This is a genomic window from Silanimonas lenta DSM 16282 (genome assembly GCF_000429065.1).
GTDB lineage: Bacteria > Pseudomonadota > Gammaproteobacteria > Xanthomonadales > Xanthomonadaceae > Silanimonas > Silanimonas lenta.
In genome coordinates this window covers 113,807-160,231 of the sequence record NZ_AUBD01000009.1, presented here as the reverse complement: position 1 = coordinate 160,231, position 46,425 = coordinate 113,807, and the positions used below count along the sequence as shown (strand labels likewise).

General features: G+C 71.5%; 45 protein-coding genes, 1 tRNA gene and 1 other RNA gene (1 of these 47 running past the window's edge). 29 read left to right on the top strand and 18 right to left on the bottom strand.

What is annotated here, in order from left to right; all coding sequences use genetic code 11:
• On the bottom strand, positions 1-944 hold a 944-nt coding region (locus tag G408_RS0106180; RefSeq protein ID WP_028770398.1), incomplete at its 3' end, for an IS110 family RNA-guided transposase.
• A 182-nt stretch (positions 945-1,126) separates the two neighbouring features.
• Between G408_RS0106180 and G408_RS15470 the strand changes: the two genes are divergently transcribed.
• The 5 genes from G408_RS15470 (at position 1,127) to G408_RS0106155 (ending at position 9,319) form a co-directional block, all read left to right on the top strand.
• On the top strand, positions 1,127-1,990 hold the full coding sequence (locus tag G408_RS15470) for a Rossmann-fold NAD(P)-binding domain-containing protein (RefSeq protein WP_051282676.1): 864 nt from the start codon (positions 1,127-1,129) through the stop codon (positions 1,988-1,990).
• A gap of 223 nt (positions 1,991-2,213) precedes the next feature.
• Positions 2,214-4,259, top strand: a complete 2,046-nt coding sequence (locus G408_RS0106170; protein ID WP_028770397.1) for a DUF1302 domain-containing protein — start codon at positions 2,214-2,216, stop codon at positions 4,257-4,259.
• A 19-nt stretch (positions 4,260-4,278) separates the two neighbouring features.
• Positions 4,279-5,646, top strand: a complete 1,368-nt coding sequence (locus tag G408_RS0106165) for a DUF1329 domain-containing protein (protein ID WP_028770396.1) — start codon at positions 4,279-4,281, stop codon at positions 5,644-5,646.
• Between the two features lie 84 nt (positions 5,647-5,730).
• The gene (locus G408_RS13415; RefSeq protein WP_051282675.1) at positions 5,731-6,816 is read left to right on the top strand and encodes a beta propeller repeat protein; all 1,086 of its coding nucleotides are present in this window, start codon (positions 5,731-5,733) and stop codon (positions 6,814-6,816) included.
• Positions 6,806-9,319, top strand: a complete 2,514-nt coding sequence (locus G408_RS0106155; RefSeq protein WP_211226652.1) for an efflux RND transporter permease subunit — start codon at positions 6,806-6,808, stop codon at positions 9,317-9,319. Before G408_RS13415 ends, G408_RS0106155 begins: the two co-directional genes overlap by 11 nt.
• An 84-nt stretch (positions 9,320-9,403) precedes the next feature.
• On the opposite strand, the gene G408_RS0106150 is transcribed toward G408_RS0106155, so the two are convergent.
• From G408_RS0106150 to G408_RS0106135, 4 genes are all read right to left on the bottom strand, one after another.
• A complete protein-coding gene (locus tag G408_RS0106150; RefSeq protein WP_028770394.1) occupies positions 9,404-10,444 on the bottom strand; it encodes a TerC family protein in 1,041 nt (346 codons plus the stop codon).
• A gap of 156 nt (positions 10,445-10,600) precedes the next feature.
• Positions 10,601-11,506, bottom strand: a complete 906-nt coding sequence (locus G408_RS13410) for a DMT family transporter (RefSeq protein WP_051282673.1) — start codon at positions 11,504-11,506, stop codon at positions 10,601-10,603.
• Positions 11,503-11,967 carry an Mpo1 family 2-hydroxy fatty acid dioxygenase gene (locus tag G408_RS0106140; RefSeq protein WP_028770393.1) on the bottom strand — a complete coding sequence of 155 codons (465 nt, stop codon included), beginning with the start codon at positions 11,965-11,967 and terminating at the stop codon, positions 11,503-11,505. The genes G408_RS13410 and G408_RS0106140 overlap by 4 nt, the downstream gene beginning before the upstream one ends.
• A 13-nt stretch (positions 11,968-11,980) precedes the next feature.
• Positions 11,981-12,889: a phosphoribosylaminoimidazolesuccinocarboxamide synthase gene (locus G408_RS0106135; protein WP_028770392.1), complete on the bottom strand. Its 909-nt coding sequence runs from the start codon at positions 12,887-12,889 to the stop codon at positions 11,981-11,983.
• Positions 12,890-13,214: 325 nt separating this feature from the next.
• On the opposite strand from G408_RS0106135, the gene G408_RS0106130 reads away from it, so the two are divergent.
• From G408_RS0106130 to rpe, 3 genes are read left to right on the top strand one after another with little or no spacing between them, the layout of a single operon-like run.
• Positions 13,215-13,598 (top strand): c-type cytochrome, encoded by a 384-nt coding sequence (locus G408_RS0106130; RefSeq protein WP_245584271.1) that lies wholly within the window; start codon positions 13,215-13,217, stop codon positions 13,596-13,598.
• Between the two features lies 1 nt (position 13,599).
• Positions 13,600-13,923 (top strand): J domain-containing protein, encoded by a 324-nt coding sequence (locus G408_RS0106125; protein ID WP_028770390.1) that lies wholly within the window; start codon positions 13,600-13,602, stop codon positions 13,921-13,923.
• Between the two features lie 28 nt (positions 13,924-13,951).
• Positions 13,952-14,626 (top strand): ribulose-phosphate 3-epimerase, encoded by a 675-nt coding sequence (gene rpe, locus G408_RS0106120; RefSeq protein ID WP_028770389.1) that lies wholly within the window; start codon positions 13,952-13,954, stop codon positions 14,624-14,626.
• A 149-nt stretch (positions 14,627-14,775) separates the two neighbouring features.
• On the opposite strand, the gene G408_RS15265 is transcribed toward rpe, so the two are convergent.
• Positions 14,776-14,925: a hypothetical protein gene (locus tag G408_RS15265; RefSeq protein WP_156890068.1), complete on the bottom strand. Its 150-nt coding sequence runs from the start codon at positions 14,923-14,925 to the stop codon at positions 14,776-14,778.
• Between the two features lie 182 nt (positions 14,926-15,107).
• Here G408_RS15265 and pdsR point away from each other — a divergent pair, with 182 nt between their 5' ends.
• The 7 genes from pdsR (at position 15,108) to trpC (ending at position 22,339) form a co-directional block, all read left to right on the top strand.
• Positions 15,108-15,797, top strand: coding sequence for a proteobacterial dedicated sortase system response regulator (gene pdsR / locus G408_RS0106110; RefSeq protein ID WP_028770388.1), 690 nt, complete (start codon positions 15,108-15,110; stop codon positions 15,795-15,797).
• 34 nt (positions 15,798-15,831) lie between these two features.
• Positions 15,832-17,814 carry an ATP-binding protein gene (locus tag G408_RS0106105; RefSeq protein WP_028770387.1) on the top strand — a complete coding sequence of 661 codons (1,983 nt, stop codon included), beginning with the start codon at positions 15,832-15,834 and terminating at the stop codon, positions 17,812-17,814.
• A 171-nt stretch (positions 17,815-17,985) separates the two neighbouring features.
• Positions 17,986-19,458, top strand: a complete 1,473-nt coding sequence (gene trpE / locus G408_RS0106100; protein ID WP_028770386.1) for an anthranilate synthase component I — start codon at positions 17,986-17,988, stop codon at positions 19,456-19,458.
• 92 nt (positions 19,459-19,550) lie between these two features.
• Positions 19,551-20,132 (top strand): anthranilate synthase component II, encoded by a 582-nt coding sequence (locus G408_RS0106095; RefSeq protein WP_028770385.1) that lies wholly within the window; start codon positions 19,551-19,553, stop codon positions 20,130-20,132.
• Complete coding sequence (locus G408_RS0106090; protein WP_211226651.1) at positions 20,132-20,500, top strand: hypothetical protein; 369 nt, start codon at positions 20,132-20,134, stop codon at positions 20,498-20,500. Before G408_RS0106095 ends, G408_RS0106090 begins: the two co-directional genes overlap by 1 nt.
• A gap of 4 nt (positions 20,501-20,504) precedes the next feature.
• Positions 20,505-21,554 carry an anthranilate phosphoribosyltransferase gene (trpD, locus tag G408_RS0106085; RefSeq protein WP_028770383.1) on the top strand — a complete coding sequence of 350 codons (1,050 nt, stop codon included), beginning with the start codon at positions 20,505-20,507 and terminating at the stop codon, positions 21,552-21,554.
• Positions 21,551-22,339, top strand: coding sequence for an indole-3-glycerol phosphate synthase TrpC (trpC, locus tag G408_RS0106080; RefSeq protein ID WP_028770382.1), 789 nt, complete (start codon positions 21,551-21,553; stop codon positions 22,337-22,339). The genes trpD and trpC overlap by 4 nt, the downstream gene beginning before the upstream one ends.
• A gap of 346 nt (positions 22,340-22,685) precedes the next feature.
• On the opposite strand, the gene crp is transcribed toward trpC, so the two are convergent.
• Complete coding sequence (crp, locus tag G408_RS0106075; RefSeq protein WP_051282671.1) at positions 22,686-23,387, bottom strand: cAMP-activated global transcriptional regulator CRP; 702 nt, start codon at positions 23,385-23,387, stop codon at positions 22,686-22,688.
• Positions 23,388-23,544: 157 nt separating this feature from the next.
• On the opposite strand from crp, the gene speD reads away from it, so the two are divergent.
• On the top strand, positions 23,545-24,369 hold the full coding sequence (gene speD, locus G408_RS0106070) for an adenosylmethionine decarboxylase (protein WP_028770380.1): 825 nt from the start codon (positions 23,545-23,547) through the stop codon (positions 24,367-24,369).
• Between the two features lie 63 nt (positions 24,370-24,432).
• Here the strand turns inward: speD and coq7 are convergent, their stop codons facing one another.
• Entirely contained in the window at positions 24,433-25,086 is a 654-nt protein-coding gene (gene coq7, locus G408_RS0106065; RefSeq protein ID WP_028770379.1) for a 2-polyprenyl-3-methyl-6-methoxy-1,4-benzoquinone monooxygenase, read from the bottom strand.
• 195 nt (positions 25,087-25,281) lie between these two features.
• Between coq7 and rplM the strand changes: the two genes are divergently transcribed.
• The 5 genes from rplM to G408_RS0106040 all read left to right on the top strand — a co-directional run bounded on the left by rplM (position 25,282) and on the right by G408_RS0106040 (position 28,359).
• On the top strand, positions 25,282-25,707 hold the full coding sequence (gene rplM / locus G408_RS0106060) for a 50S ribosomal protein L13 (RefSeq protein ID WP_084628096.1): 426 nt from the start codon (positions 25,282-25,284) through the stop codon (positions 25,705-25,707).
• Between the two features lie 13 nt (positions 25,708-25,720).
• The gene (gene rpsI / locus G408_RS0106055; protein WP_028770377.1) at positions 25,721-26,113 is read left to right on the top strand and encodes a 30S ribosomal protein S9; all 393 of its coding nucleotides are present in this window, start codon (positions 25,721-25,723) and stop codon (positions 26,111-26,113) included.
• A gap of 29 nt (positions 26,114-26,142) precedes the next feature.
• Positions 26,143-26,217, top strand: a tRNA-Gln gene (locus G408_RS0106050).
• Between the two features lie 130 nt (positions 26,218-26,347).
• Entirely contained in the window at positions 26,348-27,409 is a 1,062-nt protein-coding gene (locus G408_RS0106045) for a cyclic nucleotide-binding domain-containing protein (RefSeq protein WP_028770376.1), read from the top strand.
• A 62-nt stretch (positions 27,410-27,471) separates the two neighbouring features.
• Positions 27,472-28,359 (top strand): hypothetical protein, encoded by an 888-nt coding sequence (locus G408_RS0106040; RefSeq protein ID WP_028770375.1) that lies wholly within the window; start codon positions 27,472-27,474, stop codon positions 28,357-28,359.
• Positions 28,360-28,381: 22 nt separating this feature from the next.
• On the opposite strand, the gene rpiA is transcribed toward G408_RS0106040, so the two are convergent.
• The 7 genes from rpiA to G408_RS13400 all read right to left on the bottom strand — a co-directional run bounded on the left by rpiA (position 28,382) and on the right by G408_RS13400 (position 33,282).
• On the bottom strand, positions 28,382-29,035 hold the full coding sequence (rpiA, locus tag G408_RS0106035) for a ribose-5-phosphate isomerase RpiA (protein WP_028770374.1): 654 nt from the start codon (positions 29,033-29,035) through the stop codon (positions 28,382-28,384).
• Entirely contained in the window at positions 29,032-29,514 is a 483-nt protein-coding gene (locus G408_RS0106030) for an EVE domain-containing protein (RefSeq protein ID WP_028770373.1), read from the bottom strand. Before G408_RS0106030 ends, rpiA begins: the two co-directional genes overlap by 4 nt.
• Before the next feature lies 1 nt (position 29,515).
• Complete coding sequence (locus tag G408_RS13405) at positions 29,516-30,178, bottom strand: 5-formyltetrahydrofolate cyclo-ligase (RefSeq protein WP_051282670.1); 663 nt, start codon at positions 30,176-30,178, stop codon at positions 29,516-29,518.
• A non-coding RNA gene (gene ssrS / locus G408_RS15065) (6S RNA) lies at positions 30,165-30,351 on the bottom strand. Before ssrS ends, G408_RS13405 begins: the two co-directional genes overlap by 14 nt.
• A 65-nt stretch (positions 30,352-30,416) precedes the next feature.
• Positions 30,417-30,716 carry a cell division protein ZapA gene (locus G408_RS0106020; RefSeq protein ID WP_028770372.1) on the bottom strand — a complete coding sequence of 100 codons (300 nt, stop codon included), beginning with the start codon at positions 30,714-30,716 and terminating at the stop codon, positions 30,417-30,419.
• The gene (locus G408_RS0106015; RefSeq protein WP_028770371.1) at positions 30,713-30,937 is read right to left on the bottom strand and encodes a TIGR02449 family protein; all 225 of its coding nucleotides are present in this window, start codon (positions 30,935-30,937) and stop codon (positions 30,713-30,715) included. Before G408_RS0106015 ends, G408_RS0106020 begins: the two co-directional genes overlap by 4 nt.
• A gap of 32 nt (positions 30,938-30,969) precedes the next feature.
• Positions 30,970-33,282 (bottom strand): putative bifunctional diguanylate cyclase/phosphodiesterase, encoded by a 2,313-nt coding sequence (locus G408_RS13400; protein WP_084628093.1) that lies wholly within the window; start codon positions 33,280-33,282, stop codon positions 30,970-30,972.
• 125 nt (positions 33,283-33,407) lie between these two features.
• Here G408_RS13400 and G408_RS0106005 point away from each other — a divergent pair, with 125 nt between their 5' ends.
• Both G408_RS0106005 and G408_RS0106000 read left to right on the top strand, forming a co-directional pair.
• On the top strand, positions 33,408-33,944 hold the full coding sequence (locus tag G408_RS0106005) for a UPF0149 family protein (RefSeq protein WP_245584270.1): 537 nt from the start codon (positions 33,408-33,410) through the stop codon (positions 33,942-33,944).
• Entirely contained in the window at positions 33,944-35,272 is a 1,329-nt protein-coding gene (locus G408_RS0106000) for an aminopeptidase P N-terminal domain-containing protein (protein ID WP_051282669.1), read from the top strand. Before G408_RS0106005 ends, G408_RS0106000 begins: the two co-directional genes overlap by 1 nt.
• Before the next feature lie 12 nt (positions 35,273-35,284).
• Here the strand turns inward: G408_RS0106000 and G408_RS0105995 are convergent, their stop codons facing one another.
• Together G408_RS0105995 and G408_RS0105990 are read right to left on the bottom strand one after the other, a co-directional pair.
• Entirely contained in the window at positions 35,285-35,713 is a 429-nt protein-coding gene (locus G408_RS0105995) for a DNA polymerase III subunit chi (protein WP_037412509.1), read from the bottom strand.
• Between the two features lie 34 nt (positions 35,714-35,747).
• Positions 35,748-37,220, bottom strand: a complete 1,473-nt coding sequence (locus G408_RS0105990; RefSeq protein WP_028770367.1) for a leucyl aminopeptidase — start codon at positions 37,218-37,220, stop codon at positions 35,748-35,750.
• A gap of 144 nt (positions 37,221-37,364) precedes the next feature.
• Between G408_RS0105990 and lptF the strand changes: the two genes are divergently transcribed.
• Together lptF and lptG are read left to right on the top strand one after the other, a co-directional pair.
• Positions 37,365-38,450, top strand: a complete 1,086-nt coding sequence (lptF, locus tag G408_RS0105985) for an LPS export ABC transporter permease LptF (protein ID WP_028770366.1) — start codon at positions 37,365-37,367, stop codon at positions 38,448-38,450.
• Positions 38,447-39,538 (top strand): LPS export ABC transporter permease LptG, encoded by a 1,092-nt coding sequence (gene lptG, locus G408_RS0105980; protein ID WP_028770365.1) that lies wholly within the window; start codon positions 38,447-38,449, stop codon positions 39,536-39,538. The genes lptF and lptG overlap by 4 nt, the downstream gene beginning before the upstream one ends.
• Here the strand turns inward: lptG and G408_RS0105975 are convergent.
• Positions 39,525-40,049, bottom strand: coding sequence for an RDD family protein (locus G408_RS0105975; protein WP_037412507.1), 525 nt, complete (start codon positions 40,047-40,049; stop codon positions 39,525-39,527). The two genes, lptG and G408_RS0105975, sit on opposite strands and share 14 nt — an antisense overlap.
• A 38-nt stretch (positions 40,050-40,087) precedes the next feature.
• On the opposite strand from G408_RS0105975, the gene xerD reads away from it, so the two are divergent.
• The 4 genes from xerD to gspE all read left to right on the top strand — a co-directional run.
• Positions 40,088-41,086, top strand: coding sequence for a site-specific tyrosine recombinase XerD (gene xerD / locus G408_RS13395; protein WP_051282667.1), 999 nt, complete (start codon positions 40,088-40,090; stop codon positions 41,084-41,086).
• 56 nt (positions 41,087-41,142) lie between these two features.
• Complete coding sequence (locus G408_RS0105965) at positions 41,143-41,949, top strand: DsbC family protein (protein WP_028770363.1); 807 nt, start codon at positions 41,143-41,145, stop codon at positions 41,947-41,949.
• Positions 41,950-42,049: 100 nt separating this feature from the next.
• Positions 42,050-45,901 (top strand): phosphoribosylformylglycinamidine synthase, encoded by a 3,852-nt coding sequence (purL, locus tag G408_RS0105960; RefSeq protein WP_028770362.1) that lies wholly within the window; start codon positions 42,050-42,052, stop codon positions 45,899-45,901.
• Between the two features lie 376 nt (positions 45,902-46,277).
• Positions 46,278-46,425, top strand: partial view of a type II secretion system ATPase GspE gene (gene gspE, locus G408_RS0105955; RefSeq protein ID WP_028770361.1) — the 5' portion only. 1,553 nt of this gene lie beyond the right edge of the window; only the first 148 of its 1,701 coding nucleotides appear in the window; it begins with the start codon at positions 46,278-46,280; the stop codon falls past the right edge of the window.

Here is a 46,425-nt window from a genome sequence, read left to right as displayed (position 1 = left end):
TGGTCCCAAGGCTTGCTGGTTCTGACCATGGCATTGAGGGTGGTCAGCAGCTTGCGCATGCAGGCCACCAAGGCGACCTTGGGCAGCTTGCCAGCGGCGATCAGGCGCTCGTAGAAAGCCTTGATGACGGGGTTGCGGCGGCTGGCGGTCAGTGCGGCCATGTACAGCACACGGCGCACGTCGAAGCGTCCGCCCTGGATGCGTCGTCGGCCCCGGCTTGCGCCGGAGTCGTTGGCCATCGGGGCGAGGCCCACCAGCGCGGCGATCTCGCGCCGGTTGAGCCGGCCGAGTTCGGGCAACTCGGCGATCAGCGTGGCGCTAGCCACCGGGCCAATCCCGCTGGCTGACTGCAGCAAGCGGTCGAGCTCGGTGAAGTGCTCGCGCACGTGGCCGACCATCTGGCCTTCGATCTCGTCGAGCTGGGCCTTGATGGCCGCCACGATGGCTTCGATGCTCGGGTGCAGCCCCTTGGGCGTGATCTGCAGCCGCTGGCGCTCGGCGAGCAGCATGGCCAGCAGCTGGCGCCGGCGCGTGACCAGCGCGGCCAGCCACTGCTGCTGCGGGTCGGCCAGCGGGCGCAGGAATCGGGCGAGGTCTTCGCGGCGCAGCAGCACCGCGGCAAACTCGGCCAGCATCCGCGCGTCCACCGCGTCGGTCTTGGCCAGGCAGCCCATCGACCTGGCGAAGTCACGCGCCTGGCGCGGGTTGACCACCGCCACCGGCAGGCCCGCCGCCTGCAGCGCGCAGGCCAGCGCCGTCTCGTAGCCGCCGGTGGCCTCCATCACCACCAGCGCCACGGAAAGCGGCTTCAAGGCTGCCGCCAACGCCGAGTGAGCCTCGGCCTGGTTGTCGAACCGCTGGGCCCCGAGCTGGGCGCCCAGCACCGCGACATCGACATGCGTCTTGGCCACGTCGATGCCCACCACCACTGAGGAAGCAGACATGGTCTTCGGATCCCTTGCTTGTGCATGCGCGCTCGGCAAGGCCGGCGCGCGTAACCGTTCGGGCTTCAGAAAGACCAGCACGGCGGCCGTGCGCTCTGTACTCAGACACGGGCTCGATCACCCCAGCGGCTACCAAACTGCACGGGCCGGTCTGGCCGCCTCAACGGCGTTCAGACTCTACCGTGCTGGGCTGGTCTGAACATACAAGCGGACAGCTCGGCGAAGCCCTGCGCCGCCTCGGCCTGCCCGGGCCGGTGCAGGCCTGGTCGCGCCGCCCGCCCGGTGCCGGGGCGGCGGCGCGCGATCTCGCCGCCGGCATCCACTGGCAGGCCGGCGATCTTGGCAGCCTGGTGCTTCCGCCGTCCGACCTCCCGGTGCTGAGCCTCGGCCCGCTCGATGCTTTCGCCGCTGCCGTGGCCGAAGGCCGTATCGAGGCTCCCCGGCTCATCGCCTTCGGTTCCACCAGCCGGCATGCCAAGGCCACGTCCCCCGATCCGCAGGAGCGGGCCCTGGCCGGGCGGCTTGTCCGGGCCGAGGAGCAGCTCTTCGAGGCCGCGGCGCGGCGCGGCAGCCTGGTGTTCCTGCTCCGGCCCACCCTGGTCTGGGGCATGGGCCGCGACGCCACCCTGAGCCGGGTGGTGGCCAGGGTCCGTCGGCAGCCGCGCCTGCCCCTGCCGCTGGATGCGCCGGGCCGGCGCCAGCCGGTGCATGCCCTCGATCTTGCCGCCCTGGCCCTGCGCCTGCTTCGGGCCCCGGCCTCGGTGGCCGGGGCCTACGACCTGCCGGGCGGAGAGACCCTGGCCTTCGGCGAGATGCTGGGCCGCGCCCTGCGGGCCGGCGCTCCGGGGGCGCGGCCCCTCTCCCTGCCCTGGTGGCTGCTGCGGCCCGGCGCCCTGCTGCCCGGTCCCTGGCGCGGGCCGCTGTCGCGCCTGGCCCGGGACCTGGTCTTCGACGACACCCCGGCCCGGGCCCTGCTCGGCTGGTCGCCGCGCGGTTTCCAGCCGGTGCCGGCGGACTTCCCGGAGCGCCCGGAGGCCCCCGTCTGAGGCCCTGCGGCAGCGCAGCAGCGCGGGGTCTGGTCGCCATACGCCGGAGCATTGCGTTTCCGCGTAACGGACTCTTAAGATCGGGAGGCCATCACGTTAGAGCTTTCCTTCTACACGCCCCGATGTGCCCCTGCCTGCCCGCCAGCGCCAGTGGTTCCCGATCCGGCCCCCTGCCGGTGGCCCCCCTCTTTCCCGTCCCCGTTCCCGTTCCGAGGAAGTCCTGATGAAGTCCATCCACCCCCTGCGCGGTGGTTTCGCGCTCGCCCCGCTGGCCGCGGCCGTCGGCTTCGCCCTGCTGGCTCCTGCCGCCCATGCCTTCGAGTTCGGTAGCGGCGAGTTCACCGGCAGCATCGACACCACCGTCTCCTACGGCTACTCGTGGCGTACCGAGCGCCAGGACCCGAACCTGATCGGCAAGGCCTACTTCAATCCGCTGATCTGCGCCCAGAACCGCGCGGTGCTGCCGATCCCGCCGGCCTCCATGACCAACCCCTTCCCGGCCTGCTCCTCGGGCTTCCCGGGCTCGGCCGCGCAGATCGCCGCTCCCGGCCGCTTCTCGGTCAACCGCGACGACGGCAACCTGAAGTACGACAAGGGCGATGCCATCGCCAACACGGCGAAGATCACCTCGGAGATGAAGCTGGCCTGGCGCAACTGGGGGGCTTTCACCCGCGCCACCTACTTCTACGACTTCGAGAACGCCGACCGCGCCGACCTCACCCGCGAGGCCAAGGACCGCATCGGCGAGCGCTTCCGCCTGCTCGATGCCTTCGTCTTCCACAACTTCAACGTCGGCGAGCAGAGCGGCACCTGGCGCCTCGGCCGCCAGGTGATCAGCTGGGGCGAGAGCACCTTCATCCAGAACGGCATCAACGTCATCAACCCGGTCGACCTCTCGGCCCTGCGCGTCGCCGGCGCCGAGCTGAAGGAGGCCTTCCTGCCGGTCGATTCGCTCTGGGCCAGCTTCAACCTCACCGAGAACCTCGCCGTCGAGGGCTTCTACCAGTTCGAGTTCGAGGAAATCGAGGTCGATGCCGCCGGCACCTACTTCAGCTCCAACGACTTCGCCACCCCGGGCGGCACCTACGTGATGCTCGGCTTCGGCACCGTGCCGCAGCCGGTGAACAACCCCGAGCGCTTCTTCGCCACCTGCTTCGGCGGCCCGGCGGGCTTCCTCAACACCGACCTCAACTACACCAACCTGCCGCCGGGCGTGACCAACGCCACCATCGCCAGCATCGGCTGCAATGGCGCGGTGGCCCGCGCGCCCAACCGCAATGCCCGCGACAGCGGCCAGTACGGCGCGGCCCTGCGCTGGTTCTCCTCGGCGCTCGGCGACACCGAGTTCGGCTTCTACTTCATCAACTACCACAGCCGCCTGCCGCTGCTCTCCGGCCGTGCGGTCACCGGCACCTCGCCGAGCACCGGCCGCTTCTTCGTCGAGTACCCGGAAGACATCCAGCTCTATGGCCTGTCCTGGAACACCAATCTCCCGGGCGGCGTGGCCTGGCAGGGTGAGGTGAGCTACCGCCCGAACGCGCCCTTCCAGCTCGACGACGTGGAGCTGCTGTTCGCCGCCCTCACCCCGCTGAACCCGGTCATCCGCGCCCAGCTCATCGGCCAGGGCCTGCCGCCGATCCCGGCCTACGAGTTCCGCAGCCAGCTCGGCCAGGCGGTGTTCGGCCAGGAGATCCGCGGCTGGCGCGAGCACAAGATGACCCAGGTGCAGATGACCTTCACCAAGGTCTTCGGCCAGACCCTGGGCGCCGACCAGATCGCCACCGTGGCCGAGCTGGGCTGGACCCAGGTCGATCTCGATTCCAACTTCCGCTACGAGGGCGAGGGCACCGATACCGGCGGCGGCTGCTCGCTGGCCGACGTGCCGGTGTTCAACGGCACCAACATCGCCGCGGTGGCCAATCCGGCCCTGGCCGGCTGCGCCCGCAACCCGGTCACCCTGCGCGGCGGCTTCCCCACCAAGTTCTCCTGGGGCTACCGCCTCGCGGCCCGCGCCGACTACAACAGCTTCCTCGGCACGGCCTTCACCTTCTCGCCCCGTCTCGCCTTCAACCATGACGTGGACGGCACCACCCCGGGCCCGGGCGGCAACTTCCTCGAGGGTCGCAAGTCGCTCACCGTGGGCGCCGAGCTGAACTACCTCAACACCTGGGTGTTCGACATCGCCTGGACCCGCTTCAATGGCGGTGGCATCTACAACCAGATCTCCGATCGCGATTTTGCGTCGGCCAGCGTCCGCTACTCGTTCTGATGCTCTCGGGAGGGAACACATGACTCTGAAGACGAAGGCTGCCCTCGCAGCCACTCTCGGCACGCTGGCCCTCTCGGCCAGCGTCGCCAGCGCCGCGGTGGATGCCGCCAAGGCGGCCCAGCTGGGCCAGACCCTGACCCCGATGGGCTCGGAGAAGGCCGGCAACGCCGCCGGCACCATCCCGGCCTGGGAGGGCGGCATCACCCGTCCGCCGGCGAACTACCGCAATGGCATGTTCCACCCGGATCCCTTCGCCGCCGACCGGCCGAAGTTCCAGATCACCCGCGCCAATGTCTCGCAGTACGCGAACAACCTGACGGCGGGCCAGAAGGCGATGTTCCAGCGCTACCCCACGTTCCGCATGGACGTGTACCCGACCCGCCGCTCGGCCTCCTTCCCGCAGCGCATCTACGAGTACACCAAGCGCAATGCCACGCAGTGCCGCCTCGTGGCCGACGGCGAGGGCGTGCAGAACTGCGCCGAGGGCTTCCCCTTCCCGATCACCGAGAACGCCTATGAGCTGATGTGGAACCACAAGCTCAAGTACAAGGGCGTGGCCGGCCGCCGCTGGGCCAACCGCGTGGCGCCCACGGCCAATGGCCAGTACACGGTGATCCGCCTGCAGGAGCGCCTGCTCGGCCTGTACTACAAGCCGGGCAACACCTCGGAGAACATCAACAACATCCTCGTGTACTTCCTGCAGGACGTGCTCGGCCCGGCCCGCCTCGCCGGCCAGGTGCTGCTGGTGCACGAAACCCTGAACGCCGCCGCCGCGCCGCGCCAGGCCTGGATCTACAACCCCGGCCAGCGCCGCGTGCGCCGCGCGCCGAACGTGGCCTATGACAACCCGGCCACCGCCTCGGACGGCCTCTCCACCAATGACATGACCGACATGTTCAACGGTGCGATGGACCGCTTCGAGTGGACCACGGTGGGCAAAAAGGAGCTGTTCGTGCCGTATAACTCCTACAAGGCCCACAGCGACAGCGCGAAGATTGCCGATCTCGTGCGCCCCGGTCACCTCAACCCCGACTACATGCGTTATGAGCTGCATCGCGTGTGGGTGATCGAGGCCAAGCTGAAAGCCGGCCAGCGCCACATCAACAGCCGCCGCACTTTCTACCTCGACGAAGACAGCTACCAGATCCTCGCCATCGACCATTACGACGGCCAGGGCAACATCTGGCGCGTCTCCGAGGCGCCCTCGATCAACTACTACGAGGTGCCCACCTTCTGGTCGACCATCGAGGCGCACTACGACCTGAAGTCCGGGCGCTACCTCGCCGGCCTGCTCGACAACGAGGAAGACCGCCCCTACGACTTCGGCTTCCAGGCCTCGCCGGCCGACTTCTCGCCGCAGAACCTGCGTTCCGCGGGCGTCCGTTGATCCGCCGCGCCACGGAACCCTTTCGTGGCGCGTTCTTCCCGCGGGCGGCGCCTTCCGGCGCCGCCCGCTCTTCTTGAGGGCCGCATGCCTCCCACTTCCCGCCTCGCCCGGCGATCCCTGCTCGCCGCCGCCGTGCTCGCCGTCGCCGGCCTTGCCACCGGCATGGCCAGCGACCTGCCCGCGGACGACCCCGCCCTGCTTTCCTCCGAACTGAAGCCGCTCGCACCCAAGGCCCTGCTGCTCGACCTGGCCCGTACCAGTGCCGGCATCTTCGCCGTGGGCGAGCGCGGCATCCTGCTGCGCTCCACCGACGAGGGAGCGACCTGGCAGCAGCTTGTCCTGCCGACGCGCCTGCTGATGACCAGCATCGCGGCCGCCGACGGCGACCTGTGGGTCGGCGGGCATGGCGGCCAGATCTTCCGCTCCAGCGACAATGGCGAGACCTGGGTGCGCCAGCGCATCGATGTCTGGACCCCCGACAGCAATGACCCGATGGCCGGTGCCCCGGTGCTCGACCTGCTGTTCCTCGATGGCCAGAACGGCTTTGCCCTCGGCGCCTTCAGCCTGCTGCTGCGCACCCGCGACGGCGGCGTGAGCTGGGAGCCGGTGGAGCTGCCCGAGGCTGCCCCGGCCCCCGAGGCCGCGGCAGCGACGGACGGCGACTGGACCTTCAGCGCCGAGGAACTGGAGCTGGCCGACGAGGCCGATCCGCATCTCAATGCCATGGTGGCCCTGCCCGATGGCACCCTGATCCTCGCCGGCGAGCGCGGGGCCATGTTCCGCTCGCGCGATGGCGGCGAGCAGTGGGAACGCCTCGAATTCCCCTATGACGGCTCGATGTTCGGCCTGCTCGCCTGGGAGGATGGCCATGTGCTGGCCTACGGCCTGCGCGGCAATGCCTTCGAGAGCTTCGATGGCGGCGACAGCTGGTCGCGCCTCGAGACCGGCGGCGAGATCACCCTGCAGGGCGGCGTGGCCCTGCCCGGTGGCGGCGCGCTGCTGGTGGGCAACGAGGGCCTGCTGCTGTTCCGCCCCGATGCCGCCTCGCCGCTGGAGCGCGGCACCTTCCAGACCGAGGCCGGCGAGACGCCGGTGCTCTCGGGTGCCATGGCCCTCGAGGGCCGTTTCCTGCTGATTGGAGAAAAGGGAGTGGGCCAGCATGCCTTCTGAGTCGATGCCGCCGATGGGGGGCTTCCAGCGGGCTGCCGACCGCTTCGTCTTCGGCTTCCGCCCGGTGATGCTGCTGCTGATCGCGGCGGTCACCGTGGCCATGGTGTTCTTCGCCTCGCAGCTCAGGGTCGATGCCGGCTTCAAGAAGCAGATCCCGCTCGCGCATGAGTACATGCGCACCTACCTCGACTACGAGCAGGAGTTCGGTGGCGCCAACCGGGTGCTGATCGCGGTGATGGCGCGTGAGGGTGACATCTTCAACCAGCGCTTCATGCAGACGCTGGAGAAGGTGACCCAGCGCACCATGGCGATCGAGGAGACCGACGACGCCCGCGTGCGCTCGCTGTTCACTCCGAACGTGCGTTTCGTCGAGGTGGTGGAGGACGGCTTCGCCGGCGGCAACGTCATCCCCGACACCTTCACCCCGAACGTCGAGGGCTTCGTTGCCAGCGAGGCCGACTTCGACACCATCCGCTCGAACATCGTCAAGGCCAACATCGTCGGCCGGCTGGTGGCGAAGGACTGGTCCGGCGCCATGGTCTGGGCCGAGCTGGTGCCCGAGACCGAGGGCAACAAGGTCGATTACCAGAAGGTGGCGCGCGAGCTGGAGGCGATCCGCACCGACTTCGAGGACGAGCACCATACGGTGCACATCATCGGCTTTGCCAAGATCGTCGGCGACATCAGCGACGGCGCGCGCTCGGTGGTGATGTTCTTCGCCATCACCGTGGCCCTCACCCTGGTGCTGCTCACCTTCTATTCGGGGTCGCCAAAACTCGCCGTGCTTGGCGTGGTCTCGGCCCTGGTGGCCGTGGTATGGACGCTCGGCACCCTGCGGCTCATCGGCTTCGGTATCGATCCGATGAACATCCTCACCCCCTTCCTCGTGTTCGCCATCGGCGTCAGCCATGGCGTGCAGATGATCAATGGCTGGGTGAACGAACGCCTGTTCGGCGGCGAGGTGATCGACGCCGAACACGCCGGCACCGGCTTCGCTCCGCTGGAAGCCGCGCGCCGGGCCTTCGCCAAGCTGCTGGTGCCCGGCACGGTGGCCCTGGCCTCCGACGTGGTGGGCTTCCTCACCATCCTGCTGATCCCGATCCAGATCATCCGCGAGCTCGCCATCACCGCCTCGATCGGCGTCGGCCTCGTCATCCTCACCAACCTGGTGCTGCTGCCGATCCTGCTCTCCTACACCGACTACCGCGACGCGGCGAAGACCCGGGCGAAGAAGCTGGCCCGCCTCGACCGCTTCGATGGCGTGTGGCGCGGCCTGACCCGGCTCACCGCCCGCGGTCCGGCCCTGGTGATGGTGATGGTGGCCCTCGGCCTCGGCGCCTACGGCTACATCGAGGGGCAGGGCCTGCAGGTGGGCGACAGCGAGGCCGGCGTGCCGGAGCTGCGGCCGGAGGCCCGCTTCAACCAGGACGCGGTGCGCATCTCCGAGCGCTTCGCGCTCGGCGTGGATGCCATCACCATCATCGCCGAGGCCCGCCCTGATGCCTGCACCCTGAGCTACCCGGCCATGGAGCTGATCGACCGCTTCGGCTGGCACCTGCAGAACATCGAGGGCGTGCAGCAGGTGGTCACCCTGCCCACCGCGGCGAAGATCGTGAACGCCGGCTGGAACGAGGGCCTGCTGCGCTGGCGCGAGCTGCCGCGCAACCCCGACGATCTGCGTGTCGCCACCCAGGGCTTCGAGACCGATACCGGTCTGCTGAACAACGACTGCTCGGCGATGACCGTCACTGCCTTCCTCTCCGACCACAAGGCCAGCACCATCGACCGCATCGTCGGCGCGGTGAAGGCCTTCCGCGAGGAGAACGACGCCTTCGCCGGCCCGGGCGTGAACCTGCGCCTCAAGCTTGCCGAGCAGGCCGCCGCCGCGGCCGAGGCCGGCGAGGAGTTCCACAGCGACCAGGTGAACCTGCGGCTCGCCACCGGCAGTGTGGGCGTGATGGCCGCGGTGAACGAGCGGGTGAAGGAAGCGCAGATGCCGATGATGCTGTACGTGTACGGTGCGGTGATCCTGCTCTGCCTGCTCACCTACCGCTCGTTTGGCGCCACCACGGCCATCATCCTGCCGCTGGTGATGGTCTCCCTGCTGGCCAACGCCCTAATGGCCGAGCTCGGCATCGGCCTCAAGGTGAACACCCTGCCGGTGGCAGCCCTCGGCGTCGGCATCGGCGTGGACTATGCGATCTACATCTACAGCCGCATGAAGGAGTTCCTCGATCGCGGCATGTCGCTGCAGGACGCCTACTTCCGCGCCCTCAAGCTCACCGGCACCGCCGTGCTGTTCACCGGCATGACCCTGGCCGTGGGCGTGGGCACCTGGATCTTCTCGGAACTGAAGTTCCAGGCCGACATGGGCGTGCTGCTGAGCTTCTTCTTCCTGATGAACATGCTCGGCGCCGTGCTGCTGCTGCCGGCCGTGCTGCGCTGGCTGCACCGCGACCGCCCGGCGGCGGGCGGCGGGGCGGCGCTCAAGGCCGCGGTCTGAGCCCGCGCGCTTCGCATCGTGGCAAACGACGAAGGGGCCGCGAGGCCCCTTCGTCGTTCCGGCCTCCGGCGATGCCTGCCCCGCTCAGGCTCCCGCCTTGCCCCGCGAGGCCCAGAGCGATACCGCCACGCCGCCCAGCAGCAGGCCCACGGTGACGCCGAGGCTGAGCATGGCCGGCACCTGCAGGCCGAGCAGGCCGTGGCCGACGAGGATCTTAAGACCGATGAAGACCAGCACCAGGGCCAGCGCGTACTTGAGGTAGTGGAAGCGGTGCACCATCGCCGCCAGCGCGAAGTACAGGGCGCGCAGGCCGAGGATGGCGAAGATGTTCGAGGTGTAGACGATGAAGGGGTCCGGGGTGATGGCGAAGATCGCCGGCACCGAGTCGATGGCGAACACCACGTCGGCCAGTTCCACCAGCACGAGGCAGAGGAACAGCGGGGTGGCGTGCAGCAGGGCGGGGCCGCCCGGGACGGCGGGCTGGCGCACGAAGAAGCGCTGGCCGTGCAGCTCGCTGGTGAGCCGCAGGCGTTCTTTCAGGAAGCGCAGCACCGGGTTGTCCTCGATCGAGGGCAGGGCATCGGCGTCCTTGAACATCTTCAGGCCGGTGAGCAGCAGCACGCCGGCGAAGACATAGAGGATCCAGGCCATGTTGAGCACCAGCGCGGCGCCGAGACCGATCATCAGGCCGCGCAGCAGGATCACGCCGAGGATGCCCCAGAACAGCACCCGGTGCTGGTAGATCCGCGGCACCGCAAAGTAGCTGAAGATCATGGCGATGACGAACACGTTGTCCATCGCCAGCGCCTTTTCCAGCAGGTAGCCGGTGAGGTAGAGCTTGACTGCCTCGGCGGCCCGGCTGCCGGCATCGGGCAGGGTGGCGATGCGCGGGTCGAGGGCCTCGCTGCCGCCGTAGCGGGCGTAGATCCACCACACTGCGCCGGCCCAGAGCAGGCCAAGCCCGATGTAGAAGGCCGAGAGCCAGAGGCTCTCGCGCAGTTCGATCTCGTGCGCTTGGCGGTGCAGCACGCCGAGGTCGAAGGCGAGGATGGCAAGGACGATGGCGAGGAAGCCCAGCCACACCCAGACGGGCATGCCGAGCCAGAGGCCGGTCAACAGTTCCATGAGGGACTCCGAAGGCAGGTCGATGGGTCATCGATGCCTCACCCCGGCATGGGACGTGGAGCGTCCCCGCGGCGGGCCGGTGGATCGATGAACGACTCCGACATCGCCGTGCCTTGCGCACGACCAGAGGGGCCCGCAGTCGCGGGGTGAAGCATCTCAGGTCGGGGTGAACGGCGCTTGAACGCGGGCTCGCTGTTTCTGCCAGCTGCGCAGGGCGATGGCGAGCACCCCGCCCAGCACCATGGCGCCGCCCAGCAGCAGGCGCGGGCCGGGGCGGTCGCCCCAGAAGGCGACGCCGAGCCCGATGGCCATCAGCGGCGCCAGAAGCAGGTAGGGGGTGACCAGGGCCACGGGATGCCGCTGCAGCAGGGTGTAGTAGAGGCCATGGCCGAGCAGGGAGGAGACCAGGGCCGAGTAGGCCACGCCCCCCCAGCCGATCCAGCTGCCGAGGCCGAGGTTGGCGATGGGTGATCCCTCGAAGGCCGTACTCAGGGCCAGCAGCGGCCCCACGCTGAGCAAGGAGAGCCAGGCCTGCTGGCTCCAGAGCGTCTGGCCCTTGAGCCCGCGCATCAGCACGCTGGCGCCGGCGAGGAAGAAGGCCGAGCACAGCATCAGCAGCAGCGAGGCCGGATGGTCGAGTACCAGCGGATCGAAGCCCAGCACCATCACACCGAGGAAGCTCACCGCGATGGCGAGCCCGGTGCGCCAGGCGAAGCGTTCGCCGAGCAGGGCCCAGGCCAGCAGGGCCGACATCGGCACATAGCTCTGCATCACGATGGCCACCGAAGAAAGATCGCCGGCCAGCTTCAGTGCCCAGAAGCTCAGGCCGAAATGCAGCACGCCAAGGCCGAGGCTGATCGCGAGCAGGCGCGGCCACTGCCCGGGGGCTGGCGGCTTCAGGAAGGGCCAGAGCAGCAGGGCCAGCAGCGCCATGCGCAGGCCGGTGAACAGCAGCGGCGGGAACTCCTCGAGCGCGAAGGCCGAAGTAAGGAAGTTGATGGCCCAGACGATGCAGACCAGCGTGACCAGACCGAGGTCACGCGCAGGCAGGGTGGCGTTCAATAGGCGATGCCGAGGCGGCGGTAGAGCTTGGAGAGCGTCCAGGCCGGGCCGACGAGGAGATAGACGAGATCGGTGAAGAAGCTCGGGCGCTTGCCCTCGATGCGGTGGCCGATGAACTGGCCGATCCAGGCCAGCACGAAGACGGCGATGGCGATGAAGAGCAGGCCGCGCATGCCGACCTGCCCGGCCAGCCACCAGCAGCTCGCGCCGGCCAGCACGAAGGCCAGGGTGATGCCGAGGCCCAGCGGCCGCGACTGGCGGAAGTACCAGGCCGCGGCCACGGCCATCACCAGGCCGGCGAAGGCGCCCGGCTGCAGGAGGCTGCCGGGCACCGGCACCGTCCACAGCGCGGCGATCACCGACCAGACGATGGCCGGCACACAGACGAGGTGGATGGCCTGGTTGGTGGCATTCACATGATCGGCGCTGTAGCTCTCGAGCAGGGCGTGCAGGCGGCGCATGGCAGGCTCCGGGTCAGTCGACGGTGAGGCCGGCGAGGCGCTGCAGCGCCTCGGCGTACTTGGCACGGGTGACGGCGATGACCTCGGCCGGCAGGGCCGGGCCGGGCGCCGTCTTGTTCCAGGGCAGGGTCTCGAGGTAATCGCGGACGTACTGCTTGTCGTAGCTCGGCGGGCTGATGCCCACGGCGTACTGGTCGGCGGGCCAGAAGCGCGAGGAGTCCGGGGTCAGCATCTCGTCCATCACCACCAGCGTGCCGTCGGCATCGAGGCCGAACTCGAGCTTGGTATCGGCGATGATGATGCCGCGTTCCAGCGCATAGGCAGCGGCGAAGCGGTAGATCGCCAGCGTGGCGGCGCGCACGCGCTCGGCCAGTTCGCCGCCGATGGCGGCCACCACGGCATCGAAGCTCACGTTCTCGTCGTGGTCGCCCACCGCCGCCTTGGTGCTCGGGGTGAAGACCGGTTCCGGCAGCTGCTCTGCCTGGCGCAGGCCGGCGGGCAGGGCGATGCCGCAGACCTGCCCGGTCTTCTGGTAGTCCTTCCAGCCGCTGCCGATCAGGTAGCCGCGGGCGATGGCCTCCACCGGCAGCGGTTTCAGTGCCTTCGTCACCACGGCGCGCTTGGCGTAGAGCGCGGCCTCGGTGCCGGGCGGCAGCACGCTCGCCACGTCCTCGCCGGTGAGGTGGTTCGGCATCAGGTGGGCGGTCTTGCCGAACCAGAAGTTGGAGATCTGGCAGAGCATCTCGCCCTTGCCGGGGATCGGGTCGGGCAGCACCACGTCGAAGGCCGAGAGCCGGTCGCTGGCCACCATCAGCAGGCGTGGGCGGCCGTCGGCCCCGGGCGGCAGGTCGTAGACATCGCGCACCTTGCCGCGGTGGCGCAGGGGCAGGGCGAGGTTCGAGGTGTGCAGGGTAGTGGCCACGGGAGCGGGGCGGGCGGGTGAGGCCGGCATTGTAGCGGGCGCGTCGCTCCGGGATGGCTGCGGCGGGCCATGCTTTTCCCGACATCAGCGCGAGGAACTTCCCGCGCCGAGCCCGTGCGGATGGCGGTCAGCGGGAGCAGGCCAGGGATGGCCTGCGTCGCCGAATATGCAGCGGGAGGCGGAATCTGAGGCGCCCGCGACCGCCGTCCGCACGAGGCAGGCGCTCCAGAGAGGCCGCACGCGGCAGTCAGGCTCGCCCGCGACCGCCGTCCGAACGAGGGCGCTCCAGCCTCCGCTCACGCCCCCCGCGCTAGACTCCGCGTCCATGATCCGCCTCTCCCTCGCCCTGACCGCCCTTGGCATGGCCAGCGCGGCCCTTGCCCAGACCAGCCCGCCGGCCGGCTCGCCGCGCCTGCCCGCCGCCGCGTCCTCCGCTGCCGCCCCGGGCCGCGCCGCGCTGCCCGAGCGTCCGCGCCAGCTCGGCCTGTGCGTGGCCTGCCACGGCGAGGACGGGCGCAGCCGCGCGGTGGGCACCCCGCACATCGGTGGCCAGGACGAGGCCTACCTGCGCAGCAGCCTGCTCGCCTACCGCGACGGCAGCCGCCGGGCGGTGGCGATGAACGGCATCAGCAATGCCCTGCAGCCGGCCGACATCGATGCGCTGGCGCGCTGGTACGCCGCCCAGCCGGGCTTTGGCAAGGAGCCTTGAAGTGCGCTGGTACGGCACCTTCCTGGGCTTCCTCGCCGGCTGGCTGCTGCTGCGGCATCCGGCGGGCGGCCTGCTCGGCGGCCTCATCGGCCTTGCCTTCGACCGCGGCTGGTTCCGCCGCCGCGGACCCGATCCCTACACCGTGCTCGATGTCTCGCCGAGCGCCGACAACGAAACCCTCCGCCGCGCCTGGCAGCGCCTCGTCTCCCAGTACCACCCGGACAAGCTCGAGGGCGTGGCCCCCGAGCTGCGCGCCCAGGCCGACCGCCGGCTGCGCGAGATCAACCGTGCCTACGAAGAACTGCGCCGCCTGCGCGGATTCTGACGCCTCCCTTGCCCAGCCCATCGCCGCCATGTCGAACTGCCTGATCGCACCTTCCATCCTCTCGGCCGATTTCGCCCGCCTCGGGGAGGAGGTGGCGGCCGTGCTGGCGGCCGGGGCCGACTGGGTGCATTTCGACGTGATGGACAACCACTACGTGCCGAACCTCACCATCGGGCCGATGGTCTGCGAGGCGCTGCGCAGGTACGGCATCACGGCGCCGATCGACGTGCACCTGATGGTGGAGCCGGTGGACCGCATCGTGCCCGACTTCGCCAGGGCCGGGGCCTCGCTGATCAGCTTCCATCCGGAAGCCAGCCGCCACGTCGACCGCACCCTCCAGCTCATCAAGGCCTCGGGCTGCCAGGCCGGGCTGGTGCTCAATCCTGCCACTCCGGTCGAGGTGCTCGACTACACGCTGGAGAACCTCGATCTGGTGCTGGTGATGAGCGTGAACCCGGGTTTCGGCGGCCAGAGCTTCATCGATTCGGCCCTGCGCAAGATCGAGGTCATCCGCAAGCGCATCGACTCGAGCGGCAAGCCCGTCCGCCTCGAGGTGGACGGCGGCGTCAAGGTGGAGAACATCGGCCGCATCGCCGCGGCGGGGGCCGACACCTTCGTCGCCGGCTCGGCCATCTTCAATGCGCCGGACTACGCCGAGGTCATCGCCCGGATGCGCGCCGAGGTCGCCCGCGCCCGCGGCTGAACCGCAGCGCCGACGCAGCTCGTCGCGGCCCGGCGGCGTGGGGGCGTGGCCGAAGAAGCGGGCCACGGCCAGCGCGGCATTGCGTGGCGGCTCGCCGGCATGGGCGCCCTGGGGCAGGGCATGGCGCCGGGCCTGCTCGATCTCGAGGCTCATGTCCGTTGCTCCCGTGGCGTATCGCTGCCGCGGAGCAGCAGCAGGGTGGCGAGGCAGAGGCCGGCACCGAGCCACAGGGCGCCGCGCCCGGCACGCAGGCGCGGCGAACGGGTGATGCGGTGGCTGGCGGGCGGGAGTGGTGCCATGGGGAGCGTGGGCAGGCGGGGGCAGGGCGGGGCTGGCATGGGCATGGGGCATCCTCCTTGCCGCGTATTGCAGCCCGGCGAAACGGCCCGTTCCGGCCGTGGAGCGGCAGGGCCGGGACGGCGCATGGCAAAACGCGGGCAGCGGCCGCCGGCCTGCCCGAAGCGCCGCTAGACTGCCCGCCATGAGCCATGCCATCGCCATCGTCGAGGACGAGCCCGCCATCCGCGAGAACTACGCCGAGGGCCTGCGCCGCCACGGCTTCAGCGTCGAGGCCTATGCCTCGCGCCCCGAGGCCCGGGCGGCCTTCGCCCTGCGCCTGCCCGACCTGGTGATGATCGACGTCGGCCTGGGCGAGGAACTGGAGGGCGGCTACGAGCTGTGCCGCGAGCTGCGCGCCCGTTCCGCCAGCCTGCCGATCCTCTTTCTCACCGCCCGCGATTCCGAGCTGGACGTGATCTCCGGCCTGCGCCTCGGTGCCGACGATTACCTCAGCAAGTCGGTGTCATTGCCGCAGATCACCGCCCGCATCCACGCCCTGCTGCGGCGCGTGGAGGCCCTGCGCGCGCCCGCCGCCCGCGATTCGGTGATCCTGCTGCGCGGGCTGAAGCTGGAGTTCGAACGCATGGCCGTGTCCTGGCGCGGCCAGCCGGTGCCGCTCACCGTCACCGAGTTCTGGATCGTGCACGCGCTGGTACGCCACCCGGGGCATGTGAAGAACCGCGAGCAGCTGATGCGCGAGGCGCAGGTGGTGGTGGACGATGCCACCGTGACCTCCCACATCAAGCGCATCCGCCGCAAGTTCCAGGCCCTGGATCCGGCCTTCGACGAGATCGACACCGTGCACGGCGCCGGCTACCGCTGGAAGCCGTGAGCCGGCGGCCGCCCTGCCGCCGCGGAGGCGGGCGATGACGCTGCGCCGGCAACTGCTGCTGCTGGCACTCTCGGCGCTGGTGCTGCCCTGGGCGGCCTGGCGGGCGCTGGTGCAGATGGAAGGGCTGCTGCGGCAGGGCCAGCAGCAGGCCCTGGAGGCCACGGCCGAGGCGGTGGCGCGCAGCCTTGCCCTGCGCCCGGCGCTCCTGCCGCCTGCGGCCCCGGCCGTGCCGCTGCATGCCCTGGCGCAGGCGCCAAGGCTCGATGCGCGGAACGAGGACTGGGGGGAGGCCGCCGGGCCGCTGGTCACCGATCCGGCCGTGCCCGGCCTCGGGTTCGCTTTTGGCCAGTACAACGAGCGGCTCTGGCTGCAGGCGCAGGTCCGCGATGAAACCCCGGCCCGGGGGGAATCGCACTGGCCTGCCGATCTCGCCATCGATGCCTTGCTGGCGGAGCTCGAGACCAGCCAGGGGCCGCTCGTGCTGCGCCTTGCGGCGCGGGCCGAGGGGCCCTTCAGTGTGGCCGGCGCCGATGGCGGCGCCCTCCCTCTGCGGGTGGAGGCCGCCTGGCGCGAAACCGCCGGAGGCTATGCCGTCGAGGCGGTGCTGCCACAGGGAGTGCGCCTGCACGGCCTGCGCCTGGTGCAGGTGGATGGCGACGGGCAGGGAGGGAAGACCGAGCGGGCCAGCGCCCGCCATCGCCCCTACCGCCCCTCACCGGCCCTGGCCCGTGACTGGGCGGCCCTGCTGCCACCGGGGGTACGGGGCCGGGTGCTCGATGCCCACGGCTGGGTTCTCGCCGAGGGCGGCGCCCTGGCGCCGGATGCCAGCCGCGAGGGCGGCACCGGCCTCGGACGGCGCCTGCTCTACCGCGCTCTGCTGCGGGCGGCAGCGGTAGCGCCGGCCCTGCCGCCGGCCACTCCCCGGCGCGACGATCGCCCCGAGCGCCTCGCGGCCGCCGAGGGTGCGCTCGCCTCGCGCTGGCGTCTCGATCCACGCGGCACCCGGCTGCTGCTGAGCACGGCCATGCCGGTGCGTGTGGACGGCGAGGTGCGCGCCGTGCTGCTGCTCGAGCGCAGCAATGCCGAGACCCTGCTGCTGGCCGACCGCGCCGCCGCCCATCTGCTCGGCCTGACCCTGCTGGCCTTCCTCGCCTCGGCGGGCCTCGCCTTCCTGTTCGCCACCCGGCTCTCGGCGCGTATCCGCCGCCTGCGCGATGCCGCCGAACAGGCCCTGGACCGCAGCGGCGAGGTGCGGCGCTTCCCGGTCTCGGCGGCCCGCGACGAGGTGGGTGATCTGTCGCGCAGCTTCTCGCGCCTGCTCGAGGAGATCGCCGCCTACACCGGGTATCTGCGCTCGCTGGCCTCGAAGCTCTCGCACGAGCTGCACACCCCGCTGGCCATCGTCAGGAGCTCGCTCGACAACCTCGATCTTTCCGCCCTGCCGGCCGAGGCCCGGCCCTACCTCGGCCGCGCCCGCGATGGCGTGGAGCGCATGGCCCAGCTGGTGCGCAGCATGAGCGAGGCCACCCGCATCGAGCAGGCCATCGCCGCCGCCGAGCACGAGGACTTCGACCTTGCCCGCCTCGTCGCCGAGGTGGGCGAGGGCTACCGCGCCCTGCTGGCGCCGCGCCGGCTGGAGCTCGCCTTGCCCACGGCGCTGCCCTTCCGCGGTTCGCCCGAGCTGGTGGTGCAGGCCCTCGACAAGCTGATCGACAATGCCCGCGGCTTCACGCCCGAGGCGGGGCGCGTCGCCATCACCCTGCGGCGGGTCGGCCGCCAGGCCTGGCTGGAGGTGGAGAACACCGGCCCCCTGCTGCCCGAGGCCATGCGCCAGCGCCTGTTCGATTCCCTCGTCTCGCTGCGCGAGCGCAGCCGCGATGCCGAGGGCGCCGTGCACCTCGGCTTCGGCCTGCACGTGGTGAAGCTGGTGGCCGCCGCCCATGGCGGCGAGGCCGAGGCCGGGAACCTGCCCGACGGCAGCGGCGTGGTGTTCCGCCTGCGCCTGCCGCTGCCCTGAGGAGTGGTTGGGCCCTCCGTGGCCCGCGTCCGTCCCTGACGATGCGCCGCGCAGTCTGGACCGGCTCGATGACAGTTCGTCGTGGACGCCGGGGTATGGGGCCCTGCGCCGGCGGCATGCCGGCCGCTGGCATACTCGCGGGCCGCCTCCTGCTGCTTTCCTGCGACCCCGATGGACGCCGCCGACTTCGCCCGCCTCGCCGCCGCCGGCCACACCCGCATCCCGGTGGTGCGCGAGGTGCTCTCCGACCTCGACACCCCGCTCTCGGTCTACCTGAAGCTGGTGGATGGCCCGAACGCCTACCTGTTCGAATCGGTGGAGGGCGGCGAGAACTGGGGGCGCTACAGCATCATCGGCCTGCCGGCGCGCCGTACCTGGGCGGTGCATGGCCACACGCTCACGGTGCGCGAGTACGGCGAGGTGGTCGAGACGCGCGAACTGTCCGACCCGCTCGGCGAAGTGGAGCGCCTGCGCGCCGCCCATTCGGTGCCGCGCCTGCCCGGGTTGCCGGGCTTCACCGGCGGACTCGTCGGCTGGTTCGGCTTCGAATGCATCGGCTACATCGAGCCCAGGCTCGCCAAGCCCGTGGCCCCGGACCATCTCGGCACCCCCGAGATCTTCCTGATGCTGAGCGAAGAACTGGCGGTGTTCGACAACCTCAAGGGCAAGCTCTACCTCATCGTGCACGCCGATCCGGCCGAGCCGCAGGCGCTCGCCCGTGCGCAGGCGCGGCTGGACTCGCTCACCCATCGCCTGCGCCACGCCGGCGCCAGCTACCCGGACGTGCTCGATCCCGGCGCCGTCGACGAGGCGCATTTCGTCTCCGGCTTCAGCAAGGAAGGCTTCAAGGCCGCGGTGCTCAGGGCCAAGGACTACATCGCTGCCGGCGATGCCTTCCAGGTGGTGCTGAGCCAGCGCCTCTCGATCCCCTTCAAGGCCCGCCCGGTCGATGTCTACCGCGCGCTGCGGGCGCTCAATCCCTCGCCCTACATGTACTTCCTCGACACCGGGGCATTGCAGGTGGTGGGCTCCTCGCCGGAGATCCTGGTGCGCCAGCAGCAGGGCACGGTCACCGTGCGTCCCATCGCCGGCACCCGGCCGCGCGGCGCCACGCCGGAAGCGGACAGGGCCCTGGAGGCCGAGCTGCTCGCCGATCCGAAGGAGCGCGCCGAGCACCTGATGCTGATCGACCTCGGCCGCAACGACGTGGGGCGTGTGAGCGAGGCGGGCAGCGTGCGCGTGCCCGAGCAGTTCGTGATCGAGCGCTACAGCCACGTCATGCACATCGTCTCCGAAGTGCAGGGCCGGCTGAAGGACGGCCTTTCCTATGCCGACGTGCTCAAGGCCACCTTCCCGGCCGGCACGGTGAGCGGGGCGCCGAAGATCCGCGCGCTGGAGATCATCCGCGAGCTCGAGCCGCACCGGCGCAACCTCTATGCCGGCGCGGTGGGCTATGTGAACTGGTGGGGCGATGCCGATACCGCGATTGCCATCCGCACCGCCGTCATCACCGAAGGCCAGCTGCACGTGCAGGCCGGCGCCGGCATCGTCTTCGACTCCGACCCCGAGAAGGAATGGGAGGAGACCATGAACAAGAGCCGCGCCCTGTTCCGCGCCGTGGCGCAGGCGGCGCGAGGGCTGTAGGCAGGCCACCGGAGCCGGTACACGGATCCGGGCCCGCCCTTCCGGCATACTTCGGCCCTTTCCCCGCCCTTGCGCCACGCTGGAGTCCTTGCGTGCTGCTGATGATCGACAACTACGACAGCTTCACCTTCAATCTCGTGCAGTACCTGCAGGAGCTGGGGGAGGACGTCCGCGTCATCCGCAACGACGAGCTGACGGTGGCCCAGATCGAGGCCCTCAGGCCCGATCGCATCGTGATCTCGCCCGGCCCCTGCACGCCGAACGAGGCCGGGGTGTCCGTCGAGGTGATGAGGACGCTCGGCCCGCGCATCCCGGTGTTCGGCGTCTGCCTCGGCCACCAGTCGCTGGGCCAGGCCTATGGCGGCGAGGTGGTGCGGGCCAGGGCCATCATGCACGGCAAGACCTCGCCGATCCGCCATGCCGGCGCCGGCGTCTTCGCCGGCCTGCCCGATCCCTTCGAGGCTACCCGCTACCACTCCCTCGTGGTGCGGCGCGAAACCCTGCCCGACTGCCTCGAGATCACCGCCTGGACCGAGGACGAGGGCGGCGGATTCGACGAGATCATGGGTCTGCGCCACCGCGAGCATCCGGTCGAGGGCGTGCAGTTCCACCCGGAATCCATCCTCACCCAGCACGGCCACGCCCTGCTGCGGAACTTCATCGAGCGCCGATGATGCGCGTCCCGGCCATCCTGCCGCTCGTGATTGGCCTCGCCGCCGCTTCCGGCTGCGTTCTGGCCGTATCCACCGCCCCCGCCACGCCGCAGGCCGGGGCGCCGCTACGCTTCGATGGCCGCAGCGCCGCGGCCTTCGCCGAGAGCCGCGCCCGCTTCGAGGAGGGCATGGGCGATGCTGCCCGGCTCGCCTTCCACATGCGTCTCGTGCAGGTGCGGGCCAAGCTCGCCGAGCAGCGCGGCCGCCCGCTCACCGATGCCGAGTTCGCCGCCGCCCTCGACGGCAGGACGCTGGACGAGCTCGAGGCCCTGGCCGAGGCGGCGCCGGCCGCCATCACCATCGAAATCGAAACCCGGAACGACACCTGAAGCCATGCCGCTTTCCCCCCAGCAGGCGCTGCAACGCGTCATCGAGCACCGCGAGATCTTCCATGACGAGATGATCGACCTGATGCGCCAGGTCATGCGCGGCGAGGTCTCGCCGGTGATGACCGCGGCCATCTTCATCGCCCTGCGCGTGCGCAAGGAAACGGTGGGCGAGATCGCCGGTGCCGCCGAGGTGATGCGCGAGTTCGCGGCGAAGGTGGAGGTGGCGGATGCGGCGAACTTCGTCGACATCGTCGGCACCGGCGGCGATGGCGCCCACACCTTCAACATCTCCACCGCCAGCATGTTCGTGGCCGCGGCCGCCGGGGCCAAGGTGGCCAAGCACGGCAACCGCAGCGTCAGTTCGAAGTCGGGCAGCGCCGACGTGCTGGAGGCGCTGGGCGCGGCCATCGAGCTTGCGCCGGCGCAGGTGGCCGAGTGCCTCGCCGAGTGCGGCATGGGCTTCATGTTCGCGCCCATCCACCACCCGGCCATGAAGAACGTGGCGCCGGTGCGCCGCGAGATGGGCGTGCGCACCCTGTTCAACATCCTCGGTCCGCTCACCAACCCGGCCGGAGCGCCGAACATCCTGATGGGCGTGTTCCACCCGGACCTCGTCGGCATCCAGTCGCGGGTGCTGCGCAAGCTCGGCAGCCGCCGCGCCCTGGTGGTGTGGGGCCGCGACGGCGTGGACGAGATCTCGCTCGGCGAGCGCACTCTGGTGGGCGAGCTGCGCAACGGCGAGGTCCACGAGTACGAGATCGCCCCCGAGGACTTCGGCCTTGCCCGTGCCCCGCTCTCGGCCCTGCGGGTGGACGACCCGCAGGCCTCGCGGGCCATGCTGCTCGAGGCCATCGAGGGCCGCGGCGGCCCGGCCGCCGACGTGGTGGCCCTGAATGCCGGCGCCGCGCTCTACGCCGCCGGCGTGGCGGTGAGCATCCGCGACGGCCTCGAGCGCGCCCGCGCCGAGATGGCGCGCGGCACGCCGCGGGCCAAGCTCGAGGCCTTCGTGGCTCTCACCCGGGCCAAGGCCGCCCGCACGGAGGCCGGCGCATGAGCGACGTGCTGCAGAAGATCCTCGCCCGCAAGGCCGAGGAAGTGGCCGGGCGCCGGGCCCGCCGGCCGCTCGCCGAAGTGGCGGCACGGGCCCGCGATACGGCCCCGGCCCGCGGCTTCGCCGCCGCTCTCGAGGTGAAGATCGCCGCCGGGCATGCGGCGGTGATCGCCGAGGTGAAGAAGGCCAGCCCCTCCAAGGGCGTGCTGCGCGCCGACTTCGATCCCGCCGCCATCGCCGCCGACTACGCGCGCGGCGGCGCGGCCTGCCTCTCGGTGCTCACCGACGTCGATTTCTTCCAGGGCCACGACGACTACCTCGTCCAGGCCCGCGCGGCCTGCGCCCTGCCGGTGCTGCGCAAGGACTTCACCATCGACGAGTACCAGGTGTACGAGGCCCGGGCGCTGGGCGCCGATGCCGTGCTGCTGATCGTGGCCGCGCTCGACGATGCCCGCCTCGGTGGCCTGTGCGAGCTCGCCATGGGCCTCGGCCTCGACGTGCTGGTGGAGGTGCACGATGCCGACGAGCTCGAGCGCGCCCTGCAGACGGCCTCGCCGCTGATCGGCATCAACAACCGCAACCTGCGCAGCTTCGAGGTCTCGCTCGAGACCACGCTGAGCCTGAAAGAGGCGGTGCCGAACGACCGCCGCCTGGTCACCGAGAGCGGCATCCTCACCCGCGAGGACGTGGCGCGGATGCGCGCGGCGGGGGTGCATGCCTTCCTGGTGGGTGAGGCCTTCATGCGCGCGTCGTCGCCGGGCGCGGCGCTGCGGGCGCTGTTCGACTGAGCGCGGACGCGGGGGCCTCGGCGGCGCCTGCCTCGTGCGGACGGGCGTCTCGGCTGGCGAGCCTGCCTGCCGCGTGCGGCATTTCGCTCTTCCCTCGGTCGGGGCAGTCCTGCCCCGACTCGGGCGCTCGCCATCCTTGGGCTCGCTTGCCGCGAAACGCCACCCGCGGCGTCGCGGCTCGCGGCGGACCACCCGGAGCGCCGCGCCCGCGGGGAGTGCGTCCCCGTGAGCGAGGCAGGGATGCCGAGCGTCCGCGAATACGGCGCTGGACGCAGAGTCTGAGCGGCACGGGGGCGCACGCCACGCGAAGGCAGGCGCCCGGGCGAAGACCCCGGGGCAGGACGCCTCAGCGCGTGCCGTACACCACCACGGTCTTGCCGCGGGCATGCAGCATGCCCTGCTCCTGCAGCTGCTTGAGCACCCGGCCGGCCATCTCGCGCGAGCAGCCGACGATGCGCGCCAGCTCCTGGCGCGAGACCCGGATCTGCGTGCCCTGCGGGTGGCTCATCGCGTCCGGTTCCTGGCAAAGGTCCTGCAGGGCCTTGACGATGCGGCTGCCCACGTCGAGGAAGGCAAGGCGGCTGGCCTTGCGGCTGGTTTCCAGCAGGCGCTTGGAGAGCTGGGCGCCGATCACGTAGAGCAGCTTCGGCGCGTCGGCCGCCAGCGGGCCGGTGAGCAGCTGGTGCAGGCGCTCGTAGCTGATCTCCGCCAGTTCCACCGGCGAGCGGGTGCGCAGGGTCACCACGCGCTTGTCGGCCTTCACGAACAGGCCCATCTCGCCGACGAAATCGCCCGGGTTGGCGTAGCTCAGCACCAGCTCGCGGTCATCCGCCTCCTCGCTGATCACGCTCACCGAGCCGGAAATCACGTAGTACAGGGTGGTGGCCGGGTCGCCGGGGCGGAACACGTCGGTGCGGTTCGGGTACTTCCGGCGGTGGCACTGGTCGAGGAATCGGGCCAGGGTGGCCTTGTCGAGGTCCAGCGGCGAGCTGGCCACCTGCATGCGCACGGTCGGCGTCAGCAGCGCGGCGGTGGCGGTCTGGATCATGGGGCGTCCTTACGAAACCTCACCTTAGCTTATGGCCCGCTGTGACGGGGTTCAATCTCCCGGCGAGGCCCCGTTCACGCTCCGGGGTGGCCCCCGCCGCCGGCATGGCCGATAATCGCGCCCCTTCCCGCTCCCGCGCTCCCCCGAGGACACCATCGTGGTCAAGCCGCTGCCGCGCCTCCGCCTCCAGGGGTTCAACAACCTCACCAAGGCGCTCTCCTTCAACATCTACGACGTCTGCTACGCGGTCACCGAGGAGCAGCGCCAGCGCTACATCGAGTACATCGACGAGGCGTACAACGCCGAGCGCCTGACCCAGATCCTCACCGACGTGGCCGAGATCATCGGCGCCAACATCCTCAACGTGGCGCGCCAGGACTACGACCCGCAGGGCGCCTCGGTCACCATCCTCATCAGCGAGGAGCCGGTGATCGACAAGAAGGCGGCCGGCAAGGAGCTGATCGCCGATGCCGTGGTGGAACACCAGGAGGCCGCCGAGGCTTCGGTGGTGGCGCACCTCGACAAGAGCCACATCACGGTGCACACCTACCCGGAAACGCACCCGCACAACGGCATCGCCACCTTCCGTGCCGACATCGACGTGGCTACCTGCGGCGTGATCTCGCCCCTGAAGGCACTGAACTACCTGATCGAGAGCTTCGAGTCGGACATCGTGATCATGGATTACCGCGTGCGCGGCTTCACCCGCGACGTGCGCGGCACCAAGCACTACATCGACCACCGCATCAACTCGATCCAGGATTTCCTCGCCAAGCCGATCAAGTCGCGCTACGAGATGATCGACGTCAACGTCTACCAGGAGAACCTCTTCCACACGAAGATGCACCTGAAGGAGTTCGACCTCGACACCTACCTGTTCGAGGAGAAGGCGAAGAACCTGAGCTTCAAGGACCGCCTGCGCATCGAGTCGCAGCTCAAGCGCGAGATCGAGGAGCTGTTCCACGGCCGCAACCTGGTCTGATCGCGGCCATGCGCCCTGCCCGCGAAGCCCGCCGCATGGCGGGCTTCGCCGTTTCCGGGGGGGTCAGAGCCGGTAGGCCACCGCCTTCATCAGCTTCGCGGTGGCGGCCATCACCTGCGGAACCGGCCAGGGCAGGCGGCGGGCGCCGGCGGCCTCGGCGTGGTCGGCGTGGCGGGCCTCGTCGGCCTTCATGGTCTCGAGGATGCGCCGCGAATGCGCGTCGCCGGGCGGCAGGCTGGCGAGGTGCTCGTCGAGATGGGCCTCGACCTGGCGCTCGGTCTCGACCACGAAGCCGAGGTTCCAGCCGTCGCCGCGCAGGCCGGCGGCCACGCCGATGGCATAGCTGCCGGCGTACCACAGCGGGTTGAGCAGGCTCGGCCGGCTGTCGAGGGCGGCGAGGCGCCCGGCGCACCAGGCCAGGTGGTCGGTTTCCTCCTGCGCCGCTTCCAGCAGCTGGGCGCGCACAGCGGGGTCGCGGGCCACCGCGGCCTGGCCGCAGTACAGGGCCTGGGCGCAGACCTCGCCGGTGTGGTTCACCCGCATCAGTCCGGCGACGTGGCGGCGCTGGGCCTCGTCCAGTTCGACGGGGGGCAGCCCGGCGCCGGGATCGGGGCGACGGGCCACCGGGGGGGCGAACAGGGTGCTGAGCGCGCCCTGGGCCTCGCCCAGCCAGTGGTCGAGCGGGCCGGCGGCATGGCGGAAGGGGCGGGCGTTCATCGGCGGTGCGGGTGGCAGTGGCACGGGGCGTGTATCCTCGCCCGCCCTGCCGCCCCCGCGCCAGCGCCCCCGCGCGGACAGGGGCGCGGGCTGAACGCCGGACACGCCCCGGCCCCTTGCAAAGGGACGGCGGGCGGGCTATCCTTTTTCGTCTACCCTTTCACTCATTCGCTTTCTGGAGCTGTCATGAAGAGCATGACCGTCAGCGCCAAGGCCGAGACCGTCCAGCGCGACTGGTTCGTCGTCGACGCTTCCGGCAAGACCTTGGGCCGCCTGTGCTCGGAGCTGGCATTCCGCCTGCGCGGCAAGCACAAGCCGACCTGGAGTCCGCATGTCGACACCGGTGACTACTTCGTGGTCATCAATGCCGACAAGATCGCGGTCACCGGCAACAAGCTCAAGGACAAGATGTACCACCGCTTCACCGGCTACGTGGGCAATCTGAAGTCCGAGTCGCTCGAGCAGGCCCTCGAGCGTCATCCGGAGCGCGTGATCGAGATCGGCGTCAAGGGCATGCTCCCGAAGACCCCGCTGGGCCGCGCGATGTACCGCAAGCTCAAGGTCTACAAGGGTGCCGAGCACCCGCACACCGCCCAGCAGCCGAAGCCGCTGGACCTGTAAGGGAATAGGCATCATGGCACTCCAGCAGAATTACGGCACCGGCCGCCGCAAGTCCTCGACCGCCCGCGTGTTCCTGCGCAAGGGCACCGGCAACATCACCGTCAACGGCCGGCCGCTCGACCAGTTCTTCGGCCGCGAGACCTCGCGCATGATCGTGCGCCAGCCGCTCGAGCTGACCAAGACCACCGACCAGTTCGACATCCTCGTCACGGTCGAGGGCGGCGGCATCACCGGCCAGGCCGGCGCCATCCGCCTCGGTCTCGCCCGCGCCCTCGTCGAATACAACGAGGCGCTGAAGCCCGAACTGCGCCGCGCCGGCTTCATGACCCGCGACGCCCGCGAGGTCGAGCGCAAGAAGGTCGGCCTGCACAAGGCCCGCCGCGCCACCCAGTTCTCGAAGCGCTAAACTTCGGGGTATCCTTCCCGAGCATCCGCAGCCCGTTAGCCAAGCGGTAAGGCACCTGACTCTGACTCAGGCATTCGGTGGTTCGAATCCATCACGGGCTGCCACTTCGAGCAGCACAGACGGCCCTCCGGGGCCGTTTGTCGTTTCAGGGGGCGGCAGGCGCTTGGGGGGGCGGTTCCGTTTTCCCGGCCGCTGTCGCATCCTCGCCGGGCCAGCCTTGCCACGGGTCTTGCCATGCCGGTGTCCAGCCAGGAACTCGCCAGCCTCTTCCCCCTGGAGTCGCTGCGCCCCGAATCCCGCCAGTACCTCGCCCGCGAGGCGCTGGAAATCACCGCCGGGCGCGGCGAGCGGGTGTTCGAGGCCGGTGACATCGACGAGGGCACGGTCTACGTCACCCGAGGGGCAGTGCGCTGCGACTACCCCGACGGGCGCAGTACCCTGCACCAGGCCGATTCGCTGGTGCATGGCCGCTACCCGCTCAACGATGCCGTGCCGCGCCGCTTCCGCGCCACCGTGCACAGCCGCGAGGCGCGCCTGCTGCGCCTGAACCGGCGCCAGGTGGAGAAGCTGATCGCCTGGGACCAGATCAGCCGGCAGCCGCAGTTCCGCTTCTTCGACCCCCGCCCGAACGGCAACGAGTGGGCCTACCGCCTGCTGCAGGCCCCGGCCTTCCGCCGCCTGCCCACCGGCAATCTGGAAAAGCTGTTCCAGCTGCTGGCAGAGCAGCCGGTGGCGCCGGGCGAGGTGGTGATGAGCGAGGGCGATCCCCCGGGGGACTTCTACGTCATCCGCCAGGGCACCGCCTCGGTGACCAAGACCCTGGACGGTGCGTCGAAGGTGGTGGCCTACCTCGCCGAGGGCGATGCCTTCGGTGAGGACGGCCTGCTTTCGAACCAGCCGCGCAATGCCACCGTGCGCATGCTGCAGGGCGGGCAGCTGCTGCGCCTGTCGCGCAGCGATTTCGAGGCAGTGCTGAAGCCGCCGGTGATCCGCTGGCTGCTGCCGGCCGAGGCGGCGAGGAAGGCTCAAGAGGGCGCCATCGTGCTCGACGTGCGCCTGCCGGAGGAGGTGGCGCAGCGCTCGATCGCCGGGGCGCTCAACATTCCGCTCGCCCGCCTGCGCGAGGAGGCGCCGGCGCAGTTGCCGCCGGGCCGGCCGGTGATCGTCTACTGCAATACCGGCGAGCGCTCGGCGGCGGCGGCCTTCGTGCTCTCGCGGCTGGAGTTCGAGGTGGCGGCGATCCACGGCGGACTTTCTGCCATGCTGCGCCTGCAGGCGCAGCAGCAGGCAGGTTGACGTCTGCGGTGGGGGGGGTAGGCTGCGCCAACGGTATTCCCCCCCGCCCCCCGCCCCCCGCCATGAAAGATCTGGTCCTTCTCCCCTTGGCCACGCTCGCTTTGGCTGCGGTGGCCACGCCCTCCCTGGCTGCCAGTGTTCGCTGCGAGCATTGCGAGCCTGCCGGCTTCGAGCGCGTCGCCACCGCGCTCGGCCCCGGGCAGCACGTGGTGTTTTCCCTGCGCCAGGGCTTCGCCGCAGGTTTCGTCGTGGAGCGCGAGCGGGAACTGGAACGGGTCGATCCGCGGCTGCCCCGGACTCCCGTGCTGTTCGCCCATCCGCGGGAGCTGACGGCGGACGAGCGGGCGCAGTTCGAAGCGGCCCTGCGGCTCTACCGCGAGACCGGAGGAACGATGAAGTGGGAGGTGGTGGTGCCCATCCGCGACATCCCCCTGCCGCAGCCTCTGGACTTCTCCGGGATGAGTGCCTATCAGTTCGCCAACAGCATGGGCAACTGGCATCACGTTGCACACGGGGCGGTGCAATGGGCACAGACGGCAAGGCCGCTGGGGCAGGCGGGGCAGTGGTGGCAGGTCCCGGGTTCGATCGTCGGAGCAGCAGGAACGCAGCTCGAGCTGACCGTGGTGTTCGCCGATGGTGGCCGCGCCACTTATCTCGTCGATTACGGGACCGAGACGTTTGCCGGGCGCCTGGGGCCGATCCGGGATGCGGATGGCAACCTCATTCCGGCGCCCACGGATTCACCTTCCGTGCAGAACGGCATCGTCACCTTTTCCAGCCCGCTGTCGCTCTCGCGCATGAACGAACATCTGGCCAGTATCGGCAGCCCTTTGCGTTTCGCGGAGCTGCCGGCGGGCTGCCGGCCGCCCGGGCCACTCGTGTATCAGTGCGCCTGGGAGCCGGGAATGAGCACTTATACCTGCCGCCGCCCGGGCGTGACCGGCTGCTGAGCGGCGGCCCTCTTCGGGCGGGCTAGCGGTTCTTCCGCACCTCGCCGGCGCTGATCACCACGTCGGCGGGGCGGCGGGCGAACAGGCCGCAGGTGACGACGCCCGGGATCTGGTTCAGCTCGCGCTCGAGGCCGACCGGATCGACGATGCGCAGGTGGTGCACGTCGAGGATCCAGTTGCCATTGTCGGTGATCACGCCCTCGCGCCACACCGGCTGGCCGCCCATCGCGACGATCTTGCGGCCCACCAGCGAGCGCGCCATCGGGATCACCTCCACCGGCAGCGGGAAGCGGCCGAGTACGTCCACTTCCTTGGCCTTGTCGATGATGCAGACGAACCGTTCGCTGGCCTCGGCGATGATCTTCTCGCGGGTAAGCGCGGCACCGCCGCCCTTGATCAGGCGGTTGTGCGGGTCGCACTCGTCGGCGCCATCGACGTAGAGCGGCAAGGGGCCGGCGGCATTGAGGTCCAGCACCCGGATGCCATGCGCCTTGAGCAGGGCGGTGCTCTGCTCGGAGCTGGAGACGGCGCCTTCGATGCGATCCTTCATCGCCGCAAGGCCCTCGATGAAGTGTTTCACCGTGGAGCCGGTGCCGACGCCGACCACCATGCCCTCCTCGACGTAGTCGAGGGCCTTCAGCGCCGAGGCGCGTTTCTGTTCGTCGGCAGTGCTCATGGGGCTTGCGTCTCCAGATCGAGGATGTAGTTCCACTGTGCGGCGCTGACCGGCAGCACGGACAGGCGGTTGCCCCGGCGCAGCAGGGCGAAGTCGTCGAGGGCCGCGGCATGGCGGCGCAGTTCGTCGAGGGAAATCGTGCGCGACAGCCTGCGCTCGAAGCCGACGTCCACCAGCCACCAGCGCGGGGCTTCGCGCGTGCTCCTGGCGTCGTAATAGTCCGATGCCGGGTCGAACTGCGTCGGGTCGGGGTAGGGGGGGGAGGCCACGGTGGCGAGGCCGACGATGCCGGGCACCGCGGCATTGGAGTGGTAGAAGAACACGCCATCGCCCGGGCGCATCTGCTTCCACATGAAGTTGCGCGCCTGGTAATTGCGCACGCCGCTCCAGGGCTCGGTGCCGACGCGCTCGAGGTCGTCGATGGAGAACTCCTCCGGCTCGGATTTCATCAGCCAGTACTGGCGGGCAGGGCGGGGCATGTCAGGGCCTGGAGGCGGGATGATCGAATCGATGGACGGCAGACGGGGTGGCCACGGCGTCGAGGGGCACGTCCCAGGGTCCGGCGGCGAGGCGCTCGACCTGCTGCCAGTCGTAGGCGATGCCGATGAGGGACGGGGCGGGGGAGGAACCGGCCGTGCCGGAGGGGGCGGCCCCGGGACGACGGAAGGCGAAGCTGCGGTCGTACCAGCCGCCGCCCTGGCCGAGGCGCTGGCCGAGGCCGTCGAAGGCGAGCAGGGGCACGAGGACCACGGCGAGGGCTTCGGGGTCGAGCAGAGGGCCCCCGGCCGGCTCGGGGATGCCGAAGCGGTTGGTGGCCAGCGGCTCGCCCGTGGTCCAGGCGCGGAAGCGCAGGCGGCCGTCGGCATGCAGCACCGGCAGGCACCAGCGCAGGGTGGCGGGCAGCGCGGCCTGCACCGAGTGCAGCGGCAGCTCGCCGCCCACCGCCCAGTAGCCGCCGATGCTTCCGGCATGGGCGGCGAGTTCGGGCAGCAGCCGGGTGGCGAGGGCGGCAGCGGCGTCGAGGCGCTCGCGCACCGGCAGGGCGCTCCGGCGCTGGCGCATGGCCGCGCGCAGGCGCTGGCGCTCGTCGCCGGACGCGGGGTCCCCGGGGGCGCTGGGATGCAAGGGAACGTCCTCCGCCATGCCGATGCGTGCGAAACGACCTTGATCCCGAGGATCAAGTGGGAATGCCGTCGTCGCGTTCAGGCTTTCCGCAACAGGGCGGACATGCGCACCGGCGATGAAGCGGGACTCCCGGGCCGTTGTTATGGGTCAAGGCAAATGTTAGCGCACGCTGTCGAACACAGCAGAGGACGCCCGGGCAGTATAGCCGTGCTGCCGCCCGCCGGCGGCGCCCATGCAGGGTTGGCGGGCCGCCCGTTCAGCGCCCGGCGTGGGCGGCGAGCAGGGCCTCGACCTTGCGGTTGAGGTCGGCGATGCCGCGCGAGAGCTGGTCTTCGCGGCCCTCGAGCTCGCGGCGGAAGGCATTCACCTCGGCGGCGAGGTTGAGGGCGGCGATCACCGCCACGCGGTCGAAGGCGGCCATGCGGTTGTCGCCACGGATGCCGCGCATGCGCGCGTCCAGCAGGCGGGCGGCGGCCTCCAGGGCCTCGCGTTCCTCCGGCTTGCAGCCGATGGTGAACTCGCGGTCGAGGATGCGGATGGCGACGCCCTCGCTCACGGGCTGGCCTCCATCGACTTCAGGCGCTGGATGATGGCTTCCACCCGGCTGCGCGCCTGCTCGTTCCTGCTGAGCAGCTGGGCGCGCTCGCCGGCGAGCTGCGCCTGCGCCGCGCGCAGCTGGCGGTTCTCCTCGGCCAGGCGCTGCACCAGGGCCGACAGGGCCTCGATGCGGGTGGCCAGGGTGGCGAGGTCGTCGCGGGGGTCGGCGGCACGGTCCATGCGGGCAAGTGTCGAGGCGGTCCCGGAAGGGGTCAAGCGGCGGGCTGGTCGAGGCGGCGCCCGGCCTGGCGCTCGCGGATGAAGCCGAAGGCATGGGCGGCTTCCAGCGGCGGCGAGAGCAGGTAGCCCTGCACCTCGTCGCAGCCCTGGCCGCGCAGGTAGGCGAGCTGGGCCTCGGTCTCCACGCCCTCGGCCACCACGTGCAGGCCGAGCGAATGCGCCATGGTGATGACGGTGGCGGTGATGGCCTTGTCGTCGGGGTCGTCAGTAAGATCGCCGATGAACTCCTTGTCGATCTTCAAGGTGTCGATCGGCAGGCGCTTCAGGTAGACCAGCGAGGAGTAGCCGGTGCCGAAGTCGTCGATGGCGAGGCGCACGCCGAGGCCACGCAGGCGGTCGAGCACGGCCCGGGCCTGTTCGGCGTTCTGCATCACCACGCTCTCGGTGAGTTCGAGCTCGATCCGCCCCGGGGCGATGCCGGTCTCGGCGAGGATGGCGGCGAGCTGCTCGGCGAGCGGCGCGCGCAGCAGCTGCAGCACCGAGACGTTGATGCTGCAGGCGATCTCGCCGAGCCCGGCGTCCTGCCACTGGCGCAGGGTGCGGCAGGCCTCGCGCAGCACCCATTCGCCGATGCCGAGGATCAGGCCGCTTTCCTCGGCGAGCGGGATGAACTGCGCCGGCCCCACTTCGCCCAGTTCCGCCGAGCGCCAGCGCAGCAGGGCCTCGACGCCGACGACGCGCTCGCTGCGCAGGCTGAAGCGCGGCTGGAACACCAGCCGGAACTCCTCCTGCGCCAGCGCCCGGCGCAGGGCGGCGAGCAGGGTGGCGCGCCGCCGCGATTCGGCATCCATGGCCTCGTCGTAGACCTCGAAGGTGTTCCGGCCGCGCGCCTTGGCCTGGTACATGGCGGTGTCGGCGAACTTCAGCAGGTCGGTGGGCACCATGGCATGGTCGGGGTAGAGGCTGATGCCGACCGAGGGGGTGATGCCGACGCGGTGGCGCTCGTCCACCTCCAGCGGGGCGGCGAAGGCGGCGATCAGCTCGCCGGCCAGGCGCTCGGCGGCCGCCACGCTGTCGAGATCCTCGACGATGATGGTGAACTCGTCGCCGCCCAGCCGGGCCACGGTATCGGTGGGACCCACCGCGGCCTGCAGGCGGGCGGCGGCGGCCTTCAGCAGGCGGTCGCCGGCGGCATGGCCGAGCGAATCGTTGATGTCCTTGAAGTGGTCGAGGTCGATGAACAGCACCGCCACCCGGCTCTCCTGCCGGCGGGCGCGGATGATGGCGCGGGAGAGGCGCTCGGCCAGCAGGGTGCGGTTCGGCAGGCCGGTGAGGGTGTCGTAGTTGGCGAGGTAGCGCAGTTCCTGCTCGGCGCGCTTCTTCTGGGTGATGTCGTCGACCACGGCGACGAAATGGGTGCGCTGGCCGAGGCGGTCCCTGACTTCGGAGAGCTCGATCCAGCTGAGGAAATCGCCGCCGTCCTTGCGCCGCTGCCACATCTCGCCGCTCCAGTGGCCGCTGCGCAGGGCGATGCTGCGCACCCGCTGGTAGTACTCGCTGCTGTGCTGGCTGGAATCGAGCAGGGAGGCGGGCTTGCCGAGCACTTCCTCCTCGGCGTAGCCGGTGATGCGCGAGAAGGCCGGGTTCACCGCCACGAAGGTGAAGTCGGGGCCGACCACCGACACCGCCTCGGACATGCTGCGGAACACCTCGTAGGCCACCCGGGTCTCGCGCTCGGCGCTGCGCAGGGCCTGGATGTCGCGGGTGATGCCAGCCATCCGCACCGGCCGGCCGGCGGCGTCGCGTTCGATGATCCGGCCGCGGGCCCGCACCCAGCGCCAGCTGCCGTCCTCGCAGCGCAGGCGGTGCTCGGACTCGAAGACCTCGGTCTCGCCGCTGGCGTGGCGTTCCACCTGCTGGCGCAGGGGCTCGAGGTCGTCGGGATGCACCGCCTCCTCGCGCCAGCGTGCCAGCGCGATGTCATCCGGAGCGCCGGGCCCGACCAGCCGCTGGATGCCCTGGCGGTGCAGCACGCCGCCCGGCAGGTCGAGTTCCCAGTAGACATCGCCCGAGTGCGCCAGTACGAGGTCGAGCTGCTGCCGCAGCCGGCGCAGGGCGATGGCCTGCTGCTCGGCCTGGCGCCGCTGCTGGCGCAGCCCCCGCGACCAGAAGAGCAGGGTGACGAACAGGGCGAGCGCGAGCAGGGCCACCAGGAACCAGGCTTCGGAGGCTGCGCTGCGGGCGGGGACGGCGGCCCAGGCCGGCACGGCGGCGATGGCGGAGGGCAGGGCGGCCGCGAGACGGCGGCGCCGGGCCTGGGGTGCCGCGGGCGGCGGGGCGGGCATCGCGCGGGTGCGCCTCGTGCTGGACCGGGTGAGGGGCCAGTGTACGCAGCGTCGGGCCGGGCGACCAAGGGCCCGGACGGGGTGGCGCTGCTAGACTGGCGGGCATCTTCACCGCCCTGTTTCCCGTGCCCGAGACCCTGCCCGACTACGACGCGGTCGCCGCCCAGATCGCCGCTCTCGCCCTCTCGGTGGACCCCGCCGAGCTCCACGGCTCGCTCTGCGCCCTGCGCTGCGGTGGGGCGGGGCCGGCCAACTGGCTGGCCGAGGCCATGGGCGACGAGGGCGTGCCGCCGCCGCCGCCGGCCTCGGCCCTGGCGCGGCTGGAGGCGGTCACGGTGGCCCAGCTCGCCGGCACCGATTTCGGCCTGCAGCTCCTGCTGCCCGACGGGGAGCGGCCGGTGAGCGAGCGCGGCGAGGCCCTGGTGGCCTGGTGCCGGGGCTTCCTCGGCGGCGTCGGCCTGGCGGGGCTCGAGCCCCTGCTCGGCGAGGAGGCCCGTGAGGCCCTGGGCGACGTGGCGAAGATCGCCGAATCCCAGGTGAGCTACGAGGATCCGGAATCCGACGAGGAAGCCCTGGTCGAGATCGAGGAGTTCGTCCGCGTGGCGGCCCTGCTCATCCACGGCGACTGCCTCGCCGCCCGCCAGCGCCAGCGCCTGCACTGATGAGCCTGCCAAAGCCGCCGCCGCCGATCACCCGCGCCGAGTACCAGCGCCGCCGCCGCGCCCTGCTGCGGCTGGCGCAGGAAGACGCGATCCTGATCCTGCCGGCGGCGCCGGAGCGCATCCGCAGCCACGACACCCACCACCCCTACCGGCAGGATTCGGACTTCTGGTACCTCACCGGCTTTCCCGAGCCGGAGGCAGTGCTGGTGCTGGTGCCCGGCCGCGCCCATGGCGAGGCCCTGCTGTTCTGCCGCGAACGCCATCCCGAGCGCGAGCGCTGGGACGGCCCGCGCGCCGGGCCGGAGGGGGCGGTGGCCGAGTACGGCATCGACGACGCCTACCCGATCGATGACATCGACGAGATCCTGCCCGGCCTGCTGGAAGGGCGCTCGCGCGTCTACTACCACTTCGGCCGCGACACCGATTTCGACCTCAAGCTGATCGGCTGGGTGAACCGGGTGCGGGCCCGGGTGCGGCAGGGCGCCGAGCCGCCGCACGAGTTCCTCGAGCTCGGCCACCTGCTGCACGAGCTGCGCCTGTTCAAGTCGCCGGCCGAACTGAAGCAGATGCGCCATGCCGCCCAGGTGGCGGCCGAGGCGCAGAAGGCGGCGATGCGCGCCACCCGCCCGGGCGGCCACGAGTACGAGGTGGAGGCCGCGCTCTGGGCCACCTGGCGCCGCCATGACTGCGTGCCGGCCTACAACCCCATCGTCGGCGCCGGCGCCAATGCCTGCGTGCTGCACTACGTGGCGAACAGCGCGCCGCTGCGCGAGGGCGAGCTGCTGCTCTGCGATGCCGGGGCCGAGTTCCGTGGCTATGCCAGCGACATCACCCGCACCTGGCCGGTGGGCGGGCGCTACTCGAAGGAACAGCGCGCGCTCTACGAGCTGGTCCTGGCGGCACAGGCGGCGGCGATCGCCGAGGCCCGGCCCGGCCGGCCCTACGAGGCCGGGCACCGGGCGGCGGTGCGGGTGCTCACCGAGGGCCTGCTCTCGCTGGGCCTGCTCAGGGGCAGCCTGAAAAAAGCCCTGGAGGACGAGGCCTACAAGGCCTTCTACATGCACAAGACCGGCCACTGGATCGGCCTCGACGTGCATGACGTGGGCGACTACAAGGTGGCCGGCGAATCGCGGCTGCTGGAGCCGGGCATGGTGTTCACCGTCGAGCCCGGCCTGTACATCGCTCCGGATGCCGATGTGCCGGCGAAGTGGCGCGGCATCGGCATCCGCATCGAGGACGAGGTGCTGGTGACCGCAGGCGCGCCGGAGATCCTGACCGCGGCCGTGCCGAAGCAGGTCGAGGCCATCGAGGACTGGATGGCGGCCTGAGCGCCGCCGCCCTCACATGTCGTGCTTGTGCAGTTCCAGGCCCAGGGCCTGGTACTGGCGCCAGCGTTCGCGCAGCGGGCCGCGGGCCGCCGGGTCGGCCGGCACCACTTCCAGCACCCGCTCGAAGCCCGCAGGCACCGCCTCGGCGCGCAGGTTGAGCACGAAGGGCCGCAGCGGCACGTCGATGCCGGGTGGTGCGATCAGCACCGGCACGTCCGCCTCGTCCTCCTCGAGCCCGGCGATCTGGTGCTCGATGAAGCTGTCTTCCTCGAAGGCCCAGAGCAGGTCGTCGAGTTCCTCGGCCTCGGCCTGCGAGGCGCAGAGCACCAGGGTGGGCTTGCCGGTGGCATGGCAGCGCTTGACGAGCTCGCAGACGAGCAGCAGCGGCTGCTCGCGGAAGCGCGGCTTGTCGATGAGGTAGAAATCGGCGCGGGCGCGCATGGCGATGGCCCCGCGGCGGGCGCGGGGCAGGGCCTCAGGCAGCGGCGCGGTCGATCAGCCAGCGGGTGAGCAGGCCCACCGGGCGGCCGGTGGCCATGCCCTTGCGGCCCTCGTCGGAGCCCGAGCCGGCGATGTCGAGGTGGGCCCAGCGCTGGCCCTCGGTGAAGCGGGCGAGGAAGCAGGCGGCGGTGATCGAGCCGGCGGCCTTGCCGCCGATGTTGTAGACATCGGCGTAGATCGATTCGAGCTGGCTCTGGTAGTCGTCCCAGATCGGCAGGCGCCAGGCGCGGTCGTGGGCATACTCGCCGGCCGCCAGCAGTTCGGCGGCGAGGTCGTCGTGGTGGCTCATCAGGCCGGTGGCGTGCTTGCCGAGCGCAATGACGACGGCGCCGGTCAGGGTGGCCACGTCGACCAGGGCCGCGGGCTCGAAGCGGCGGGCATAGGTGAGGGCGTCGCAGAGGATCAGCCGGCCCTCGGCGTCGGTGTTGCCGACCTCGATGGTCTTGCCGCTCATCGAGGTGAGGATGTCGGAGGGGCGGTAGGCGTTTCCGTCCGGCATGTTCTCCACCGCGGCCACGATCGCCACCACGTTCACCGGCAGGCGCAGCCGGGCGGCGGTGAGGAAGCTGCCCATCACGCTGGCGGCGCCCAGCATGTCGAACTTCATCTCCTCGATGCCGCCCTGCACCTTGAGATTGATGCCGCCGGTGTCGAAGGTGATGCCCTTGCCCACCATCACATGCGGCCTGGCCTCGCCGCCGCCGTTCCACTTGAGCACGATGAGCTTCGGCCGGTTGGCCGAGCCGCGGCCCACGGCGAGCAGGGAACCCATGCCGAGGGCCTGCATGTCGGCCTCTTCCAGCACCTCCACCGACACGCCTTCGTGGGCGGCGGCGATGCCGCGGGCGGTCTCGGCGAGGTAGGCCGGGTTGCAGATGTTCGGCGGCAGGTGGCCGAGCTCGCGGGCCAGTTCGACGCCGGCGGCGATGGCCACGCCGCGCTCCAGCGCGGCGGCATCCTCGCCCGTGACGGAGAGCGCGGCCAGCTTGCCGCCATTGGCTTCGGCCTTGCGGGTGGCGGTGTAGCGGTAGGCGGCATGGTCGGCGGCCACCACCGCCTGCTCGATGGAGAAGCCGGCGTCGCGGCCGGGCACCGCGAGTTCTGACAGGGTGACGAGGGCACGCACGGCCGGGCTGGCGCGCAGGGCGCGCACGGCCTCGGCCACGGCCTTGCGGTAGGCCGCCGGGCCGAACTTGCCGGCATCGCCCAGGCCCACCACCAGCACGCGCGGCGCGGTCACGCCGGGCAAGTCGTGCAGCACGGTGACGCGGCCGGTCTTGCCCGGCAGGTCGCCGCGGGCCTTGAGCGCCGAGAGCCGCCCGCCGGAGGCCTCGTCGACCGCGGCCGCGCTCGCCGTCAGGCTGCCGTCGGCGAACACGCCCACCACGAGGGCATCGGTGGCGACGGAGCAGGCAGGGGCGGAGTTCAGGTCGAATTCGAGTGCCATCGGCGGGTTTCCGTAGAATGCGGCGCTCTGTGACCGGCGCCTTCGTGGAGGGCCGGGTCGGCGCCGTCGTGCCGACGGCGGCGCCCGGAAGGGGGCCGCAAGTGTAGTCGATCCCCTCGTGAACGCTCCCGGAAGAGGCCCGTCTTGACCACCCTGCAGCGCTATCTCGTCCGCCAGTTGGCCGCCAGCACGGCGGCGGCGGTCGTGGTGCTGCTGCTGGTGGGCCTGGGCGGCGTGTTCGCCGATCTCGTCTCCGAGATCGCCCGCGGCCGGGTGCCAGCGCCGCTGCTGTTCTCGCAGCTCGGCCTGCGCATCGTGGGCTACCTGCCGCTGGTACTGCCGCTCGGGCTGTTCATCGGCCTTCTGATGGGGCTCTCGCGGCTCTACCGCGACAGCGAGATGGCGGTGCTGGCGGCGCTGGGCGTCGGCCCGCGCCAGCTTCTGGCGCCCCTGCTCTCGGTGGCCCTGCCGGTCGTGGCCCTGGTCGGGGCCTGCTCGCTGTGGCTGGCGCCGCTCGCCGAGCGTACCGCCCGCGAGGCGGTGGACGAGGCCAACCGCAGCTTCCTCGTGGCCGGGCTGGATGCCGGGCGCTTCGTCGAGCTGCCCGGCGGCCGCGGGGTGGTGTTCGTCGGCGAGCTCTCGCCCGATGGCCGGCGCTTCTCGCGGCTGTTCGTGCAGATGCAGCGCGGCGAGCGGGTGGACGTGGTCACGGCGGTGGAAGGCGAGCTGTTCCTCGATGCCGGCGGCCGCTTCCTGCGCCTGCACGACGGCTTCCGCGCCGAAGGGCAGCCCGGACAGCGCGACTTCCGCCTGCAGCGCTTCGAGCTGAACGAGCTGCGCCTGCCCGACCCGGAGAGCAGCAACCGCAATCCGCTGGCCGGGCGACCCACGCCGGAGCTGCTCTCGGCCACGGCCACGCCGCGGGCCCGCGCCGAGTTCCACTACCGCCTCGGCGTGCCGCTGTTCACCCTGGCCCTGGTGTTGCTCGCCCTGCCGCTCTCGCGCAGTCCGCCGCGGCAGTCGCGGCACGGGCGGATGATCGTGGCGGTGCTGGCCTATGCCTTCGGCACCAATCTGCTGCTGCTCGGCAAGGCCTGGCTCGGCAGCGGCCAGGTGCCGCTGGCGGCCGGCCTGTGGTGGCTGCACCTGCCGCTGTTCCTGCTCGCCGCCTGGCTGCTGTGGCGCGAGGGCAGGCCGGCGCGCCGGCGCGCCGGGGAGGCGGTGGCATGAACGGGCTGGCCGTGCACCAGCGCTATCTCGGCCTGTCGGTGCTGAAGGCGGTCTGCGCGGCCTGGCTGGTGTTCGTGGGCCTGGCCACGGTGGGCAGCCTGCTCGGCGAGATCGACCGCCTGGGGCAGGGCGACTACGGCCTTGGCCATGCCCTGCTGGCCCTGGTGCTGCAGACCCCGCGCCGGGCCTACGAGAACTTCCCGATGGCGGCGGTGGTGGGCAGCGTGCTGGCCATCGGCGGGCATGCGGCGCGTTCCGAGCTGGTCGCCCTGCGCGCCGCCGGGCTCTCGCCCTGGCGCATCGTCGCCACCACCCTGGGCACGGTGGCCCTGCTGCTGCTGCCTTTGCTGGTGGCGGGGGAGTGGATCAACCCGGTGGGCGAGCAGCGGGCCCAGGCCCTGAAGCTCAAGGCCACGCGCTCCGAAGTGAGCCTGGCCGGGGCCAACATCTGGGCCCGCGAGGGCGACGAGGTGTTCCATGCCCGCGGCGGCCAGCGCCGCGAGGGCGGGGGCCGGCCCCGGCTGGTGTTCGAGCAGGTGAGGGTCTATGCCTTCGATGCCCAGGGGCGGCTCGAATGGATCCAGCAGGCCGAGGAGGCCGACTACGCCGAGGACGTGGGCTGGACCCTGCGCCGGGTGAAGCGCACCACCTTCGGTCCCCGCAGCGCCACGATCGAGACCTTCGATACCCAGCAGTGGGCCACGGCGCTCAAGCCCGGCGCCATCGAGGCCAGCCTGCAGGGCCCGGAACAGCTCGATACCGCCACGCTCGGCCAGCGCATCGCCCAGCTGCGGCGCAATGGCCTCGATGCCAGCAGCCTGCTCGATACCTACTGGCGGCGCTGGTTCTATCCCTTCACCACCCTGGCCCTGGTGTTCGCCGCGCTGCCCTTCGCCTTCGGCCAGCTGCGCAGCGGCGGCTTTGGCAAGCGGCTGTTCATCGGCATCCTGTTCGCCCTGCTGGCGCGCCTGGTGCAGCCGATGCTGGCCAACCTGGCCAAGGCCTACCAGCTGCCGATGCTGCTCGCCTACCTGGTGCCGGTGCTGCTGCTGGTGGCGCTCGGCGTGGCGATGCTCAGGCGGCGCTGACGAGGCGTACCAGGCGGGTGCCGGAGAGGCGGTCGTGCAGGGCGGCGCGCTCGCCGTCGAGCAGTGACCAGAGCAGGCCCGCCGCGGCCGCCGCGCCGGCGATCCAGAACGGCAGCCGGCGGTCGGCCCAGGGCAGCAGGCCGGCGGCCTCGAGCAGCAGCAGGGCGGGCAGGGTGGCGGCGGCATAGCGCAGGGCCAGGGCGCGGGCCGTGGCCGGCCGGCCATCCGCGGCCACCACCCGGAGGCGCCAGGGGCGCATGCCGAGGGTCTGCCCGCCACGCCGCCAGCTCAGCACGAAGTAGGCCCCGACGAAGGCCCAGGCGCCGAGGGCGAGGAGCGGGCCGGCCCAGGGCAGATCGCTGAGATCGGCATGGCCGAGCCCGGTGGCGAGGGCGGTGGCCAGCGCGCCGAAGAGCAGCAGCACGGCCAGCGCCGGGAAGAGGTCGTAGACGAGGGCCAGCAGGCGCCAGCCGAGATGCGCCGGGACGGCGTGCGGGAAAGGGGAGGACATGGCCACCAGCTTAGCCGGCCGCTACGCTGGCGGCTGCGATGCGCCCCGAACCCGCCCGTCCCGAAGCCGTCCGTTCCGCCTCCGCCGCCCGGAGCCCTGCCGAGCGCCGCCGCCTTGCCGCGGCCTGGCCCGAGGCTCCGGCCGCCGAGCGCGCCGCCATCGAGGCCTTCCTCGGCCGGCTCTGGGCCGAGACCGGCTGCGCCCGGGCCACGCTGGCCGCCTACCGCAGCGATCTGGTGCTGGCGGCCCGCTGGCTGGCGGCGCGGGGCGGCCCCGGGCTGCTGGCCGTGGACCGCGCGCCGCTCTACGAACTGCTCGCCCTGCGTGCCGCCCAGGGCTATTCGCCGCGCAGCACGGCGCGCCTGCTGGCAGCCCTGCGCGCCTTCTATGCCGATGCCCGGCGCCAGGGCCTGCGTGCCGATGATCCCAGTACCCTGCTCGAGCGCCCCGGCCTGCCACGCGGCCTGCCGAAGGTGCTGGCCGAGAGCGAGGTCGAGGCCCTGCTGCGGGCCCCCGACACCGGCAGCCCGGCGGGCCTGGGCGAGCGGGCCATGCTCGAGCTGCTCTACGCCACCGGCCTGCGCGTCTCCGAGCTGGTAGGCCTGCCCACGCTGGCCCTGAACCTGCGGCAGGGCGTGCTCAGGGTGCGCGGCAAGGGCGGCAAGGAGCGGCTGGTGCCGATCGGCGACGAGGCCCAGCACTGGCTCTCGCGCTACCTGGCCGAGGCGCGGCCGGTGCTGGCCAGGGGGCGCAGCCTGCCCGCCCTGTTCCTTGCGGCGGACGGCGAGCCCTACGACCGCCGGGGCTTCTGGGCGCGGCTCAAGGCCCTGGCGGCGGTGGCCGGCCTCGACCCTGCCCGGGTGGCGCCGCACCGCCTGCGCCACAGCTTCGCCACCCATCTCCTCAACCACGGCGCCGACCTGCGCGTGGTGCAGATGCTGCTCGGCCACAGCAGCCTGTCCACCACCCAGATCTACACCCATGTGGCGCGCGAGGGCCTGAAGCGCCTGCATGCCGCGCACCATCCCCGCGGCTAGCCTGTGCTTCAATAGCGCGCCCAGGCGCTCCGGCGCCGCCCGATGCTGGAACCCGCATGCTCCGTTCTCTCGTCCTCGCCCTCTCCCTCGGCCTGAGCCTTGCCGCCTGCGCGCAGCCGGCCGGGAACGCCGGCACGCCTGCCGCCACGGCGCCGGCTGCTCCCGGCGCTCCGGCCCGCCCGGGCGAGGAGGCGGTGCGCGCGGCCCTGGCCGGCGTCCTGCCGGGCAACGAGATCCGTCGCCTGCGCCCGGCGCCCTTCGTCGGCTTCCAGGAGGTGGTGATCGCCGGCCGCGTGCTCTATGTGAGCGACGATGGCCGCTATGCCATCGACGGCGCGCTGATCGATCTTGCCGGCCGCCGCAATCTCACCGAGTCGGCCATGGACGAGGTGCGGGTGCAGGAGCTGAAGCGCATCCCTGCCGGGAAGCGCATCGTCTTCGCCCCGCGCGAGCCGAAGTACACGGTGACGGTGTTCACCGACATCGACTGCGGCTACTGCCGGATGTTCCACCAGCACATGGCCGAGTACAACGCGCTCGGCATCGCCGTGGAGTACCTGTTCTTCCCGCGCGCCGGCCAGGGCTCGGCGCCCTGGCAGCAGGCCGAGGCGGTGTGGTGCTCGAAGGACCCGCGCCAGGCCATGACCGAGGCCAAGGGCGGCAAGACCCTGCCGGCCCCGCCCGCCGGCTGCCGGAGCCCGGTGGCCGAGGAGTACGCGCTGGGCCGCGAGGTCGGGGTCAATGCCACTCCGGCGGTGTTCGCCCCGAGCGGCGCCCAGATCGGCGGCTATCTCGAGCCGCAGCGCCTGCTGCAGGCCCTGGAGCAGGACGCCCGGCGGCAGGCCCAGGCGGCGCAGCGCTGATTGACGCCGATCCCGGCGCTGCCCGGTCGCAGCGCCGGCCGCGGCCGGGCAGGGGTGCTTTGCTAGAATCCGCCCCCCGCCTCGCCGGATCCGCTGGTCCATGATCGTGCTCGAGGGCCTGCCGGCCCTGTCTGCCTTCCGCCTCCAACGCCTGCTGGCCGAGTGCAGGGCGATCCACCCCACGGTCGAGGTGCCTGGCACCCGCCACCTCTACCTGCTGCAGCCCGAGCCGGGCGCCCGCCTCGATCTCGCCGCCATCGGCGCCATCCTCGAGGGCTGCGTGGCGATGACGCCGCCGGCGCCGGGGGCCGTGGCCCGCTACGTGCTGCCGCGCTTCGGCACCCGTTCCCCCTGGTCGAGCAAGGCCACCGAGATCCTGCGCGGCGCCGGCCATGCCGTGGCGCGGGTGGAGCGCGGCCTGCGCCTCGACATCGCCCACTGGCCGGCCGATGCCGGGACCGCGCGCCGTCTCGCCCGGGTACTGCACGACCCGATGACCCAGTCCCTGGTCGAGTCCCTCGATGCGGCGGCGGCCCTGTTCGAGGTGCCGGCCACCGGCGCCGTCGAGTACATCGATCCTGCCGCCCTGCCGCAGGCGAACGTCCGCCTCGGACTCGCGCTCTCGGAGGACGAGATCGCCTATCTTCAGGCGGCCTACACCCGCCTCGGCCGGCCGGCCACCGATGCCGAGCTGATGATGTTCGCCCAGGCGAACTCCGAGCACTGCCGGCACAAGATCTTCAATGCCAGCTGGACCATCGACGGCGAGGCGCAATCGCACTCGCTGTTCAAGATGATCAAGGCGACCCACGCCGCGACGCCGCAGCACACCCTCACCGCCTACAGCGACAACGCGGCGGTGGTGGAAGGCCATCCGGGCCGGCGTTTCCGCCCGGATCCCGCGAGCGGCGAGTACCGCGCCGAGCCGCTCGCCGACAGTGCCTATTGCATCAAGGTCGAAACCCACAACCACCCCACCGCCATCTCGCCCTTTCCGGGGGCCTCCACCGGCGCCGGCGGCGAGATCCGCGACGAGGGCGCCACCGGCCGCGGCGGCAAGCCCAAGGCCGGGCTCACCGGCTTTGCCGTCTCGCATCTGCGCATCCCCGGCGCTCCGCAGCCCTGGGAGCAGCCGCGGCCGCTCAATCCGCGCATGGCCCCGGCCTTCGAGATCATGCGCGACGGCCCGCTCGGTGCCGCCGCCTTCAACAACGAGTTCGGCCGCCCGGCCCTGGCCGGCTATTTCCGCAGCTTCGAGCTGCCCACCGGGACGCCGGGCCTGGTACGCGCCTACGACAAGCCGATCATGCTGGCCGGCGGCCTCGGGGCGATCGACCGGCCGCAGGTGCAGAAACTCGGCCTGCGCCCCGGCGATCTCGTCATCGTGGCCGGTGGGCCGGCGATGCTGATCGGCCTCGGCGGTGGCGCCGCCAGCTCGCTGGCCAGCGGGCAGAGCAGCGAGGAGCTCGATTTCGCCTCGGTGCAGCGCGACAACCCGGAGATGCAGCGCCGGGTGCAGGAGGTGATCGACCGCTGCGTGGCCCTTGGTGATGCCAACCCGATCCGCGCCATCCACGACGTCGGCGCTGGCGGCCTGTCGAACGCCATCCCCGAACTGCTGCACGATGCCGGCCTCGGCGGCCGCATCGAGCTCGCGAAGCTGCCGAGCGACGATCCCTCGCTCTCGCCGATGCAGCTCTGGTGCAACGAGTCGCAGGAGCGCTACGTGCTCGGCATCGCGCCCGGCGACCTTGCCGTCTTCGAGGCCCTGTGCGCCCGCGAGCGCTGCCCCTATGCCGTGGTCGGCGTAGCGACGGCCGAGGAGGTGCTGGTACTGGAGGCCGCGGACGGCAGCCGCCCCATCGACCTGCCGATGGAGGTGCTGTTCGGCAAGCCGCCGAAGATGCACCGCGATACCGCCCGCGTGGCGCCGCCGCGCTGGCCGCGGCTCGACACTGCCGGTCTCGATCTGCGCGAGGCGGCGCTGCGGGTGCTCTCCCACCCCACCGTGGCGGGCAAGGGCTTCCTCGTCACCATCGGTGATCGCAGCGTGGGCGGGCTCACCGCCCGCGACCAGATGGTGGGTCCCTGGCAGCTGCCGGTGGCCGACTGCGCCATCACCCTCACCGATTTCCACGGCCACGCCGGCGAGGCCATGGCCATGGGCGAGCGCACCCCGCTGGCCCTGATCGACGCCAGGGCCTCGGCGCGCATGGCGGTGGGCGAGGCCATCACCAACCTGGTCGCCGCTCCCATCGCGGCGCTGGAGGAAGTGAAGCTCTCGGCCAACTGGATGGCCGCCGCCGGCCACCCCGGCGAGGATGCCGCCCTGTTCGATGCCGTGAAGGCGGTAGGCCTCGAGCTTTGCCCGGCGCTCGACCTCGCGATTCCGGTGGGCAAGGACTCGCTCTCGATGCAGGCGCAGTACGCCGCGCCGGAAGGCGCGCAGAAGAGCGTCTCGCCAGTGTCGCTGGTGGTCAGCGCCTTCGCCCGGGTGGCCGATGTGCGCCGCCAGCTCACCCCGGAGCTGAAGCGCGGGGTGGACTCCGAGCTCTGGCTGATCGGCCTCGGCGCCGGCAAGAAGCGCCTCGGCGGCTCCATCCTGGCACAGTGTTACGGCGCTTTCGGCGGCAGTCCGCCCGATCTCGACGACCCGCAGCGCCTGCGTGATTTCGTTTCTCTCGTGAATGCCGCCCGCGACGAGGGCCTGCTGCTCGCCTACCACGACCGCAGTGACGGCGGCGCCTTCGCCACGCTCTGCGAGATGGCCTTCGCCGGCCACCTGGGCCTCGACGTGGTGCTCGACGGCTGGGGCGACGATCCCTTCCGCACCCTGTTCGCCGAGGAACTCGGCGCGGTGGTGCAGGTGGCGGTGGAAGACCGCGCCGCCTTCGCTGACCTCGTGGAGCGCCACAGCCTCACCGAATGCGCCCAGCGCATCGGCCGCCCCTCGGCCTCGCCACGGGTGCGGGTGAGCGACGAGGGCAAGGTGCTGGCCGAGTGGTCGTGGGCCGAGCTGTTCGACGCCTGGTGGTCGACCAGCCATGCCATGCAGCGGCTGCGCGACGATCCGGCCTGCGCCGACACCGAGCGCGAGGCGCGCCGGCGCTTCGATGATCCGGGTCTCGTGCCGAAGCTCGGCTTCGATCCCGCCGAGGACGTGGCCGCCCCCTACATCGCCACCGGCGTCCGCCCGCGGGTGGCCATCCTGCGCGAGCAGGGGGTGAACGGGCAGGTCGAGATGGCCGCGGCCTTCGACCGCGCCGGCTTCACCGCCGTCGACGTGCACATGAGCGACCTCATCGAAGGCCGCCTCGCGCTGGAGGGCTTCAAGGGTCTCGCCGCCTGCGGCGGCTTCAGCTATGGCGACGTGCTGGGCGCGGGGCGCGGCTGGGCTGCCTCGATCCTCACCCGCCCGGCGCTGCGCGAGCAGTTCGCCGCCTTCTTCGCCCGCCCCGATACCTTCAGCCTCGGCGTCTGCAATGGCTGCCAGATGCTGGCGCAGCTCAAGGACCTGGTGCCGGGGGCCGAGCACTGGCCGCGTTTCGTGCGCAACGAGAGCGAGCAGTACGAGGCCCGGCTGGTGCAGGTGCTGGTGGAGGACTCGCCCTCGGTGCTGCTCGCCGGCATGGCCGGCTCGCGCCTGCCGGTGGTGGTCTCGCATGGCGAGGGACGCGCGCGTTTTGCCGAGGAGGCCCACCGCATCGGTGCCGCCGTGGCGCTGCGCTACGTCGACGGCCACGGGCGGGTGACCCACGAATTCCCGGCCAATCCCAATGGCTCGCCGGAAGGCATCGCCGGCCTCACCTCGCGCGATGGCCGCGCCACCCTGATGATGCCGCACCCGGAGCGGGTGTTCCGTACCGTCCAGCTGAGCTGGGCGCCGGCGGGCTGGGGCGAGGACTCGCCCTGGCTGCGCTTGTTCCGCAACGCGCGGCGCTTCGTGGGCTGAGCGGGAAGGGCAGCCTGCTCCTTCGAGGGCCGTCTCCTCCGCAGACCGGGCTCACGAGGGCGCACTCCCCGCGGGCGCGGCGCTCCGGCTGTCTCGCTGCGAGCCGCGACGCCGCGAGTGGCGTTTCGCGGCAAGCGAGCCCAAGGATGGCGAGCGCCCGAGTCGGGGCAGGAGTGCCCCGACCGAGGGAAGAGCGAAATGCCGCGCGCGGCAGGCAGGCTCGCCTCCTGAAACCGCCGCCCGCACGAGGCAGGCGCCCCGAGGTGGAATCGAACGCGACAGCTAGGCTCGCCCGCGGCGACCGCTTTTCGCCACACGCCCCTGCTACCCTTGGGCGATGGCCGACACCGACGCCCCCGCCCCCCCCGCCGACGCCATGCCGGACGCCGCGCCGGATGCCCTCGACGCCCGCATCGCCGAGGCGCTGCTGGCGCGCGGGCGGCTGAAGGAGGCCGATCTCGCCCGCGCCGAACGCCTGCGTGCCGAGACCGGCGGCGGGCTGCCGGCCCTGCTGGTCAAGCTCG

Coding starts and splice junctions, on each gene's coding strand:
- G408_RS0106170 (WP_028770397.1), top strand. CDS start 2,214: ATGAAGTCCATCCACCCCCTGCGCGGTGGTTTCGCGCTCGCCCCGCTG.
- G408_RS0106165 (WP_028770396.1), top strand. CDS start 4,279: ATGACTCTGAAGACGAAGGCTGCCCTCGCAGCCACTCTCGGCACGCTG.
- G408_RS13415 (WP_051282675.1), top strand. CDS start 5,731: ATGCCTCCCACTTCCCGCCTCGCCCGGCGATCCCTGCTCGCCGCCGCC.
- G408_RS0106155 (WP_211226652.1), top strand. CDS start 6,806: ATGCCTTCTGAGTCGATGCCGCCGATGGGGGGCTTCCAGCGGGCTGCC.
- G408_RS0106150 (WP_028770394.1), bottom strand. CDS start 10,444: ATGGAACTGTTGACCGGCCTCTGGCTCGGCATGCCCGTCTGGGTGTGG.
- G408_RS0106140 (WP_028770393.1), bottom strand. CDS start 11,967: ATGCGCCGCCTGCACGCCCTGCTCGAGAGCTACAGCGCCGATCATGTG.
- G408_RS0106130 (WP_245584271.1), top strand. CDS start 13,215: ATGATCCGCCTCTCCCTCGCCCTGACCGCCCTTGGCATGGCCAGCGCG.
- rpe (WP_028770389.1), top strand. CDS start 13,952: ATGTCGAACTGCCTGATCGCACCTTCCATCCTCTCGGCCGATTTCGCC.
- G408_RS15265 (WP_156890068.1), bottom strand. CDS start 14,925: ATGGCACCACTCCCGCCCGCCAGCCACCGCATCACCCGTTCGCCGCGC.
- pdsR (WP_028770388.1), top strand. CDS start 15,108: ATGAGCCATGCCATCGCCATCGTCGAGGACGAGCCCGCCATCCGCGAG.
- G408_RS0106105 (WP_028770387.1), top strand. CDS start 15,832: ATGACGCTGCGCCGGCAACTGCTGCTGCTGGCACTCTCGGCGCTGGTG.
- trpE (WP_028770386.1), top strand. CDS start 17,986: ATGGACGCCGCCGACTTCGCCCGCCTCGCCGCCGCCGGCCACACCCGC.
- G408_RS0106090 (WP_211226651.1), top strand. CDS start 20,132: ATGCGCGTCCCGGCCATCCTGCCGCTCGTGATTGGCCTCGCCGCCGCT.
- trpD (WP_028770383.1), top strand. CDS start 20,505: ATGCCGCTTTCCCCCCAGCAGGCGCTGCAACGCGTCATCGAGCACCGC.
- trpC (WP_028770382.1), top strand. CDS start 21,551: ATGAGCGACGTGCTGCAGAAGATCCTCGCCCGCAAGGCCGAGGAAGTG.
- crp (WP_051282671.1), bottom strand. CDS start 23,387: ATGATCCAGACCGCCACCGCCGCGCTGCTGACGCCGACCGTGCGCATG.
- coq7 (WP_028770379.1), bottom strand. CDS start 25,086: ATGAACGCCCGCCCCTTCCGCCATGCCGCCGGCCCGCTCGACCACTGG.
- rplM (WP_084628096.1), top strand. CDS start 25,282: ATGACCGTCAGCGCCAAGGCCGAGACCGTCCAGCGCGACTGGTTCGTC.
- rpsI (WP_028770377.1), top strand. CDS start 25,721: ATGGCACTCCAGCAGAATTACGGCACCGGCCGCCGCAAGTCCTCGACC.
- G408_RS0106045 (WP_028770376.1), top strand. CDS start 26,348: ATGCCGGTGTCCAGCCAGGAACTCGCCAGCCTCTTCCCCCTGGAGTCG.
- G408_RS0106040 (WP_028770375.1), top strand. CDS start 27,472: ATGAAAGATCTGGTCCTTCTCCCCTTGGCCACGCTCGCTTTGGCTGCG.
- rpiA (WP_028770374.1), bottom strand. CDS start 29,035: ATGAGCACTGCCGACGAACAGAAACGCGCCTCGGCGCTGAAGGCCCTC.
- G408_RS0106030 (WP_028770373.1), bottom strand. CDS start 29,514: ATGCCCCGCCCTGCCCGCCAGTACTGGCTGATGAAATCCGAGCCGGAG.
- G408_RS13405 (WP_051282670.1), bottom strand. CDS start 30,178: ATGGCGGAGGACGTTCCCTTGCATCCCAGCGCCCCCGGGGACCCCGCG.
- G408_RS0106015 (WP_028770371.1), bottom strand. CDS start 30,937: ATGGACCGTGCCGCCGACCCCCGCGACGACCTCGCCACCCTGGCCACC.
- G408_RS13400 (WP_084628093.1), bottom strand. CDS start 33,282: ATGCCCGCCCCGCCGCCCGCGGCACCCCAGGCCCGGCGCCGCCGTCTC.
- G408_RS0106000 (WP_051282669.1), top strand. CDS start 33,944: ATGAGCCTGCCAAAGCCGCCGCCGCCGATCACCCGCGCCGAGTACCAG.
- G408_RS0105995 (WP_037412509.1), bottom strand. CDS start 35,713: ATGCGCGCCCGCGCCGATTTCTACCTCATCGACAAGCCGCGCTTCCGC.
- G408_RS0105990 (WP_028770367.1), bottom strand. CDS start 37,220: ATGGCACTCGAATTCGACCTGAACTCCGCCCCTGCCTGCTCCGTCGCC.
- lptG (WP_028770365.1), top strand. CDS start 38,447: ATGAACGGGCTGGCCGTGCACCAGCGCTATCTCGGCCTGTCGGTGCTG.
- G408_RS0105975 (WP_037412507.1), bottom strand. CDS start 40,049: ATGTCCTCCCCTTTCCCGCACGCCGTCCCGGCGCATCTCGGCTGGCGC.
- xerD (WP_051282667.1), top strand. CDS start 40,088: ATGCGCCCCGAACCCGCCCGTCCCGAAGCCGTCCGTTCCGCCTCCGCC.
- G408_RS0105965 (WP_028770363.1), top strand. CDS start 41,143: ATGCTCCGTTCTCTCGTCCTCGCCCTCTCCCTCGGCCTGAGCCTTGCC.
- purL (WP_028770362.1), top strand. CDS start 42,050: ATGATCGTGCTCGAGGGCCTGCCGGCCCTGTCTGCCTTCCGCCTCCAA.